At 57.9% G+C, this 56,954-nt stretch carries 51 protein-coding genes, 3 tRNA genes and 3 pseudogenes (1 of these 57 running past the window's edge); 31 read left to right on the top strand and 26 right to left on the bottom strand.

Annotated features, from left to right (window positions below; translation table 11 throughout):
- Positions 1-833, top strand: a pseudogene (gene eno / locus K5I40_RS16110) (phosphopyruvate hydratase) (it extends 462 nt beyond the left edge of the window).
- Positions 834-889: 56 nt separating this feature from the next.
- On the opposite strand, the gene K5I40_RS16105 reads toward eno, so the two are convergent.
- The gene (locus tag K5I40_RS16105; RefSeq protein WP_223074750.1) at positions 890-2,104 is read right to left on the bottom strand and encodes a glycosyltransferase; all 1,215 of its coding nucleotides are present in this window, start codon (positions 2,102-2,104) and stop codon (positions 890-892) included.
- Positions 2,105-2,358: 254 nt separating this feature from the next.
- Here K5I40_RS16105 and queE point away from each other — a divergent pair, with 254 nt between their 5' ends.
- Positions 2,359-3,030, top strand: coding sequence for a 7-carboxy-7-deazaguanine synthase QueE (queE, locus tag K5I40_RS16100; protein WP_039029939.1), 672 nt, complete (start codon positions 2,359-2,361; stop codon positions 3,028-3,030).
- A 20-nt stretch (positions 3,031-3,050) separates the two neighbouring features.
- On the opposite strand, the gene K5I40_RS16095 is transcribed toward queE, so the two are convergent.
- Together K5I40_RS16095 and K5I40_RS16090 are read right to left on the bottom strand one after the other, a co-directional pair.
- Positions 3,051-4,445, bottom strand: a complete 1,395-nt coding sequence (locus K5I40_RS16095; RefSeq protein ID WP_223074751.1) for an MFS transporter — start codon at positions 4,443-4,445, stop codon at positions 3,051-3,053.
- Positions 4,446-4,471: 26 nt separating this feature from the next.
- Entirely contained in the window at positions 4,472-5,641 is a 1,170-nt protein-coding gene (locus tag K5I40_RS16090; protein ID WP_138370553.1) for a M20 aminoacylase family protein, read from the bottom strand.
- Between the two features lie 171 nt (positions 5,642-5,812).
- On the opposite strand from K5I40_RS16090, the gene K5I40_RS16085 reads away from it, so the two are divergent.
- Positions 5,813-8,152, top strand: coding sequence for a helix-turn-helix domain-containing protein (locus K5I40_RS16085; protein WP_223074752.1), 2,340 nt, complete (start codon positions 5,813-5,815; stop codon positions 8,150-8,152).
- On the opposite strand, the gene queD is transcribed toward K5I40_RS16085, so the two are convergent.
- Entirely contained in the window at positions 8,137-8,499 is a 363-nt protein-coding gene (queD, locus tag K5I40_RS16080) for a 6-carboxytetrahydropterin synthase QueD (protein WP_039029943.1), read from the bottom strand. The two genes, K5I40_RS16085 and queD, sit on opposite strands and share 16 nt — an antisense overlap.
- Positions 8,500-8,806: 307 nt before the next feature.
- Between queD and cysJ the strand changes: the two genes are divergently transcribed.
- The 3 genes from cysJ (at position 8,807) to cysH (ending at position 13,126) form a co-directional block, all read left to right on the top strand.
- A complete protein-coding gene (cysJ, locus tag K5I40_RS16075) occupies positions 8,807-10,612 on the top strand; it encodes an NADPH-dependent assimilatory sulfite reductase flavoprotein subunit (protein ID WP_138370555.1) in 1,806 nt (601 codons plus the stop codon).
- Positions 10,612-12,324 (top strand): assimilatory sulfite reductase (NADPH) hemoprotein subunit, encoded by a 1,713-nt coding sequence (gene cysI, locus K5I40_RS16070; RefSeq protein ID WP_138370556.1) that lies wholly within the window; start codon positions 10,612-10,614, stop codon positions 12,322-12,324. Before cysJ ends, cysI begins: the two co-directional genes overlap by 1 nt.
- A gap of 67 nt (positions 12,325-12,391) precedes the next feature.
- Positions 12,392-13,126 (top strand): phosphoadenosine phosphosulfate reductase, encoded by a 735-nt coding sequence (gene cysH / locus K5I40_RS16065; protein ID WP_223074753.1) that lies wholly within the window; start codon positions 12,392-12,394, stop codon positions 13,124-13,126.
- A gap of 113 nt (positions 13,127-13,239) precedes the next feature.
- On the opposite strand, the gene K5I40_RS16060 is transcribed toward cysH, so the two are convergent.
- Positions 13,240-14,283 carry an aminopeptidase gene (locus K5I40_RS16060; RefSeq protein ID WP_039029947.1) on the bottom strand — a complete coding sequence of 348 codons (1,044 nt, stop codon included), beginning with the start codon at positions 14,281-14,283 and terminating at the stop codon, positions 13,240-13,242.
- Between the two features lie 240 nt (positions 14,284-14,523).
- Here K5I40_RS16060 and cysG point away from each other — a divergent pair, with 240 nt between their 5' ends.
- From cysG to K5I40_RS16005, 11 genes are all read left to right on the top strand, one after another.
- A complete protein-coding gene (cysG, locus tag K5I40_RS16055) occupies positions 14,524-15,882 on the top strand; it encodes a siroheme synthase CysG (RefSeq protein ID WP_223074754.1) in 1,359 nt (452 codons plus the stop codon).
- Between the two features lie 9 nt (positions 15,883-15,891).
- Positions 15,892-16,800 carry a sulfate adenylyltransferase subunit CysD gene (cysD, locus tag K5I40_RS16050; protein WP_039029949.1) on the top strand — a complete coding sequence of 303 codons (909 nt, stop codon included), beginning with the start codon at positions 15,892-15,894 and terminating at the stop codon, positions 16,798-16,800.
- 9 nt (positions 16,801-16,809) lie between these two features.
- Positions 16,810-18,237, top strand: a complete 1,428-nt coding sequence (gene cysN, locus K5I40_RS16045) for a sulfate adenylyltransferase subunit CysN (RefSeq protein ID WP_039029950.1) — start codon at positions 16,810-16,812, stop codon at positions 18,235-18,237.
- Positions 18,237-18,842 carry an adenylyl-sulfate kinase gene (gene cysC, locus K5I40_RS16040; RefSeq protein WP_138370558.1) on the top strand — a complete coding sequence of 202 codons (606 nt, stop codon included), beginning with the start codon at positions 18,237-18,239 and terminating at the stop codon, positions 18,840-18,842. Before cysN ends, cysC begins: the two co-directional genes overlap by 1 nt.
- A 58-nt stretch (positions 18,843-18,900) precedes the next feature.
- Entirely contained in the window at positions 18,901-19,224 is a 324-nt protein-coding gene (locus K5I40_RS16035; protein ID WP_039029952.1) for a DUF3561 family protein, read from the top strand.
- Between the two features lie 167 nt (positions 19,225-19,391).
- Positions 19,392-19,703: a cell division protein FtsB gene (gene ftsB / locus K5I40_RS16030; protein WP_039029953.1), complete on the top strand. Its 312-nt coding sequence runs from the start codon at positions 19,392-19,394 to the stop codon at positions 19,701-19,703.
- A 19-nt stretch (positions 19,704-19,722) separates the two neighbouring features.
- On the top strand, positions 19,723-20,433 hold the full coding sequence (gene ispD, locus K5I40_RS16025) for a 2-C-methyl-D-erythritol 4-phosphate cytidylyltransferase (RefSeq protein ID WP_223074755.1): 711 nt from the start codon (positions 19,723-19,725) through the stop codon (positions 20,431-20,433).
- Entirely contained in the window at positions 20,433-20,912 is a 480-nt protein-coding gene (gene ispF, locus K5I40_RS16020) for a 2-C-methyl-D-erythritol 2,4-cyclodiphosphate synthase (RefSeq protein WP_006811766.1), read from the top strand. The genes ispD and ispF overlap by 1 nt, the downstream gene beginning before the upstream one ends.
- Positions 20,909-21,958 carry a tRNA pseudouridine(13) synthase TruD gene (gene truD / locus K5I40_RS16015; protein WP_223074756.1) on the top strand — a complete coding sequence of 350 codons (1,050 nt, stop codon included), beginning with the start codon at positions 20,909-20,911 and terminating at the stop codon, positions 21,956-21,958. The genes ispF and truD overlap by 4 nt, the downstream gene beginning before the upstream one ends.
- Positions 21,939-22,700: a 5'/3'-nucleotidase SurE gene (gene surE / locus K5I40_RS16010; RefSeq protein ID WP_039029956.1), complete on the top strand. Its 762-nt coding sequence runs from the start codon at positions 21,939-21,941 to the stop codon at positions 22,698-22,700. Before truD ends, surE begins: the two co-directional genes overlap by 20 nt.
- Positions 22,694-23,320, top strand: a complete 627-nt coding sequence (locus K5I40_RS16005; RefSeq protein WP_039029957.1) for a protein-L-isoaspartate(D-aspartate) O-methyltransferase — start codon at positions 22,694-22,696, stop codon at positions 23,318-23,320. The genes surE and K5I40_RS16005 overlap by 7 nt, the downstream gene beginning before the upstream one ends.
- 66 nt (positions 23,321-23,386) lie before the next feature.
- On the opposite strand, the gene K5I40_RS24030 is transcribed toward K5I40_RS16005, so the two are convergent.
- A complete protein-coding gene (locus K5I40_RS24030; RefSeq protein ID WP_231568129.1) occupies positions 23,387-23,593 on the bottom strand; it encodes a hypothetical protein in 207 nt (68 codons plus the stop codon).
- Between K5I40_RS24030 and nlpD the strand changes: the two genes are divergently transcribed.
- The gene (gene nlpD / locus K5I40_RS15995) at positions 23,496-24,563 is read left to right on the top strand and encodes a murein hydrolase activator NlpD (RefSeq protein WP_231568132.1); all 1,068 of its coding nucleotides are present in this window, start codon (positions 23,496-23,498) and stop codon (positions 24,561-24,563) included. The two genes, K5I40_RS24030 and nlpD, sit on opposite strands and share 98 nt — an antisense overlap.
- Positions 24,564-24,623: 60 nt before the next feature.
- Positions 24,624-25,616: an RNA polymerase sigma factor RpoS gene (gene rpoS, locus K5I40_RS15990; protein ID WP_039029959.1), complete on the top strand. Its 993-nt coding sequence runs from the start codon at positions 24,624-24,626 to the stop codon at positions 25,614-25,616.
- Positions 25,617-25,668: 52 nt separating this feature from the next.
- Here rpoS and K5I40_RS15985 read toward each other — a convergent pair whose 3' ends face one another.
- From K5I40_RS15985 to K5I40_RS15975, 3 genes are all read right to left on the bottom strand, one after another.
- Positions 25,669-26,046 (bottom strand): DUF4440 domain-containing protein, encoded by a 378-nt coding sequence (locus K5I40_RS15985; protein WP_223074757.1) that lies wholly within the window; start codon positions 26,044-26,046, stop codon positions 25,669-25,671.
- A gap of 135 nt (positions 26,047-26,181) precedes the next feature.
- A complete protein-coding gene (gene mutS, locus K5I40_RS15980) occupies positions 26,182-28,743 on the bottom strand; it encodes a DNA mismatch repair protein MutS (RefSeq protein ID WP_223074758.1) in 2,562 nt (853 codons plus the stop codon).
- 113 nt (positions 28,744-28,856) lie between these two features.
- Entirely contained in the window at positions 28,857-29,087 is a 231-nt protein-coding gene (locus K5I40_RS15975; RefSeq protein WP_223074759.1) for a SymE family type I addiction module toxin, read from the bottom strand.
- A gap of 188 nt (positions 29,088-29,275) precedes the next feature.
- On the opposite strand from K5I40_RS15975, the gene K5I40_RS15970 reads away from it, so the two are divergent.
- On the top strand, positions 29,276-29,620 hold the full coding sequence (locus tag K5I40_RS15970; protein ID WP_223074760.1) for a nitrous oxide-stimulated promoter family protein: 345 nt from the start codon (positions 29,276-29,278) through the stop codon (positions 29,618-29,620).
- A gap of 4 nt (positions 29,621-29,624) precedes the next feature.
- Here K5I40_RS15970 and K5I40_RS15965 read toward each other — a convergent pair whose 3' ends face one another.
- The 6 genes from K5I40_RS15965 to ascF all read right to left on the bottom strand — a co-directional run bounded on the left by K5I40_RS15965 (position 29,625) and on the right by ascF (position 36,755).
- A complete protein-coding gene (locus tag K5I40_RS15965) occupies positions 29,625-30,857 on the bottom strand; it encodes an MFS transporter (RefSeq protein ID WP_039029964.1) in 1,233 nt (410 codons plus the stop codon).
- A 13-nt stretch (positions 30,858-30,870) separates the two neighbouring features.
- Positions 30,871-31,632, bottom strand: coding sequence for an ABC transporter ATP-binding protein (locus tag K5I40_RS15960; protein WP_138370565.1), 762 nt, complete (start codon positions 31,630-31,632; stop codon positions 30,871-30,873).
- Positions 31,632-32,669 carry an iron ABC transporter permease gene (locus tag K5I40_RS15955; protein WP_223074761.1) on the bottom strand — a complete coding sequence of 346 codons (1,038 nt, stop codon included), beginning with the start codon at positions 32,667-32,669 and terminating at the stop codon, positions 31,632-31,634. Before K5I40_RS15955 ends, K5I40_RS15960 begins: the two co-directional genes overlap by 1 nt.
- Positions 32,669-33,667: an ABC transporter substrate-binding protein gene (locus K5I40_RS15950; RefSeq protein ID WP_039029967.1), complete on the bottom strand. Its 999-nt coding sequence runs from the start codon at positions 33,665-33,667 to the stop codon at positions 32,669-32,671. The genes K5I40_RS15955 and K5I40_RS15950 overlap by 1 nt, the downstream gene beginning before the upstream one ends.
- A 193-nt stretch (positions 33,668-33,860) precedes the next feature.
- Entirely contained in the window at positions 33,861-35,285 is a 1,425-nt protein-coding gene (locus K5I40_RS15945) for a 6-phospho-beta-glucosidase (protein WP_138370567.1), read from the bottom strand.
- An 18-nt stretch (positions 35,286-35,303) separates the two neighbouring features.
- The gene (ascF, locus tag K5I40_RS15940) at positions 35,304-36,755 is read right to left on the bottom strand and encodes a PTS cellobiose/arbutin/salicin transporter subunit IIBC (protein ID WP_039029969.1); all 1,452 of its coding nucleotides are present in this window, start codon (positions 36,753-36,755) and stop codon (positions 35,304-35,306) included.
- Between the two features lie 244 nt (positions 36,756-36,999).
- On the opposite strand from ascF, the gene K5I40_RS15935 reads away from it, so the two are divergent.
- The gene (locus tag K5I40_RS15935) at positions 37,000-38,013 is read left to right on the top strand and encodes a LacI family DNA-binding transcriptional regulator (protein WP_223074762.1); all 1,014 of its coding nucleotides are present in this window, start codon (positions 37,000-37,002) and stop codon (positions 38,011-38,013) included.
- Position 38,014: 1 nt separating this feature from the next.
- Here K5I40_RS15935 and K5I40_RS15930 read toward each other — a convergent pair whose 3' ends face one another.
- The 4 genes from K5I40_RS15930 to norV form a co-directional block, all read right to left on the bottom strand.
- Positions 38,015-39,664: an SgrR family transcriptional regulator gene (locus K5I40_RS15930; RefSeq protein ID WP_223074763.1), complete on the bottom strand. Its 1,650-nt coding sequence runs from the start codon at positions 39,662-39,664 to the stop codon at positions 38,015-38,017.
- Between the two features lie 131 nt (positions 39,665-39,795).
- Complete coding sequence (locus K5I40_RS15925) at positions 39,796-39,948, bottom strand: hypothetical protein (protein ID WP_171029969.1); 153 nt, start codon at positions 39,946-39,948, stop codon at positions 39,796-39,798.
- 166 nt (positions 39,949-40,114) lie between these two features.
- Positions 40,115-41,248: an NADH:flavorubredoxin reductase NorW gene (gene norW / locus K5I40_RS15920; RefSeq protein WP_223074764.1), complete on the bottom strand. Its 1,134-nt coding sequence runs from the start codon at positions 41,246-41,248 to the stop codon at positions 40,115-40,117.
- Positions 41,245-42,681, bottom strand: coding sequence for an anaerobic nitric oxide reductase flavorubredoxin (gene norV / locus K5I40_RS15915; RefSeq protein WP_223074765.1), 1,437 nt, complete (start codon positions 42,679-42,681; stop codon positions 41,245-41,247). The genes norW and norV overlap by 4 nt, the downstream gene beginning before the upstream one ends.
- A gap of 189 nt (positions 42,682-42,870) precedes the next feature.
- Here norV and norR point away from each other — a divergent pair, with 189 nt between their 5' ends.
- Positions 42,871-44,385, top strand: a complete 1,515-nt coding sequence (norR, locus tag K5I40_RS15910; protein ID WP_223074766.1) for a nitric oxide reductase transcriptional regulator NorR — start codon at positions 42,871-42,873, stop codon at positions 44,383-44,385.
- Here the strand turns inward: norR and gutQ are convergent.
- The 7 genes and pseudogenes from gutQ to srlA all read right to left on the bottom strand — a co-directional run bounded on the left by gutQ (position 44,382) and on the right by srlA (position 49,328).
- A pseudogene (gene gutQ / locus K5I40_RS15905) lies at positions 44,382-45,346 on the bottom strand (arabinose-5-phosphate isomerase GutQ). The gene norR and the pseudogene gutQ sit on opposite strands and share 4 nt — an antisense overlap.
- A complete protein-coding gene (locus K5I40_RS15900; RefSeq protein ID WP_039029976.1) occupies positions 45,339-46,112 on the bottom strand; it encodes a DNA-binding transcriptional repressor in 774 nt (257 codons plus the stop codon). The pseudogene gutQ and the gene K5I40_RS15900 overlap by 8 nt, the downstream one beginning before the upstream one ends.
- A gap of 63 nt (positions 46,113-46,175) precedes the next feature.
- Positions 46,176-46,535, bottom strand: a complete 360-nt coding sequence (gene gutM / locus K5I40_RS15895; RefSeq protein ID WP_039029977.1) for a transcriptional regulator GutM — start codon at positions 46,533-46,535, stop codon at positions 46,176-46,178.
- A 104-nt stretch (positions 46,536-46,639) separates the two neighbouring features.
- Entirely contained in the window at positions 46,640-47,419 is a 780-nt protein-coding gene (srlD, locus tag K5I40_RS15890) for a sorbitol-6-phosphate dehydrogenase (protein WP_223074767.1), read from the bottom strand.
- A 14-nt stretch (positions 47,420-47,433) separates the two neighbouring features.
- Positions 47,434-47,796, bottom strand: a complete 363-nt coding sequence (gene srlB / locus K5I40_RS15885; protein WP_223074768.1) for a PTS glucitol/sorbitol transporter subunit IIA — start codon at positions 47,794-47,796, stop codon at positions 47,434-47,436.
- Positions 47,797-47,808: 12 nt separating this feature from the next.
- Entirely contained in the window at positions 47,809-48,768 is a 960-nt protein-coding gene (locus K5I40_RS15880) for a PTS glucitol/sorbitol transporter subunit IIB (RefSeq protein WP_223074769.1), read from the bottom strand.
- Positions 48,765-49,328 (bottom strand): PTS glucitol/sorbitol transporter subunit IIC, encoded by a 564-nt coding sequence (gene srlA / locus K5I40_RS15875; protein WP_039029981.1) that lies wholly within the window; start codon positions 49,326-49,328, stop codon positions 48,765-48,767. Before srlA ends, K5I40_RS15880 begins: the two co-directional genes overlap by 4 nt.
- 267 nt (positions 49,329-49,595) lie before the next feature.
- Here srlA and mltB point away from each other — a divergent pair, with 267 nt between their 5' ends.
- The 9 genes and pseudogenes from mltB (at position 49,596) to K5I40_RS15830 (ending at position 56,900) form a co-directional block, all read left to right on the top strand.
- Positions 49,596-50,687 carry a lytic murein transglycosylase B gene (mltB, locus tag K5I40_RS15870; protein ID WP_171029970.1) on the top strand — a complete coding sequence of 364 codons (1,092 nt, stop codon included), beginning with the start codon at positions 49,596-49,598 and terminating at the stop codon, positions 50,685-50,687.
- Between the two features lie 159 nt (positions 50,688-50,846).
- Entirely contained in the window at positions 50,847-51,344 is a 498-nt protein-coding gene (gene pncC / locus K5I40_RS15865; RefSeq protein ID WP_139563510.1) for a nicotinamide-nucleotide amidase, read from the top strand.
- An 87-nt stretch (positions 51,345-51,431) separates the two neighbouring features.
- Complete coding sequence (recA, locus tag K5I40_RS15860) at positions 51,432-52,490, top strand: recombinase RecA (RefSeq protein ID WP_039029984.1); 1,059 nt, start codon at positions 51,432-51,434, stop codon at positions 52,488-52,490.
- A 67-nt stretch (positions 52,491-52,557) separates the two neighbouring features.
- Complete coding sequence (gene recX, locus K5I40_RS15855; protein WP_138370578.1) at positions 52,558-53,058, top strand: recombination regulator RecX; 501 nt, start codon at positions 52,558-52,560, stop codon at positions 53,056-53,058.
- A gap of 131 nt (positions 53,059-53,189) precedes the next feature.
- A pseudogene (gene alaS, locus K5I40_RS15850) lies at positions 53,190-55,816 on the top strand (alanine--tRNA ligase).
- A gap of 241 nt (positions 55,817-56,057) precedes the next feature.
- Complete coding sequence (gene csrA / locus K5I40_RS15845; RefSeq protein WP_000906486.1) at positions 56,058-56,243, top strand: carbon storage regulator CsrA; 186 nt, start codon at positions 56,058-56,060, stop codon at positions 56,241-56,243.
- A gap of 342 nt (positions 56,244-56,585) precedes the next feature.
- Positions 56,586-56,678, top strand: a tRNA-Ser gene (locus tag K5I40_RS15840).
- Between the two features lie 4 nt (positions 56,679-56,682).
- Positions 56,683-56,759, top strand: a tRNA-Arg gene (locus tag K5I40_RS15835).
- A gap of 64 nt (positions 56,760-56,823) precedes the next feature.
- Positions 56,824-56,900 (top strand) — tRNA-Arg (locus K5I40_RS15830).
- The last annotated feature ends 54 nt before the right edge of the window (positions 56,901-56,954 follow it).

Below are 56,954 nucleotides of genomic sequence, written 5' to 3'. Positions count from 1 at the left end.
AACGGCGGTGAGCACGCAGACAACAACGTTGATATTCAGGAATTTATGATTCAGCCAGTTGGCGCGAAATCCCTGAAAGAAGCAGTACGTATGGGTTCTGAAGTGTTCCACAACCTGGCTAAAGTTCTGAAAGCTAAAGGCATGAACACTGCAGTAGGTGACGAAGGTGGTTATGCACCTAACCTGGGCTCCAACGCCGAAGCACTGGCTGTAATCGCTGAAGCGGTTAAAGCAGCTGGCTACGAGCTGGGCACCGACATCACCCTGGCGATGGACTGTGCAGCATCTGAATTCTACAAAGACGGTAAATACGTTCTGGCTGGCGAAGGCAACAAAGCATTCACCTCCGAAGAGTTCACTCACTTCCTGGAAGACCTGACCAAACAGTACCCAATCGTCTCTATCGAAGACGGTCTGGACGAGTCTGACTGGACTGGTTTCGCATACCAGACCAAAGTACTGGGCGACAAAATCCAGCTGTTGGTGACGATCTGTTCGTAACCAACACCAAGATCCTGAAAGAAGGTATCGAGAAAGGCATCGTTAACTCCATCCTGATCAAATTCAACCAGATCGGTTCTCTGACCGAAACTCTGGCTGCGATCAAAATGGCGAAAGACGCTGGCTACACTGCCGTTATCTCTCACCGTTCAGGCGAAACTGAAGACGCTACCATCGCTGACCTGGCTGTTGGTACCGCTGCAGGCCAGATCAAAACCGGTTCTATGAGCCGTTCTGACCGTGTTGCTAAATACAACCAGCTGATTCGTATCGAAGAAGCACTGGGCGAAAAAGCACCATACAACGGTCGTAAAGAGATCAAAGGTCAGTAATTCATACTGAACTTTAATCTTTAGAAAAACCCGCTTCGGCGGGTTTTTTTATGTCATTACGCCGTCGGGACGCTATGACGTGTGCGTACCGCCTGTTCAATAATTTCGGCAGCCCGTGCTGCCCCTCCGGCATTTATCAGCTGAGTCTGGAGGGCGGTGATGCGCTGCGTGTACTGCTTGTTTTCCAGCAGCTCGAGAAGATGCTGGCTGAGCGTATGGCTCGGCGAAAAACGGCAGGCCTTAAGGCCAATGCCGCTGAAAACCACGCGGGCGGCGACGCCTGGCTGATCAAACGCCAGCGGCACGGCGAGGATCGGCGTGGCGGTGGCGATGGCATCCATCACCGTATTCAGCCCTGCATGGGTAATGACGGCGCTGGCATCGCGTAATACCGCCAGCTGATCGGTAAATCCTACGGTTTGCGCCCCCGCACGCGCCAGCCGGGCGGTTTGACTGGCATTTAGCCCGTCACAGTGGGCAATAAGCAAGGGCACGCCAGCCTCCCGGCAGGCGCGGGTAATCTTGCGGAACAGTCCATAGCGGTAGCCCTGCAGCGTGCCTAATGATGCAAAAACAAACCGCTTTTTATTGCCGGAAGAGACCCCTGGCGGATCGTGGCGTAGCGGACCTACCGCATGGAAGCAGGCGGGCAAGGTGCGTGGAAAATCAAAGCCTGGGATGGTCTGGCTGATTTGCGCCAATGGCGACAGGCATTGATCCAGCCTGTTACGCGCAGGCAGACCAAACGCCCGGGCATGACGGGCAATGACCCGCCCCTGTCCCGACATCAGCCAGTCATAAACATCCGCGCTGGAGGCGTATAATTTCCGGCTGCGATCGCTGGTGCCATAGCGAAAAGGCATCACCGGCAAGGGGATGGTGCTATCCCGGTTTACCGGCAGGGCGCAGCAGATGGAGATAAAGGGCAGGTTGAGCGCTTGTGCGACCAGCCCTCCTGCCGGCTCCATCTGATCTACAATCACGGCGTCAATATTGTGTTGTCTGAAGGCATGGGGCAGTTCACGGCACAGCATATCGGTAACGCTTGCCATACCTGATATCAGGCGAAAAAATCCCGGCTCATGCATCCCAGACGGCGTGGGGTGACCCACCGGGATGAAGTGCGCCTGCGGTTCCCTGAGCAGCGAGCGAGCCTCTTCCTGCTGAAAAAAAGTGACCCGATGGCCGCGCACGATAAGGTGTTTCGCCAGTGCTTCCATAGCCTGCATATGGCTGTATAACGGTAGCGTTATTACCGCAAAATGGCTCATTCTGCTTGTCCAGTATTCTGATGGCGACTCAGTCAAGGGGGTTAACGTCGACGCGAGCCGGGTGGGGGATATCTTAAAAGCGTAGCGTAAGTTTTTATGTTTTTAACATTGCCTTCTGACAACGGCTTTCCACCATAAGGCCGTTAGCCTGGCTATCCTTAAACTGACAGGAATTAAATCGTGGCCGGGGTTGTTTTGCCTGATTATGTGCGATCTGCAATAATGCCCCCCCGTAAATCTGACCAGAGATAACTATGCAGTACCCGATTAACGAGATGTTCCAGACCCTGCAAGGCGAGGGTTACTTCACCGGCGTTCCCGCTATCTTCATTCGTCTGCAGGGATGCCCGGTTGGCTGTGCCTGGTGTGATACCAAACATACCTGGGAAACGCTCAGCGATCGGGAAGTTTCACTGTTCAGCATTCTGGCGAAAACTAAAGAGAGCGACAAATGGGGCGCGGCAAACCCGGACGATCTGCTGGCGATCATTGGTCGTCAGGGCTGGACGGCGCGCCATGTGGTGATCACCGGCGGTGAACCCTGCATTCACGACCTGATGCCGCTGACCATGCTGCTGGAAAGCAACGGCTTTAGCTGCCAGATTGAAACCAGCGGCACCCACGAAGTGCGCTGTTCCCACACCACCTGGGTGACGGTATCGCCAAAAGTGAATATGCGCGGCGGGTATGACGTGCTGTCCCAGGCGCTGGAACGCGCGGACGAGATTAAACACCCGGTTGGTCGCGTACGCGATATCGAAGCGCTGGATGAACTGCTGGAAACCTTAACGGACGATAAGCAGCGGGTGATTGCCCTGCAGCCGATCTCTCAGAAAGAAGATGCCACGCGCCTGTGTATCGAGACCTGTATCGCGCGGAACTGGCGTCTGTCGATGCAGACGCACAAATATCTGAATATCGCCTGACAGCCCTGCGGCCCCTGTGATTAAGGGGCCCGCAGTCTGGGTAACAACACCCAGGTCACTACCGCCGAGCCGAGACAAATCGCACTGTTAAACAGCAGCGCGTATTGGGCGGCGCTGGCCATGCCCAGAGGCAGCAGCAGGGCATACAGCGAAGCCGTCACGGCGATCCCCATTGCTCCACCCAGCGAACTCCCCATCTTGTAGATCCCGGACGCCACGCCGACTTTACTCTCCGGCGCGTTCATCACCGCCGTGTCAGTCGATGGCGTGGCGTAACAACCCAACCCCAGGCCAAACAGGACGTTGCTCAAAAAGACGGTGACGATATAGATCTCTTTGCTTAAGAAGGTGCAGGAGATAAAGGTAATGCCGATCGCGGTCAGCACGGGCCCGGTCATCATCGGCAGGCGGGCACCATAGCGTTGCAGCAGTTTCTCCCCCACGCGGATCATGGCGAGCACGGTCACCAGATACCCCAGGGTCATCATCCCGGTTTGCAAAGGCGTCAGATGATGACCCTGCTGCAGCCAGATGCTGGTGATCATCATGGTGCCAATACAGCCGTTGAGCATGAAGTTGGAGAGCACCGCCGCGCTGTAGGCCCGGTTTTTAAACAGCGCAAAATCAATCAGCGCCGCATCGCCTTTACGCAGGCCGGTTATGATAAAGCCCAGCGCCGCCAGGATCGCCGCCCCCAGCACCGCCAGCGACAGGCCGCTACTCCAGCCCCAGCTGTGCCCTTTGCTGATAAACAGGTTGAGCAGCACCAGCATAAAGACAAAACTCAACAGCCCGCCAATATCCAGCTTATGCTGACCAGCGCTGGCGCTCCGGCTTTCGGGCGTACCGCGGATGAGCAGCAGAGCTGCCAGAGCCATCACGATGGAGAAAATAAATATCCAGCGCCAGCCCAGGCTGGTGGCGATCGCGCCGCCCACAAACGAGCTCAGGCCGCTACCACCCCAGGAGCCAATTACCCAGAAACTGATCGCCCGCTGGCGCGCTTTGCCTTCGTACCAGGTTTTAATCAGCGCCAGGGTGGCGGGCATAATGCAGGCCGCCGACAGCCCCTGGATCGCCCGTCCCAGCAGAAAGAGCACCGGCTCCCGGGCCAGAAACAGCAGGCCGCTGCCGACAATACTCAGCACCAGGCCGATAACCGTCAGGCGCACGCGACCAAACTTATCGGCAAAGCCGCCGCTGGCAACGACAAAGCAGCCGCTGAATAACGCGCTGAGGCTGACCGCCAGCGTGAGCGTCTCCAGGGAAATGTCGAGGCTATTTTTCATGGCCGGCACCACGTTGATCACCGACTGGGCAAATAACCAGAATGTCAGAACGCTCAGAACAATACCCGCCAGCAGTCGATCGTTACCTGCAAAAGCCGGGGTGCCTGTCAGGGGAACGGTACTCATTGTGCAGCCCTCCTGGGGATACGCGATTAACGCAGATAGTGTTCGGTCAGGGCGCTCCAGAGCGCGGCACCGGTGAGCAGGATCTTGTCGTTAAAGTCATAGCCCGGGTTATGCACCATGCAGCGATCCGCTTCGTCGCCGGCACCAATGGTGAAGTAACAGCCGTCGGGGTTCTTCTCAAGCATGAAGGCGAAATCTTCGCTGCCCATAAATGCACCCACGGTGGCGACCGCATCCTGTCCGAACAGATCCTGGGCGACGGTACGCACCATCTCATTGGCGGCGGGGTTATTGGTGAGTACCGGGCTGCCGTTGATATGCCGGATTGTGGCCGTGGCGTTGAAGCTTTCTGCCTGCGCAACCGCGATGTCGTGGATACGCTGCAGAACGGTCTGGCGCACCTTCTCGTTCAGCGTGCGCACGGTCAGCTTCATCAGCACTTTTTCGTTGATGATATTGGGCGCATGTCCGGCCTGAATACTGCCGACGGTGACCACCGCAGGCTCAAACGGGGTGATATTGCGCGACACAATCGACTGCAGGGCGAGGGTGATGTGGCAGGCCACCAGCGTGGCATCGACGGTATGTTCCGGCAGGGCACCGTGCCCGCCGACGCCGTTAACTTCAATGTGCAGGGTGTCAGAGGAGGCCATCATGGCGCCGTCGCGCAGGCCAATTTTGCCGAGCTTTTGCCCGGGCATATTATGCAGACCGAAAATATGGTCGCAGGGGAAGGTATCAAACAGGCCATCTTCGACCATTACCCGCCCGCCGTACAGCAGCTCTTCAGCCGGCTGGAAAATCAGGTGCAGCGTACCGTTAAAATTGCGGGTGCGCGCCAGGTATTCGGCGGCATAGAGCAGGGTGGTGGTATGGCCGTCATGGCCGCAGCCGTGGAATTTGCCCGCAACGGTGCTGCTCCAGGCTTTGCCGCTGTCCTCCTGCATCGGTAACGCATCCATATCGGCGCGCAGGCCCAGGCGTTTGCTGCCGTTGCCCACTTTCAGGGTGCCTACCACTCCGGTTTTCGCCATTCCGCGATGCACGTCGTAACCCCACTGCTGGAGCAACTCTGCGACGCGCTGGCTGGTTTGTTGCTCCTCGAAACCGATCTCAGGGTGCTGATGAAAATGGCGGCGCAGCTCAATAAACTGCGCCTCGTTGCGCTGCAGTGCTTCAACAATCGGATGTGTCATTTTTGTTATCCTTTTTTTATCAAACAATGCTAATTTCGAGTTTATGCCGATCGCAGCGACGGAAAATGCACTTTTTTGTTGTGAAGCGACGCTTTATTTCTGATTGTTTTTCATACAATTCTGTTATGACAAAAAACAGCGCGTCATTATTTGTCTTCCCGGGAGGGGCAAATGGAGCAACGGGGTAGCGAATTTTCGGTGAAGGTGCAGGACATTCGTCAGTTTCATCAGGAGGAGGACGATGCACTGACCCTGCTGTGGCTGCTGGAAGGCAGCGCGGAACTGAAAACCGACCAGCGGCAGGTGACTCTGGAGGCGGATAGCCTGACCATCGTCAACCGTAATCAACGCTGGCAGCTCACCAGCGAGAGCGGGAATACGACGATGTGCGTTGTGCTTTCCGGACGCTGGATCCAGCAGCTTTGCCACGACTTTTTCGCCCACGATTACGCCATTCCGTCCGACGCCGGGGGCGGCTGGCCCCAGTGTGATGAGCTACGCCACCTCCTGCGCCAGCTGCTGGCAAGCACCCTCATCAACGAGCAGCATCGCTACCGGCTGGAAGCAATCCGCTGGCTGAGCGAGATCCTGCTGCTGCTGACCAGCCGGTTCCAGCAGCCCGCCCGCCTGATCCTGCGGGAAAACCATCCGGGCTTAAGCAAACGTATCGCCCGGGTGGTGGAACGCATCAACGCCAGCTACACCCGACGCATTACCCTGGCAGAAATCGCCGAAAGTGAATTTGTCTCGGAAGCCTGGCTCTCCCGTCTTTTTCGTAAAGAGATGGGCGTCAGTTTTATGCAGTACATTACGACCCTGCGGCTGGAAAAGGCCTCCGATGCGCTTCGCCTGACCAGTCGCCCGCTGCACCAGATTGCGCTGGAGCAGGGATTCGCCAGTACGCGCATGATGAGCGATCTGTTCCGGCGTCATTACCAGATGGCCCCGGGAGAGTTTCGTAAACAACGACGTTCTCACCCCGGTACGCCCCGTTTACGCCAGAGCACCGGGGAGCAGCTCTACCCGGTGGCGGTGGACAGGCTTTTCAGCCTGCTGAATCAACCCGAAACGCGCGGCCGGGAGCCGTCGTCATTAACCCCGCATCCGGTGCAGGAGAGAGTACTCGATCTGCCCCTTCTCAAACCTTCCGCGCCGCTGCGCCATACCCGAATGGTGGTGACGGTGCGTGAGCTGGACGATCTGTTGCGTGAGGACGTGCGTCGGGAGCTGGAAAAGCTCGGGGAGGCGATGCCCGTTTACGGGATCGATATCGCGGAACCCTTTCTCAGCAGCCGCCTGTTTGCCAGCGGCTGGGACGATCCGCAGATGGCGGGGTATGCCTGCTGGTACAACCTTCATCAGGTCTTCACCTGGCTTGGGCAAAAACAGTGGGCGGTGCTGCTGCATACCGGCCTGACCACCCGCACTGATTTGCTTGCACGCTTTTTACAGCAGTCGGTTAATCACTTTTCACCCGATATCACCGGCAGCTGGCAGTTTGTGATGCACTGGTCGACGCAGGCGAGCGAGGAGACGCGGTCACAGGTCTGGCAGGCCCAGCGGGCGACGCTTCGCGAGTATCTGCCGCAGGCGACGTTCGGCATCTGGCACCGCTTTTCCCCCGGCCATGGTGCGCAAAATGACGAGGCGCTGCTGAACTCCACTCTTCTTACGCAGGCCGATTTTTTGGCCTGTCCGGCCGATGCCAACGAGCTTCTCGATCTGGCGCAGCTGGATCCGGCCCATCTCTCCTCCTCAGAAAATTATCCGGTACAGAAGATCCGGCAGATCCTGACCTCGCTTCGCCAGCGCAAGATCTCTCTTCCGCTATGGCTGCTGTCGTGGAACACCCTCACCGGGAATACCCGGACGACCAACGGCGGGTTTTTCCGCGGGGCACTGCTGATGCAAAACCTGCTCGGGCTTTCGGAGCAGGTCTGGCTGGTGGGGTTCTGGCTTAATTCAGGCTTACAGGGCGAAGCGCGGGCCAACAACACCATCGATACGTCGAGCCTTGCCCTGCAGTACAACCACGGCCTGCCTCGCCCCATCTACTGGGTGCTCTGGCTGTGGCGACGCCTGCGCGGTGAAATGCTGGTAAACGAAAAGAACCTTCTGCTGTTGCGCCACCACAACGGATATCAGCTGTTACTGTGCAATACGGTGGTATTTAACCCGCTGCTCTCCAGCGAAGAGGCTTTTATTCAGCGTTTTCGCCAGCAGTACCATGTCCAGTTGAAGGGGTTAAGCGGCAGATGGCGGATTAAGTGCCACCTGTTTGATCAGCACAACGGCGCGCTGTACCCCTTAATTGAAGGCGTGCGCAGTGAAAGGGGGCCGGACGAAGAGATGTGGCGCTGGGTTGAGCATAAAGCGCGTCCAATGCTGTCAATGCATGATGAACGGCTTCATGAAGGCTGGCAGATAGCGGAATCGCTGGAAAGCAACGCGCTTATGCTCTTTGAGCTCGCGCCGTTGCTTCCTCATGAGGGGGATCACTCGCCGCGATAGATGCAGCCGGCGGTGCAGGTCTCTTTGATCATCACCGCGCTCAGCAGCGGCACCAGCGGTTTCATCTCATTCCAGATCCACTTCGCCAGCACTTCGCTGGTCGGATTTTCCAGCCCTGGAATATCATTCAGATAGTAGTGATCGAGGCGGTCATAGGTCGGTTTGAACGCCGCTTTCAGTTCGGAGAAATCCATAATCCAGCCGGTATGCGGATCGACTTCACCCGTGATCTCCAGACGCACCATAAAGGAGTGCCCATGCAGGCGACCACATTTATGCCCTTCCGGGACGTGAGGCAGATGGTGGGCGGCTTCGAACATAAAATCTTTAAACAGCGTGGTGGACATCGTGGACTCTCAAAAATGCGGAAAAAACCGGCGTAGAGTACCGGAAAGTACATTTTTTATCATTAACTAAAACGGCCATTATAGGGAGGGCACCGGATGGCCAGTATAACCACTCTTTTTCTCTATATTTTTCAATCGGATAATTAATCAGTTTTATCGTTAAGAACAATAACTAAAAGAGGTTAGTCCATTTGGTTATTTATTATTTCCATCCCTTCTTTAATTGTTATGATCCGCGCCGTTAACCTTACACTCTGTTCTGTCTTTCAGATAAAAATTCAGCTTTGCTACTGGAACATAACGACGCATGACAACACAGGCCCCACCTTCAAATTTGCTTCCCCTGAACCCGGAGCAACTGGCACGCCTGCAGGCGGCCACCACTGATTTCTCGCCCACCCAGCTTGCCTGGGTATCCGGTTATTTCTGGGGAATGCTCAATCAACAGCCGGGGGCTGTGGCGAGTGCACCGGCTGCGGCCGTTGAGATCCCGGCGATTACGCTTATCTCCGCCTCGCAAACCGGCAATGCCCGCCGCGTGGCTGAAGCCCTGCGCGACGATCTGCTCGCAGCCAAACTGAACGTGAACCTGGTGAACGCCGGGGATTATAAATTTAAGCAAATCGCGTCAGAAAAACTGGTTGTCGTTGTGACCTCTACCCAGGGCGAAGGTGAGCCGCCTGAAGAAGCGGTTGCGCTGCATAAGTTCCTGTTCTCGAAAAAGGCGCCAAAACTGGCGGGCACCGCGTTTGCGGTATTCGGCCTGGGCGACTCCTCCTACGAATTCTTCTGCCAGTCGGGCAAAGATTTTGACAACAAGCTGGCCGAACTGGGTGCTGAACGCCTGCTGGATCGCGTTGATACCGACGTTGAATACCAGACCGCGGCGGCCGAATGGCGCGCACGTATTGTCGATGTGCTGAAAGCCCGCGTCCCGACCGAGACGCCAGCCCAGGCGGCAGCCACTGCCACTGGCGTGGTCAACGACATTCACACCAGCCCGTACACCAAAGAAGCCCCGCTGACGGCGAGCCTGTCGGTGAACCAGAAAATCACCGGTCGTGATTCTGAAAAAGACGTGCGCCACATCGAAATCGATCTGGGCGACTCCGGCCTGCGCTACCAGCCGGGCGATGCCCTGGGTGTCTGGTACCAGAACGATCCGGCCCTGGTGAAAGAGCTGGTTGAGCTGCTGTGGCTGAAAGGCGACGAGCAGGTCACCCTGGACGGCAAAACGCTGCCGCTCTCTGAAGCGCTGCAGTGGCATTTCGAGCTGACCGTGAATACCGCGAACATCGTGGAGAATTACGCCACCCTGACCCGCAGCGAATCCCTGCTGCCGCTGGTGGGCGACAAAGCCAAACTGCAACACTACGCAGCCACGACGCCCATCGTCGATATGGTTCGTTTCTCGCCAGCCCAGCTGGATGCTGAGGCGTTAACCAGCCTGCTGCGTCCGCTGACGCCGCGTCTGTACTCTATCGCCTCCGCGCAGGCCGAGGTGGAAAGCGAAGTTCACGTCACCGTAGGCGTGGTGCGTTACGACATCGAAGGTCGTGCCCGTGCCGGCGGCGCATCGAGCTTCCTGGCGGATCGCGTGGAAGAAGAGGGCGAGGTGCGGGTCTTTATCGAGCACAACGACAACTTCCGTCTGCCTGCCAACCCGGAAACCCCGGTCATTATGATTGGTCCGGGCACCGGCATCGCGCCGTTCCGCGCCTTTATGCAGCAGCGTGCTGCCGACGAAGCGCCGGGCAAAAACTGGCTGTTCTTCGGCAACCCGCACTTCACCGAAGATTTCCTCTATCAGGTGGAGTGGCAGCGCTACGTTAAAGAGGGCGTGCTGAGCCGTATCGATCTGGCCTGGTCCCGCGATCAAAAAGAAAAAATCTACGTACAAGACAAACTGCGCGAACAGGGCGCAGAGCTGTGGCGCTGGATCAATGACGGTGCCCACATTTATGTCTGCGGCGACGCCAATCGCATGGCGAAAGACGTTGAGCAGGCTTTGCTGGAAGTGATTGCTGAATTCGGTGGCATGGATACTGAATCGGCGGATGAATATTTAAGTGAGCTGCGCGTCGAGCGCCGTTATCAGCGAGATGTCTACTAATGAGCGAAAAACATCCTGGCCCTCTGGTGGTCGAAGGCAAACTGTCTGATGCCGAGCGCATGAAGGTTGAGAGTAACTACCTGCGCGGCACCATTGCCGAAGATTTAAATGACGGTCTGACCGGCGGTTTTAAAGGCGACAACTTCCTGCTGATCCGTTTCCACGGTATGTACCAGCAGGACGATCGCGATATTCGCGCCGAGCGTGCTGAACAGAAGCTGGAGCCGCGTCATGCGATGCTGCTGCGCTGCCGTCTGCCGGGTGGGATCATCACCACCAAACAGTGGCAGGCGATCGACAAGTTCGCCCATGACAACACTATCTACGGCAGCATCCGTCTGACCAACCGTCAGACCTTCCAGTTCCACGGCATTCTGAAGAAGAACGTGAAGCCGGTACACCAGATGCTGCACTCCGTCGGGCTGGACGCGCTGGCAACCGCCAACGACATGAATCGTAACGTGCTCTGCACCTCCAACCCGTACGAGTCCGAGCTGCACGCTGAAGCCTACGAGTGGGCGAAGAAGATCTCCGAGCACCTGCTGCCGCGTACCCGCGCCTATGCTGAGATCTGGCTCGACCAGGAGAAGGTCGCGACCACGGACGAAGAGCCGATCCTCGGCCAGACCTACCTGCCGCGTAAGTTCAAAACGACGGTAGTTATCCCGCCGCAGAACGATATCGATCTGCACGCCAACGACATGAACTTTGTGGCGATTGCCGAGAACGGCAAGCTGGTGGGCTTTAACCTGCTGGTGGGCGGCGGTCTATCTATTGAGCACGGTAACAAGAACACCTACGCCCGTACCGCGAGCGAGTTTGGCTATCTGCCGCTGGAGCACACTCTGGCGGTGGCGGAAGCGGTCGTCACCACCCAGCGCGACTGGGGTAACCGTACCGATCGTAAAAACGCCAAGACCAAATACACCCTCGAGCGCGTGGGCGTTGAGACCTTCAAAGCCGAAGTGGAGCGTCGCGCGGGCATTAAGTTTGAGCCGATCCGTCCGTACGAATTCACCGGTCGCGGGGATCGTATTGGCTGGGTTAAAGGTATCGACAATAAATGGCACCTGACGCTGTTTATTGAAAACGGCCGTATCCTGGATTATCCGGGCCGTCCGCTGAAAACCGGCCTGCTGGAGATCGCGAAGATCCACAAAGGTGAATTCCGTATCACCGCCAACCAGAACCTGATTATTGCCGGCGTGCCGGAAAGCCAGAAGGCGAAGATCGAGAAGCTGGCGCGGGATCATGCCCTGATGGACGCGGTGAAGCCGCAGCGTGAAAACTCCATGGCCTGCGTGTCGTTCCCGACCTGTCCGCTGGCGATGGCCGAAGCGGAACGTTTCCTGCCGTCATTTACTGACAAAGTGGAAGCGATTCTGGAAAAACACGGCATTCCGGACGAGCATATCGTGATGCGCGTCACCGGCTGCCCGAACGGCTGTGGCCGCGCGATGCTGGCCGAGCTGGGCCTGGTGGGTAAAGCGCCGGGTCGTTACAACCTGCACCTGGGAGGTAACCGCAGCGGAACGCGTATTCCACGTATGTATCGCGAGAACATCACGGAACCTGAAATTCTCAACTCAATTGATGAGTTAGTCGGGCGCTGGGCGAAAGAGCGCGAAGCGGGTGAAGGCTTCGGCGACTTTACGGTGCGTGCGGGCATCATTCGCCCGGTGCTCGATCCCGCCCGGGATTTCTGGGAGTAATACCGCACGGGTTTTGTAGGCCGGGCAAACGCAGTGCCGCCCGGCAAAACAGGCAAATGAGGTTCCTATGTCCGTACTCGATCTAAACGCCCTTAACGATCTGCCAAAAGTCGAACGCATTCTGGCGCTGGCCGAAACCAATGCGCAGCTGGAGAAGCTGGACGCCGAAGGGCGCGTCGCCTGGGCTCTGGAAAACCTGCCGGGTGAATACGTGCTCTCGTCGAGCTTTGGTATTCAGGCGGCGGTCAGCCTGCACCTGGTGAATAAGATCCGCCCGGACATTCCGGTGATCCTCACCGATACCGGCTACCTGTTCCCGGAAACCTACCAGTTTATTGACGAGCTGACGGACAAGCTCAGGCTGAACCTGAAGGTCTATCGCGCAGAGCAGAGCCCGGCCTGGCAGGAGGCGCGCTACGGCAAGCTGTGGGAGCAGGGCGTTGAGGGCATTGAGAAATACAACGCCATCAACAAAGTCGAGCCGATGAACCGGGCGCTTTCTGAACTCAACGCCAAAACCTGGTTTGCCGGTTTGCGCCGGGATCAGTCCGGTAGCCGGGCGTCACTGCCGGTGCTGGCGATCCAGCGTGGCGTGTTCAAAGTGCTGCCGATTATCGACTGGGACAACCGTACCGTTTACCAGTACCTTCAGCAGCATGGCCTGAAGTATCACCCGCTGTGGGATCAGGGCTATCTGTCGGTGGGCGATACCCATACCACCCGTAAATGGGAGCCGGGTATGGCAGAAGAAGAGACCCGCTTCTTTGGCCTCAAGCGCGAGTGCGGATTGCACGAAGGGTGAGTTGTTGCCCCTCACCCTAACCCTCTCCCCAAAGGGGAGAGGGGATCGTTCGGTGCCGTCTTTTCTCCCTCGCCCCTTTGGGGAGAGGGCCGGGGTGAGGGGAACTCACGGCGCTACACTTTCCCCGCCTTCGCCAGCTCTTTCACCAGCGGCAGCATCACCCGCACCACGTCCCGGCTACGGTGTTCAATCCGCTTCGGCAGTGCCTCGTCAATGTGTTGCAGATTATCCAGCCTGACGTCATGCCAGCTGGTTCCTTCCGGAAACGCCTTCGATTTTGCCCGCTGCTGATAACCATCCTTTTTGCCCAGAGACCAGTTGGTCGCTTCGACATACAGCACCGGGATCCCGGCTTTGTCGAACACCTCGCCATCATTGCAGCAGCCGGTTCCTTTCGGATACGCGGCGTTGCCGCCCGGGTTGGTGGCAGCATAGATGCCGTGGGCGCGGGCAATGGCCAGTGCCCGGTCGCGGGTTAACTTACGCACCGGCCCGGGCGTGGTTTTGCCGCTGTTGAAATAGAGCTTATCCCCCACGATTAAGTTATCGAGGTTGATCACCAGCAAGGTGTTTTTCTTCTCTGCCGCGCTCATGCGTTTGAGGACATTCTCGGCGCCCAGCCGCCCCTCTTCTTCGCCGCTGGTGGCGATAAAGCGGATGCTGTACTGGGTGGGAATATCTTTCAGCTGGTCGGCCAGCTCCAGCATCACCCCGACGCCAGCGGCGTTGTCATCAATACCCTGTAAGGTTAGGCCGCCGAGGTTGTTGTCGGCATCGCTGTCACTCATCGGGGCGTAAGTATCGAGATGCGCCAGAATAATAATCTGCTGGGCGGCTTTACCTTCGTGGGCAGCAATCACGGTGCTGCCGGTCACGTTGTGCCAGTTCTTGCTCAGATTACGGGAGGTATAGATGTAGCGGCTCTGAAAGGTGCGGATATCGCTCTGGTAGCCCATACCGGCGAACTGCTGGCGCACATAGTCAGCGGAGAGCATTTCAGCGGGGGTGCCGGTCATCCGACCCGGGAAAAAGGTGGCAATATGACGCGCCTGCGTCGCGGCAACTTCGCCCAGAGGCGGGGTCTTAGCCTGAACCGTTCCGATTAAGCAAACGCCGAGCGCCAGGGCAACGTATCGGTGGCGCATTGCGGAAAACATAGTGAGTCCTTAAAAAAATAACGCAAAATTTTAACGCGCTTAGTATGAAACTGTGACTGCGCTTACACAATTTGATTTGCTCTTAAATGCCCGGAATCACGCGCGTTAAGCACTTTTTGATATGAGCTTTTCCAGGGCGTTATTCCATTGAGTAACTACTCATTCCAATTCGTAATTTCATTCGCTCGTAGCCGCCCCCTATAGTCCCACTATTCCTGGTTGTTAGCGAGTTGTAGCATTGTGGATTACCTTCCTTTATTCGCTGCCGTAAAAGACCGCCCGGTGCTGGTTGTCGGCACCGGCGAAATCGCTGAGCGCAAAATTGCCTTTTTACACCGGGCTGGCGCGCGCGTGCAGGTTGTCGCCGAAGCGGATTTTGCTGAGTCGCAAATCGACAATGTGGTGCTGGTCATTGCCGCCACTGATAACCGGGCTCTCAACCAGCGCGTCTCGGATGCTGCCCATGCCCGTCACCGTCTGGTGAACGTGGTGGACGACCAGCCGCTTTGCTCCTTTATCTTTCCGTCTATTGTGGACCGCTCGCCGCTGCTGGTGGCCATCTCCTCTGGCGGCACTGCTCCGGTGCTGGCCCGCGTACTGCGGGAAAAAATCGAAGCGCTGCTGCCGACAAGCCTGGGCCGGATGGCCGAGAAGGCCAGCTACTGGCGCAACCACCTGAAAACCCGCCTGACCAGCGTGACGGAACGCCGTCGCTTCTGGGAGCGCGTGTTTCGCGGGCGCTTTGCCAGCCTGATGCAGGCCGGGAATGAAACGGCGGCACAGCAGCTTCTCGAAGACGAACTGGATAACCCGGGCAGCACCAGTGGGGAGATCATCCTCGTCGGAGCGGGGCCAGGTGATGCTGGCCTCCTGACCCTGCGCGGTTTGCAGGTGTTGCAGGATGCGGACGTGGTGTTCTATGACCATCTGGTGAGCGACGGCGTGCGCGAGCTGATTCGTCGCGACGCTGAGCAGATCTGCGTAGGCAAACGCGCGGGCGGACATGCTGTTCCCCAGCACGACACCAACCAGATGCTGATCGCGGCGGCCAGAGAGGGCAAAACCGTGGTGCGCCTGAAAGGGGGCGATCCCTTTATCTTCGGTCGCGGCGGCGAAGAGCTGCAGGCGGCAGCCGAAGCGGGTGTACCTTTCCAGGTGGTACCGGGGATCACCGCAGCCTCGGCGGTCACGGCCTATGCCGGTATTCCGCTCACGCACCGTGATTACGCCCAGAGCGTCACTTTCGTCACCGGCCACTACAAGGCCGACAGCACCCCGTTTGACTGGACGCATCTGGCGCAAAGCCGTCAGACCCTCGCCATCTACATGGGCACCATGAAAGCGGCGGAAATTAGCGAACAACTGATTCGCCACGGGCGCGATGCGACTACGCCTGTGGCGGTGATATCCCGCGGCACGCGCGTCGATCAGAACGTGACCACCGGAACACTACAACACCTTGCAAGCCTCGCGAAAGACGCCCCGATGCCCGCCCTGATTGTGGTGGGGGAAGTGGTGCAGCTGCACAGCACGCTCGCCTGGTTTCAAAACACTACCGACACCGAAGGGTTTGGCTCTTCGGTCGTAAATTTGGCTTAAGGAACGGTTATGGATCAAAAACGACTGACGCACCTGCGGCAACTGGAAGCGGAAAGTATTCATATTATCCGCGAAGTGGCCGCTGAGTTTGCTAATCCGGTAATGATGTACTCCATCGGGAAAGACTCCAGCGTGATGCTGCACCTGGCGCGTAAAGCGTTTTACCCGGGCACGCTGCCGTTCCCGTTGCTGCATGTGGATACCGGCTGGAAATTCCGCGAGATGTATGAGTTCCGTGACCGCACCGCCAAAGCGTACGGCTGCGAACTGCTGGTGCATAAAAACCCGGAAGGGGTGGCGATGGGCATTAACCCGTTCGTGCACGGCAGCGGTAAACACACCGATATCATGAAAACCGAAGGGCTGAAGCAGGCGCTGAACAAATACGGCTTTGATGCTGCGTTCGGCGGCGCCCGCCGCGATGAAGAGAAATCCCGCGCCAAGGAGCGTATCTACTCCTTCCGCGATCGCTTCCATCGCTGGGATCCAAAAAACCAGCGTCCGGAGCTGTGGCACAACTACAACGGCCAGATTAACAAAGGCGAAAGCATTCGCGTGTTCCCGCTCTCCAACTGGACCGAGCTGGATATCTGGCAGTACATCTATCTGGAAAATATCGAGATCGTTCCTCTGTATCTGGCGGCTGAACGCCCGGTGCTGGAGCGCGACGGCATGCTGATGATGGTGGATGACGATCGTATCGATCTGCAGCCTGGCGAAGTGATCAAAAAGCGGATGGTGCGTTTCCGTACCCTCGGCTGCTGGCCGCTGACCGGCGCGGTGGAGTCTGACGCGCAGACGCTGCCTTCGATCATTGAAGAGATGCTGGTCTCAACCACCAGCGAGCGACAGGGGCGCGTGATTGACCGCGACCAGGCAGGCTCGATGGAGCTGAAGAAACGTCAGGGTTATTTCTAAGGAGCCGCCATGAATACCACTATTGCTCAACAGATTGCCAATGAAGGCGGCGTCGAAGCCTACCTGCACGCCCAGCAGCACAAAAGTTTGCTGCGTTTCCTGACCTGCGGCAGCGTGGACGACGGGAAAAGCACCCTGATTGGCCGTCTGCTGCACGATACCCGTCAGATCTATGAAGATCAGCTCTCATCACTGCACAACGACAGCAAGCGTCACGGCACCCAGGGCGAGAAACTCGATCTGGCCCTGCTGGTGGATGGCCTGCAGGCGGAGCGCGAGCAGGGCATCACCATCGACGTGGCCTATCGCTATTTCTCCACCGAGAAGCGTAAATTTATTATCGCCGACACCCCGGGGCATGAGCAGTACACCCGCAATATGGCGACCGGCGCCTCCACCTGCGACCTGGCGATCCTGCTGATCGACGCCCGTAAAGGGGTGCTGGATCAGACCCGTCGCCACAGCTTTATTTCCACGCTGCTGGGGATCAAACACCTGGTGGTGGCGGTCAACAAGATGGATCTGGTCAACTTCAGCGAAGAGAAGTTTAACGAGATCCGCGAAAGCTACCTGACCTTTGCCGAGCAGCTGCCGGGCAACCTCGATATCCGCTTTGTGCCGCTGTCGGCGCTGGAAGGGGATAACGTGGCGTCCCAGAGCGTCAGCATGCCGTGGTACAGCGGACCGACGCTGCTGGAAGTGCTGGAGACCGTTGAGATCCAGCGCAGCGTGGAAACGCAGCCGATGCGCTTCCCGGTGCAGTACGTGAACCGCCCGAACCTCGATTTCCGTGGCTTCTCCGGCACTATTGCCTCCGGCAACGTGCAGGTCGGCCAGCGCGTGAAAGTCCTGCCATCCGGCGTGGAATCAGCGATTACCCGTATCGTTACCTTTGACGGCGATCTGCAGGAAGCCGGGGCAGGGGAAGCGGTAACGCTGGTGCTGAAAGACGAAATTGATATCAGTCGCGGCGACTTGCTGGTAGATGCGCAGGAGACGCTGCCTGCGGTGCAAAGCGCCTCTGTGGATGTGGTGTGGATGGCTGAACAGCCGCTGAGCCCGGGCCAGAGCTACGACATCAAGATTGCCGGCAAGAAAACCCGCGCCCGCGTGGACGGCGTTCAGTACCAGGTCGACATCAACAACCTGGCGCAGCACAGCGTCACTGAACTGCCGCTGAACGGCATCGGGCTGGTGGATTTCACCTTCGACGAACCGCTGGTGCTGGATCGGTATCAGCAGAACCCGGTGACCGGGGGCTTAATCATTATCGACCGTCTGACCAACGTCACCGTTGGCGCAGGGATGGTGCGCGAGCCTAAATCGCAGGCGAGCGCGGTGCCGTCGGAATTCAGCGCCTTTGAGCTGGAGCTGAACGCGCTGGTACGCAAACACTTCCCGCACTGGGGCGCGCGCGATCTGCTGGGAGGCAAGTAATGGCGCAGCATGATGAGAACGTCGTCTGGCATCCTCATCCGGTCACGGTGGCCGAACGCGAACAACTCCACGGTCATCGTGGGGTTGTGCTGTGGTTTACCGGGCTCTCGGGTTCCGGTAAGTCCACCGTCGCGGGCGCGCTGGAAGAGGCGCTGCACAAACTTGGCGTCAGCACCTATCTGCTGGATGGCGACAACGTGCGCCACGGGCTGTGCAGCGATCTCGGCTTTAGCGATACGGATCGCAAAGAGAACATCCGTCGGGTGGGCGAAGTGGCCAGCCTGATGGCCGATGCCGGGCTGGTGGTGTTAACCGCCTTTATCTCACCGCATCGCGCCGAGCGGCAGATGGTGCGTGAGCGGGTGGGTAATAGCCGCTTCATTGAAGTGTTTGTTGATACCCCGCTGGAAATCTGCGAACAGCGCGATCCGAAAGGGCTCTACAAAAAGGCCCGCGCCGGCGAGCTGAAGAATTTCACCGGCATCGATGCGGTCTACGAAGCGCCGGAAACCCCGGATATCCACCTCGAAGGTCAACAATTGGTAACAAATTTAGTAGGCCAATTATTAGACCTGCTCCGGCAGGGCGATATTATCAGATCCTGAGATGGTATTGAGGGGAGCGAATAACTCCCGTCAATATGTCACGGTCACAGGATCAGCTATGCGGAACAGCGAAAACTACATCATCACCGGGTCGGACACAGTATCGGCAAATGACGAGACGACCTGGTCTTTTCCTGGGGCGTTTGTCGGCTTTGCGTCATGGCTGATGGCACTGGGGATCCCTTTCCTGTTTTACGGCAGCAACACGCTGTTTTTCTTCCTTTATACCTGGCCTTTCTTCCTTGCACTGATGCCCGTTGCCGTTGTGGTGGGGATCGCGCTGCACTCTCTGCTTAACGGCAAGCTGCTCTACAGTTCGCTTTGCACCGTGATGACGGTGGTGGCAATGGTCGGACTGTTATTTTTGTGGCTCATGGGATAAGTTCATCCATAATTCAAACCGTAACCAACTATGTGACATTGTTGGCTTGCGCGAATCTGCAAAAAAAATGTGGTACATTTGCCCGCAATGTTGCGGCATCTCTGTAGCCCCGATGTAGAGTCGTGGGGAAAGTTATGGGATGATGATGCCGTTTTTCAGGGGGCAGGATGGGTAAACTTACGCTGCTGTTGCTGGCTCTGCTGGTCTGGCTTCAGTATTCGCTGTGGTTCGGTAAGAACGGCCTTCACGATTACAGTCGCGTCAGCGATGACGTGACGGCGCAGCAGGCTACAAACGGCAAACTTAAAGCGCGAAACGATCAACTGTTTGCGGAAATTGACGATCTCAATGGCGGCCAGGAAGCCATTGAAGAGCGCGCGCGCAACGAACTCAGCATGACTAAGCCGGGCGAAACCTTCTATCGTCTGGTGCCGGATGCGTCTAAACGCAACCAGGGCTCAGTACAAAACACTCGATAATCAGGCCCAGGATTACGCCATGGCAGTAACTTTTTCGAACGTATGCGCCGTTGTGCCAGCCGCCGGGTTTGGCCGGCGCATGCAGACTGAATGTCCTAAACAATACCTTTCAATTGGTGATAAAACGATCCTTGAGCACACCGTGGCGGCGCTGCTGGCGAACCCACGCGTGACGCGGGTCGTTATCGCTATCAGCCCGGGCGACGCCCGCTTTGCCGCGCTACCGCTTGCAGCTCACCCGCAGGTTACCGTGGTTGACGGCGGCGCAGAGCGTGCCGATTCGGTGCTGGCGGGATTGCAGGCCGCCGGTGACGCGCAGTGGGTGCTGGTGCATGATGCGGCGCGTCCGTGTCTGCATCAGGACGATCTGGCGCGGCTGCTGGCGATCAGCGAAACCAGCCGCGTGGGCGGCATTCTGGCGACGCCGGTTCGCGATACCATGAAACGCGGCGAGCCGGGGCTGCAGGCCATCGCGCACACCGTGGAGCGCATTGACCTCTGGCATGCGCTCACGCCGCAATTTTTCCCTCGCGAGCTGCTGCACGCCTGCTTAACCCGTGCGCTGAACGAAAGCGCAACCATCACCGACGAAGCTTCGGCGCTGGAGTACTGCGGTTTTCATCCGGAACTGATTGAAGGGCGCGCAGATAATATAAAAGTGACGCGCCCCGAAGATTTACAGCTGGCAGAATTTTATCTTACCCGTTCGACCCATCAGGAGAAGGCATAATGCGAATTGGACATGGTTTTGACGTACACGCCTTTGGCGGCGAGGGCCCAATTATCATTGGCGGCGTACGCATCCCTTATGAAAAAGGACTGCTGGCGCATTCTGATGGCGATGTTGCCCTGCACGCGTTAACCGACGCGCTGCTGGGTGCGGCGGCGCTGGGCGATATCGGCAAGCTGTTCCCGGACACCGATCCGGCCTTTAAGGGCGCCGACAGCCGCGAGCTGCTGCGCGAAGCCTGGCGCCGGATTCAGGCCAAAGGCTACACCCTCGGCAACGTGGACGTGACCATTATTGCCCAGGCTCCGAAAATGCTGCCGCACATCCCCCAGATGCGCGTGTTTATCGCCGAAGATCTCGGCTGCCATATGGACGATGTCAACGTCAAAGCGACCACTACCGAGAAGCTCGGCTTTACCGGTCGCGGTGAAGGCATTGCCTGTGAAGCCGTGGCGCTGCTGGTGAAGGCGGCCAAATGATCGACTTCGACAACCTGACGTACCTGCACGGTAAACCACAGGGCACGGGCCTGCTGAAGGCCAATCCGGAAGATTTCGTGGTGGTAGAAGATCTGGGCTTTGAGCCGGACGGCGAGGGCGAGCACATTCTGGTGCGGATCCTGAAAAACGGCTGCAACACCCGTTTTGTCGCCGAGGCGCTGGCAAAGTTCCTGAAAATTCACGCCCGTGAAGTGAGCTTTGCCGGGCAGAAAGACAAACACGCCGTCACGGAACAGTGGCTCTGCGCCCGGGTTCCGGGTAATGGGATGCCCGATTTAAGCCAGTTCCAGCTTGAAGGCTGTCAGGTGCTGGAATACGCCCGTCACAAGCGCAAATTGCGTCTCGGAGCGCTTAAGGGCAACGCCTTTACCCTGGTGCTGCGCGAGGTGAGCAACCGCGATGAGGTTGAACAGCGTCTGACGGCAATCAACGAGCAGGGCGTGCCGAACTATTTCGGCGCACAGCGTTTTGGCATTGGCGGCAGTAACCTGCAGGGCGCCCTGCGCTGGGCGCAAAGCAATGCCCCGGTGCGGGATCGCAATAAACGCAGTTTTTGGTTGTCGGCAGCCCGCAGCGCGTTGTTTAATCAAATCGTCAGCGAGCGGCTGAAAAAAACAGACGCGAATCAAGTTGTTGTCGGCGATGCGCTACAATTAGCGGGACGCGGCAGCTGGTTTGTCGCCACTGATGAAGAAATGAGCGATGTGCAGGCGCGCGTCAATGCGAAAACTCTGCTGATCACTGCGGCCCTGCCGGGTACCGGCGACTGGGGTCCGCAGGGTGATGCGCTGCGTTTTGAGCAGGCTGCCATCGCCGATGAAACAGAGTTATGCTCACTGCTGGTGCGGGAAAAAGTCGAAGCGGCACGCCGGGCGATGCTGCTCTATCCGCAACAGTTGAGCTGGAACTGGTGGGATGACGTAACCGTCGAGCTACGTTTCTGGCTGCCGGCTGGCAGCTTTGCCACCAGTGTTGTCAGGGAACTTATCAACACTTCGGGTGACTATGCGAATATTGCTGAGTAACGATGACGGGATCCATGCGCCAGGCATTCAGACGCTGGCTAAAGCGCTACGTGAGTTCGCCGAGGTGCAGGTGGTGGCTCCCGATCGTAACCGCAGCGGTGCCTCTAACTCGTTAACCCTCGAGTCGTCTCTTCGCACCTTTACCTTCGACAATGGCGATATCGCCGTTCAGATGGGCACTCCGACCGACTGTGTCTTTCTGGGCGTCAATGCGCTGATGCGTCCCCGCCCGGACGTGGTGGTCTCCGGCATCAATGCCGGACCCAACCTGGGCGATGACGTGATCTACTCCGGAACGGTAGCCGCCGCAATGGAAGGACGCCACCTTGGCTTTCCTGCCCTGGCGGTCTCGCTCAACGGCCATCAGCACTATGACACCGCCGCCGCAGTCACCTGCGCCATTCTGCGTGCCCTGAGCCGCGAGCCGCTGCGCACCGGACGCATCCTCAATATCAACGTGCCGGATCTGCCGCTGGATGAAATCAAAGGCATCCGCGTGACGCGCTGCGGTAGCCGCCACCCGGCGGATAAAGTGATCCCGCAGGAAGATCCGCGCGGCAACACGCTGTACTGGATTGGCCCGCCGGGCGAAAAACACGATGCCGGGCCGGATACTGATTTTGCCGCCGTGGATGAAGGCTACGTTTCCGTCACCCCGCTGCACGTAGATTTGACCGCGCATAACGCGCAGGATGTGGTTTCAGGCTGGCTGGATCGTGCCGGGGTGAGCTCGCAATGGTAAGCAATCGTGTACAAACTCTTCTGAATCAATTACGCAGTCAGGGTATTGCTGACGAGCGGGTGCTGGACGCCATCTCGCGGGTGCCGCGGGAAAAGTTCGTGGATGAGGCGTTTGAGCACAAAGCATGGGAAAACGTCGCGTTACCGATAGGGCAGGGGCAAACTATCTCCCAGCCGTATATGGTGGCGCGCATGACAGAGCTGCTGGAGCTGACCCCGGACTCGCGGGTGCTGGAGATTGGCACCGGTTCGGGATACCAGACCGCCATTCTGGCGCACCTGGTGCATCATGTCTGCTCGGTTGAACGCATCAAAGGGCTGCAGTGGCAGGCGCGCCGTCGCCTGAAGCAGCTCGATTTACACAATGTTTCTACCCGTCACGGGGATGGCTGGCAGGGCTGGAAGGCACGCGGCCCGTTTGATGCCATTATCGTGACGGCTGCACCGCCTGAGATCCCGGATGCGCTGATGGCGCAGCTGGATGACGGCGGGATCCTCGTTTTACCGGTGGGCGATGAACATCAGCTGTTGAAGCGTGTTCGTCGACGGGGCAACGAGTTCATCATCGATACCGTAGAAGCCGTACGTTTCGTGCCTCTGGTGAAAGGAGAGCTGGCCTGAGACTCGGATTATTCCAGGGTTTTTCAGGCAAATTCAGCGTATGGTGTGGCGCAAAACGTTGTGACACTACGGTAATTTTAAGTCACTGGTAACTAAAAATAATCCTGGGGGATAAATGAGCGCGGGAAGCCCAAAATTCACCATCAGCCGTGTTGCGGCATTGTCACTGGTTTCCATCTGGCTGGCCGGTTGTACATCGAATAATGCCCCTGCGCCTGTCAGTTCGGTTGGCGGCAGCAATGGTACCAGTACGGGCAATCCATCCGGCGGCATGCTGATCACCCCTCCACCGAAGATGGGTACTCCGGCGGCACAGCAAACTCCGCAAATCCAGCCTGTTCAGACACCGGTTACCCAGCCAACTCAGATTCAGCCAGTGGATCAGCCTGTTCAGACCGAAAATGGCCGCATTGTGTATAACCGTAAGTATGGGAACATTCCGAAAGGAAGCTATACCGGCGGTAGCACGTACACCGTAAAACGCGGCGATACCCTCTTCTATATTGCCTGGATCACCGGGAACGATTTCCGTGACCTTGCTCAACGAAATAACGTCCAGGCCCCGTATGGCCTGGAAGTTGGCCAGACGCTGCAGGTGGGTAACGCAACGGGTAAACCGCTCACGCCTGGCAACACCGTTTCTGCGGCTGACGTAACGGCGCAAAATAACAGTGTGATGCCTGTGCAAAAATCAAGCACAGTGGTTGCGTCGCAACCGACAATTACGTATTCTGAGGATTCAGGTGAACAGAGTGCTAACAAGATGTTGCCGAATAATAAGGGGACTGCGACCGTTGTCACAGCGCCCGTTACGGCACCTGTGGTTAGCTCTACCGCACCCGTTGCCAGCAGTGTGACGTCCAGCTCAACGATTTCTTCGTGGCGCTGGCCGACTGAAGGCAAGGTTATCGAGAACTTTTCTTCCTCCGAGGGGGGAAATAAAGGGGTCGATATCGCAGGGAGTAAGGGACAGGCTATTATCGCGACCGCAGATGGTCGTGTTGTATACGCCGGTAACGCTCTGCGCGGTTACGGTAATCTTATTATCATCAAACACAACGATGATTACCTGAGTGCCTACGCCCATAACGATACGATGCTGGTCCGGGAACAACAAGAAGTTAAGGCGGGGCAAAAAATAGCTACTATGGGTAGCACCGGAACCAGTTCTACACGCTTGCATTTTGAAATTCGTTACAAGGGGAAATCCGTAAACCCGCTGCAGTATTTGCCGCAGCGATAATTTGGCGGGACATATCTTTTGATATGTTGCGCCCAGGGATCACGGGTAGGAGCCACCTTTATGAGTCAGAATACGCTGAAAGTTCATGATTTAAATGAAGACGCGGAGTTTGATGAGAACGGAGCAGAGGCTTTTGACGAAAAAGCCTTAGTAGAAGAGGAACCCAGTGATAACGATTTAGCTGAAGAAGAGCTGTTATCGCAGGGCGCCACACAACGTGTGCTGGATGCGACTCAGCTTTACCTTGGGGAGATTGGTTATTCCCCACTGTTAACAGCCGAAGAAGAAGTTTACTTCGCGCGCCGGGCATTACGTGGTGATGTGGCTTCACGTCGTCGCATGATTGAAAGTAACCTGCGTCTGGTGGTTAAGATTGCCCGTCGTTACAGCAATCGTGGTCTGGCTCTGCTGGATCTGATTGAAGAGGGCAACCTTGGGCTGATCCGCGCAGTAGAGAAATTTGACCCAGAGCGTGGGTTCCGTTTCTCAACTTATGCGACCTGGTGGATCCGACAGACCATCGAACGGGCAATCATGAACCAGACCCGTACGATCCGACTGCCTATTCACATTGTTAAAGAGTTGAACGTCTATCTGCGTACCGCACGCGAGTTGTCCCATAAGCTGGACCACGAGCCAAGCGCGGAAGAGATTGCCGAACAGCTTGATAAACCTGTTGATGATGTCAGCCGTATGCTGCGTCTCAACGAGCGTATTACCTCCGTCGACACCCCGCTGGGTGGCGATTCCGAGAAAGCGCTGCTGGACATCCTGGCCGATGAAAAAGACAACGGTCCGGAAGACACCACGCAGGACGATGATATGAAACAGAGCATCGTCAAATGGCTGTTCGAACTGAACGCCAAACAGCGTGAAGTGCTGGCACGTCGTTTCGGTCTGCTGGGGTATGAAGCTGCGACACTGGAAGATGTCGGTCGTGAAATCGGCCTGACCCGTGAACGTGTTCGTCAGATTCAGGTTGAAGGTCTGCGTCGCCTGCGTGAAATCCTGCAGGGGCAAGGTCTGAATATCGAAGCGCTGTTCCGCGAGTAAGCACCTTTTCGACAAAAAAGGCCCGTCGAGAGACGGGCCTTTTTCTTTTGTGTCACGGTTGCGCGGTTTCGTGCAGCAGACGCCACGTAATGGCATCGCCTTCCTGATTCAGAACGGCGCTGGACCAGCGCACGTTTACCGGCTGATCCGGGCGGGTCTGCGTTTCACGATAGTGAAGCACCGCGCCGTTGTCCCAGGTCTGTAATGTCGTTAAATCATCAATCGCAATTTTCAGTCCCGGACGGCTGCCGCGCTGGTCTTCAAGGAAACGCGCCAGCGCGGGATAATCCAGGTGTGCGCCGCTGGGGGCGATCATCAGGAAGTCCTCGCGAAAACGGGCGAGCAGGGCATCGAGATCGCCTTCTCCCTGGCCTAACCAGTTTTCTAACGCGATGTGAGCATCGATAATTTCGTTTTCGTAGCAGGTCACTCTTTCTCCTTAAACATCATTTGTGGACTAAATGCCTGATAAAAAAGCCGGGTGGCGGCTACGCCTTACCCGGCCTACAAAAGTTTCGTACGCCCGGCAAGCGCAGCGCCGCCGGGCGATACAGACCGCAGAGATCTATACCAAATTCTTCAACCGGTAGATCCATTCCAGAGCCTGACGCGGCGACAGGGAATCCGGGTCGAGGTTCTCCAGCGCTTCCAGGGCCGGGGAGGTCTCTTCCGCAGGCACCAGCAACGACATCTGCGTGCCGTCCACCTGGGTGGCCGCCGCGTTTGGCGCCAGGCTCTCCAGCTCGCGCAGTTTCTGGCGCGCACGCTTGATCACCTCTTTCGGCACCCCTGCCAGCGCCGCCACGGCCAGGCCGTAACTTTTGCTCGCCGCGCCATCCTGCACGGTGTGCATAAAGGCGATGGTATCGCCGTGCTCCAGCGCATCCAGATGAACGTTCGCCACGCCCTCCATTTTCTCCGGCAGCTGCGTCAGCTCGAAGTAGTGGGTGGCAAACAGGGTCAGCGCCTTAATCTTATTGGCCAGGCTTTCGGCACAGGCCCATGCCAGCGAGAGCCCGTCATAGGTAGAGGTTCCGCGGCCAATCTCATCCATCAGCACCAGGCTGTATTCCGTGGCGTTGTGCAGAATGTTGGCGGTTTCGGTCATCTCCACCATAAAGGTGGAGCGACCGCTCGCCAGATCGTCCGCTGCGCCTACGCGGGTAAAGATGCGATCCACCGGGCCAATCTCCACCTTTTGCGCCGGAACGTAGCTGCCGATGTAGGCCAGCAGGGCTATCAGCGCGGTCTGGCGCATATAGGTACTTTTACCGCCCATGTTCGGCCCGGTAATGATCAGCATCCGGCGCTGCGTCGACAGGTTCAGCGGGTTGGCGATAAACGGTTCGTTCAGCACCTGCTCCACCACCGGATGTCGCCCCTCGGTAATGCGTACGCCCGGCTTATCGGTAAAGGTCGGGCAGCAGTAGTTCAGCGTCTCGGCGCGCTCTGCCAGGTTGACCAGCACGTCCAGCTCCGCCAGCGCAGCGGCGCTCTGCTGTAAATCCGCAAGGTGCGGCATCAGCATGTCGAACAGGGCGTCATACAGCTGCTTTTCCAGCGCCAGGGCTTTACCCTTGGAGGTGAGGACCTTGTCTTCGTACTCTTTCAGCTCAGGAATAATGTAGCGCTCGGCGTTTTTCAGCGTCTGGCGGCGCACGTAGTGGATAGGCGCCAGATGGCTCTGCCCGCGGCTGATCTGAATGAAGTAGCCGTGTACCGCGTTATAACCCACTTTCAGGGTGTCGAGCCCGAGCCGCTCACGCTCGCGGATCTCCAGTTTATCCAGATAATCCGTCGCGCCATCGGCCAGCGCGCGCCACTCGTCCAGCTCTTCATTGTAACCCGGGGCAATAACGCCGCCGTCGCGTACCAGTACCGGTGGGGCATCGATGATGGCCTTTTCCAGCAGCTCGCGCAGTTCGCTAAATTCACCCATGGTGTCGCGCAGTTTCTGCACCGGGGCGCAGTCGATCTCCGCCAGCTGGCTGCGCAGTTCAGGCAACTGCTGGAAGGCATGACGCATGCGGGCTAAATCGCGTGGGCGAGCGGTACGCAGCGCCAGTCGCGCCAGAATACGCTCCAGATCGCCGACCTGACGCAGCACCGGCTGCAGCTCGCTGTAGCGATCCTGCAGTGCGCCAATGGTCTGCTGGCGTCCGGTCAGCGTGGCGGTATCGCGCACCGGCATATGCAGCCAGCGTTTGAGCATGCGGCTGCCCATCGGGGTGACGGTGCTGTCGAGCACCGAGGCCAGCGTGTTTTCCACGCCGCCGGAGAGGTTCTGGGTGATCTCCAGATTGCGGCGGGTGGCGGCATCCATAATGATGCTGTCCTGCTGGCGCTCAATGGTGATGGAGCGGATATGCGGCAGGGCGGTGCGCTGGGTATCTTTGACGTACTGCAGCAGACAGCCTGCGGCGCACAGGCCGCGCGGCGCGTTTTCAACGCCAAAGCCGGTCAGATCGCGGGTGCCAAACTGCAGGTTGAGCTGCTGGCGCGCGGTGTCGATTTCGAACTCCCACAGCGGACGGCGACGCAGACCGCGACGCCCTTCAAGCAGACCCATCTCGGCGAAATCTTCTGCATACAGCAGCTCCGCAGGATTGGTGCGCTGCAGCTCGGCGGCCATGGTTTCGCGGTCGGCCGGTTCGCTCAGGCGAAAGCGCCCGGAGCTGATATCCAGCGTGGCATAGCCGAAGCCTTTGCTGTCCTGCCAGATGGCGGCGAGCAGATTATCCTGGCGCTCCTGCAACAGCGCTTCATCGCTGATGGTGCCAGGGGTGACGATGCGCACCACCTTGCGCTCAACCGGGCCTTTCGAGGTGGCCGGATCGCCAATCTGTTCACAGATGGCGACCGACTCCCCCTGATTCACCAGCTTCGCCAGGTAGTTCTCTACCGCATGGTGCGGAATACCGGCCATCGGGATAGGTTCACCTGCCGAGGCTCCGCGTTTGGTCAGGGAGATGTCGAGCAGCTGCGAGGCGCGTTTCGCATCGTCATAAAACAGCTCGTAAAAGTCGCCCATCCGGTAAAAAAGCAGGATCTCCGGATGCTGAGCTTTCAGCTTCAGATACTGCTGCATCATCGGGGTATGGGCGTCAAAATTATCAGTAGTGGTCATGGAATGATGATGTCCATTTCTTTGAAAATAGTGCGTTTCAGGCGACGTCAGGGTCGTGTAATGGCGCTATTGTCGCATGAAAAAAAGACCCGGCGCAGCAAAATGTCGTGACTTTACGAGGCCTCTTCCGTAACCAGTTCAATCACTAATTTCCCCTGTTCCACCTGCACCCGTACCCGGGAGTGGGTTTTAAAACCAGCCTCCTCCAGCCAGTCGCCCTTTAAGCTCAGCGCGGCGTGTACGCTGTAGCGCGTCGGGATCTTGGTCTTGCGATCTTCGTGACGCTTTCTGAAATAGCCCACGGTGAGCTGACGGTGCGGTCTGGAAATACAGATATCTGACATAAAAACTCCTTTTTCTCAGGCAAGGATCCGGTGATAAAACACCTGTATAAAATGCCAGTAAAACACGCTGACGACAAATGCATAACTGCGAGGCGCCTTCAGGAAATGGAATGTAAAAGATGAAATCGGGCTGAACATCGGAGCTGAAAGGCGTATTATTAATGCAACTTATAATCAGGTATCAGGCTATGTCAGGAAAACGCATCGCACGTGAGAAAGAGACCATCCGTAAGATGATCTCGCTGTATGAAAAGCAGTGCCCGCAGGCGTCGAAAGAGGCGGGGCACTACGCGGCGCTGAACGAGTACGCCGACAAGCGGCTGGATAAATGCGTCTTTGGCGAAGAGAAACCGGCCTGCAAGCAGTGCCCGGTCCACTGCTATCAGCCGGCTAAACGTGAGGAGATGAAACAGGTGATGCGCTGGGCGGGGCCGCGCATGCTGTGGCGTCATCCGATATTAACCGTGCGCCATCTGATCGACGATCGCCGCCCGGTGCCTGAGCTTCCGGAAAAGTACCGCCCGAAAAAGTAATCCCTCAGACCCGCGGTCTGCGCATTGGGCGGCAAATCACCACCATAGCGATGGCGCTGCACAGCGGGAACACCGCCAGCACCAGCCACGGAACGATTGCCCCGACGGACGGGGTCAGCGCCTGGTCGAGCAGATCGCCAAGCAGTAAATTCCCCGCCAGTACCGCACAGCCGCCTGCGGTGGCCAGTGCGCCATAGTGCGCGCCTAAGGTCGACTCGCTGGCAAACCATGGCACCACGTCTTTCCCCGCAGGTACCAGCAGCATCTGCCCGGTGGTCAGCAGCGTGACAAAGCAGGCCGCAGGCAGCAGACGCAGTAACCCGGTTGCTGGTTCTGAGGACGCAAACAGCGCGACGCTCAGAAACGCGCTTGCTATAAGCAAAAATCCCACCGGCAGGATGCGCACCGCGCCTACCCGCCGGGCAAAGCGCGCCAGCGGCAGTTGAAAGAGGATCACCAGCCCGGATGCCAGCATAAACAGCGGGCCGAGATCTTTCTCGCTGCCGCCCGCGCGCTGGATCTCCACCGGCAGCGCCAGATAGAGCTGGTTATAGCTTAACAGCCAGCTGCTCCAGGCGATGATAAAGGCCACGAACCGCGGCTGGCGAAAGGTGGTCCACCATGGCGTGATGTGCAGCGCCTGGTTTTTATGTGTCCCCGCAGGCAGACAGAAGAACAGCACAATCAGCGCCACCACAAAGACCGCGGCACCCGCCAGCGCCACCTGGCGAAAACCGAGACCGGTGAGCAAAGCACCCGCCACCGGGCCAAGCACCGCCCCCAGCTCGCCGCACACCGCAAACAGGGCGAACCACTCGGCGCGGCTGCGTTTGCCCTGCGCCTCGCTGCGGGTTCCGGCTTTTGCCAGTAACGCTTCGATGGAGGGGGAGAAGAGCGCGCCGCCGATCCCGGTGAGGCACGCCCCGGCGATAATCACCGGCAGACTGTAGCCAAAGGCCAGCAGCAGATAGCCCACCACCCGCACGACGCAGCCGCACAGAATAATGACGCGCGCGCCGTAGCGGTCGGAGAGGGCACCGCCGACGATAAACATCCCCTGCTGCGAGAAGGTGCGCAGCCCGAGCACCAGGCCGATAAGCCCCCCGGAGAGCAGCATATCGTCGCGCAAAAAGATCGCCAGGAAGGGGACGACGGCATAAAAACCAATGTTGAAAACAAACTGGCTGCCCAGCAGAACGGGCGGCCAGAGTTGCGTGGCGGGACGAATCACTGTCACCTGTTACCTCGCCTCAGACGAGGAAGTGGATATGTTTTTTGCCATGGTCGGGGGAGAGTTCAATACGGGTTTTCACCCGGAATATCTCCCACAGCAGCTCTTCGGTCAGGATCGCCTGCGGCGTACCGCTGGCCACCACGCGCCCTTTCTGCATCACGATGAGCGCATCGCAGAACATGGAGGCATGGTTAAGATCGTGAATGGCGACGATGCTGGTGACCGGAAGCTGGCTGATCAACTGCATCAGCTGCATCTGATGGTGAATATCGAGGTGGTTGGTGGGTTCATCCAGCAGGATTTCGGTCGGCATCTGCGCCAGCGCCCGGGCAATGTGCACCCGCTGGCGCTCACCGCCGGAGAGGCTCAGCCAGCCCTGCTCGCTGTGATGCAGCATATCCACCGTCTTTAGCGCCTGGGTGACCGTTTCGTCATCCTGCGCCGTCCAGCCGGAGAACGGGGAGTGGTGCGGAATACGCCCCAGCTTGACCACGTCACGCACGCGCATGTTGGCGTCGGTCATACCGTGCTGTTCCACAAAAGCGACCCGACGGGCGAGCTGCTTTTTCGGGATGCCGGTGATGCTTTTGCCGTCCACCGCGACGGTGCCGCTGTGCGGGCGGCGCAAACCGGCCAGGATCCGCAGCAGCGACGATTTGCCGGAGCCGTTTGGCCCCAGCAGGCCCACGGTCTGCCCCTGGGATACCGCCAGCGAGACATTATCGACGATGACCTTTTTACCCACCTTCCAGGTGATATTTTCAGCAGTGATGCTCATCACTTATTCCTTGAACGATAGATAATCACGGCAAAGAACGGCACGCCCACCAGCGCGGTGACGACGCCGACCGGCAGGCTTTGCGGGGCGATCAGCAGGCGGGAGGCGATATCCGCCAGCACCATCAGGATGGCACCCGCCAGCGCGCTGGCGATAAGCAGCGTGCGGTGCAGCGGCCCAAAGAAGAAGCGCATCATGTGCGGCACCACCAGGCCGACAAAGCCGATGGAGCCCGCCATGCTGACGATGGTTGCCGTCATTAAGGCGGTGACGATAAACAGGATCAGGCGTACCCAGGGCACGGCGATCCCGAGCGAGGCGGCGGCATCGTCGCCAAAGGTGAAGGCGTCCAGCGCCCGGGCATAATAAAGACAGATCGCCAGACCCACCAGCACAGCAACCAGTGCCAGCTGGAATTCCGGCCATCTCACGCCGCTAAAACTGCCCAGCAGCCAGAACATCACGTCACGTGCCTGCTGCGCGCTGGCCGAGGTGCTGACGGTCCAGGCGGTAATGGCGTTAAACAGCTGCGAGGCGGCGACCCCGGCAAGAATAGTGCGCTCGCTGCCGCCACGGGCGCCGTTGGTCAGCAGGGCCACAAACGCGAAGGCGGTAAACGCCCCGGCAAAGGCCCCGGCGGAAAGGGTAACGGCACCGCTGCCAATGCCCAGCACCACCACGGAGACCGCACCGGTTGACGCCCCGGCTGACACGCCCAGCACATAAGGTTCGGCGAGGGCGTTTTTCAGCAGGCTTTGCAGCACCGCGCCGCAGATAGCCAGACCGGCACCGCAGCAGGCCGCTACCAATGCCCGGCTCAGGCGAAAATCCCAGATCACGCTCTCGTAGATGCGATTGAGCGGCTCCGCGGTTAAGCCCATTTTATTGGTAATGGCGTAGAACACGCTCTGCAGGGGGATTGCCAGTTCCCCCACGCTGACGCCGAAGGCGATAACCAGCAGCAGCGCCACTATCGCCAGGAAACCCGACGCCGGCCGCAGCCAGTTCAGCCGGGTCTGTTGAACCACGGCGGTCATTAATTCAGTCCCATCTTTCTGAGCTGTTCAGCAATCTGTTCCGCGCCGTAGATGGTGCGGATGGTCGGGTTCATGGCCTGGCCGTCCATCACCACGATGTGACCTTTCTTCACCGCATCCAGCTGGCTGACGGCCGGATCGCTCTTCAGGAATTTGATTTTTTCCTCGGCGTTATCCAGCGCCCAGCGGTTGCGGTCGAGGCTGGAGACCACGATCACGTCCGGGTTAGCGGCGATAATGCTCTCCCAGCCCACGGTCGGCCATTCGGTTTCGGAGGTGATGGCGTTGTGGCCGCCCAGCACGTTGGCGATAAAGCCGGAGGCGCTGTTTTTCCCGCCGACGTAGGCGTCAGAGGAAGGGGAGGAGCTGGAGAACCAGAAGACAAACGACAGGTCTTTTTTGCTTTTGCTGAATTCAGCGCGCAGGTCGGCTTCGCGCTTTTTGAAATCGGCGATCAGGGCCTGACCGCGATCTTCGACGTTGAAGATTCTGGCGAAATCTTCGATCTCTTTATACAGGAAGCTCATGTCCCACAGCTTCTGGCGGCTGCCGTACATATCGCCAATCTCTTTTTTGGTGGCGCACATGCCCGGCGACATATAGCTGTTCACGCCGACGGTGGCGAGATCTTCGCGTTTGGCGACTTTACTCTCTGGCCCCAGCAGCAGCGGCAGCTGCGCCGGAACGAAGTCCGGGTTCTGCGCCAGGATGGATTCCAGAGTCGGGATCTCGACGGTCAGCGTTTTGACTTTCTTGTTCTTCTCAGCGAGTTCAGGCAGCACTTTGGTCGGCCAGAAGGCGCTGGCGGCGACCTTATCTTCCAGGCCCAGCAGCAGGAGAATCTCTACGGTGTTCTGCCCCAGCGCGACCACGCGTTCCGGTGCTTTAGTGAAGGTTTCTTTATATCCGCAATTCTCAATCGTCAGAGGGTATGTGGTCGCAAAGGCAGAACCGGCTGTCGCGATCAGCAATCCTAATGCGCTGATGACCTTTTTCATGAAACGCTATCCTTCATTAATTTATGTATGACAGCCGGAAGCCTGGCTGAGAATGAATATCATTTATTACGGCGGAGTTTTATACAATGATATATTCATGGTGTCAATGAATGATAGTAACGCACTGAAATTATAAATTTTGGATGGGTTTTGTAAGCCGGGCAGCAGAGCGCCGCCCGGCAAAAAGGGCGGGTTAATCCAGATCGGCACCGTTGCTGGCGATCACTTTTTTATACCACCAGAATGATTTTTTGCGTTTGCGATCGAGGGTACCGTTGCCGGCATCATCGCGATCGACATAGATAAAGCCGTAGCGCTTGCTCATCTCGCCCGTGGACGCGGCCACCAGATCGATACAGCCCCAGCTGGTGTAGCCCATTAGCGGAATGCCGTCTTCTATCGCCTCGCCCATCGCGCGGATATGCTCCCGCAGATAGCTGATGCGGTAGTCGTCGTTGATCTCGCCGTTGGCGTCAATCTCATCCTTCGCTCCCAGACCGTTCTCTACCAGGAACAGCGGCTTCTGGTAGCGGTCGTACATCATGTTCATGGTGATACGCAGGCCCAGCGGGTCGATGCCCCAGCCCCACTCGCTCACCTCGATGTGCGGGTTACGCAGGGATTTAACGATGTTGGCCGCGCTGGTGTTGTTGGCATTCATGTCCGCCGAGGCGCAGCGCGAGGCGTAATAGCTGAACGAGACAAAATCGACGGTGTTTTTCAGCAGCTCGTCATCGCCCGGGTCTTTGACAATCACCACCCCTTTTTCGCGGAACACGCGGGCTGAGTAGGCCGGGTAACTGCCGCGGGCCTGGACGTCGATAAAGAACAGGTTTTCACGATCTTTTTCCAGCGCCATCCACACGTCTTCCGGTTTGCAGGAGTACGGGTAGAAGTTGCCGCCCGCCAGCATGCAGCCGACCTGATGCTCCGGGTTGACCTCGTGGGCGATTTTGGTTGCCAGCGCGCTGGCAACCAGCTCGTGGTGCGCCGCCTGGTACTTCACCTGATCTTCGTTTTCACCTTCCTCAAACACCAGCCCGGCACCGGAGAACGGGCTGTGCAGCATAATGTTGATCTCGTTGAAGGTGAGCCAGTACTTCACCAGCCCGTTAAACTCCTCGAAACAGGTGCGCGCATAGCGGGCGAAGAAGTCGACCATCTTGCGGTTGCGCCAGGAGCCGTATTCGGTGACCAGATGCATCGGCACGTCGAAGTGGCACAGGGTCACCAGCGGCTCGATGTTGTACTTTTTGCACTCCTCGAACACCGCCCGGTAGAAGGCAATCCCTTCTTTATTAGGCAGCGGTTCGTCGCCGTTCGGGTAGAGGCGGCTCCAGGCAATCGAGGTGCGGAAAACCGTGAAGCCCATCTCGGCCATTAAGGCGATATCTTCCTTATAGCGATGGTAAAAATCGATCGCGTCGTGGCTGGGATAGAACTCGTCGTCACGCAGCGAAAAGCGTTTTTCCTTGCCGACCTTCACCGCCAGACGGTTGGCGCCGTGGGGGATCATGTCGACGGTGGTCAGGCCCTTGCCGCCTTCGCGGTACGCGCCTTCGCTCTGGTTAGCGGCCAGTGCGCCGCCCCATAAAAATCCTTGTGGAAAAACTGACATTCTTACCTCGCTATAAATTTATGCTTGTGCTGCTTTGGCCTGAACCGGTGCGGATTGCAGCGCGCGGGCTTTTTCTGCTTCGTCTTCAACCGGGATATCTTCAAAGCCCAGGATCAGGGTCAGCACGAAAGAGAGCACCACGGCCAGGGCCATCACCCCGAATACCCAGACGATGGACATCGGGTTAGCCGGGTCAAAGAACTGGACGCTGGTAAACAGGCCCGGTGCCGCCATCGAATGGCTGGCAAGCCCGGCGATCCCGGCGACGGCACCGCAGATAAAGCCGCTGATCAGGCTCGCAATGAGCGGACGTTTCAGGCGAACCGCCACGCCGTACAGCGCCGGTTCAGAGATCCCCGCCATAATGGCGGAAGCCGCTGCCGCCAGCGCCGTCTGGCGCAGTTCCGGGTTTTTCGTTTTCCATGCGACCGCCAGCGATGAACCGCCGAGGGACAGGTTGGCGCCGATTTCAGACGGCATCACCATTCCCTCTTTGCCGGTTTCGGCAATGGTCTGAATGATGGTTGGGGTAAAGACGCGGTGCATCCCGGTCATCACCAGCAGCGGCCACAGCGCGCCCATGATGGCGACAGAGAGCCAGCCCAGATAGCCATGAATGGTGTAAACCAGCGCGGAGATGGCGCTACCGATCCAGATCCCCAGCGGTCCAATCAGGACGATGGCGAGCGGGGCGGCGATCAGGACGATCAGCATCGGCTTCAGGAAGTTTTTGGTGACGGCCGGGGTGATTCTGTCCACCCAGCGCTCGATATACGACAGGCACCAGGTCATGACCAGCGCCGGGATCACCGTGTAGGTGTATTTCACCGCCGTTACCGGCACAAACGCGAACTCAACGTGCTCGCCCTGCGCCGCTTTGGCCATCAGCTCGATAAAGCTTGGGTGAACCAGCACGCCCGCAATGGCGATCGCCAGCGACATGTTGGTTTTAAATTTCACGGCAGCAGAGGCGGCCACCATCAGCGGCAGGAAGAAGAACGCGCCGTCGCCGATCACCGTCAGAATGGTCAGCGTTGGTTCGCCTTTGGTCAGCACGCCGGTCATCTCAAGGATCATCGCCAGCAGTTTGACCATCGACCCGCCGATGATCGCCGGGATCAGCGGAGACATGGTGCCGATCAGCGCATCAAGAATGCCCGCGCCAACGCGTCTGAAGGTCAGCTTTTGCGGCCCCTGCGGCGCGGCAGGCTGCAGCCCGGCGGGCAGCAGGCTCACCACCTCGCGGTACGCCTGAGAAACGGTATTGCCGATGATCACCTGGCACTGGTTGTCGTTGCGCACTACCCCCAGCACGCCGCTGATGCTCTTAAGCGTGGCGCTGTCGATCAGGCTCTCGTCTTTCGCCACGAAGCGCAGCCGGGTCATGCAGTGGGTGACGGCGACAATGTTGTCTTTGCCGCCGAGCGCGCTGACAACGGCATTCGCCAGCGCAGCATAGTTTTTGGCCATCGGGTTGTATCCTGTTTTATCAGTAAGGTACGTCTTCATCGGGGTGAGCGATGAAACTTATATAGGAAACCGGTTCCACAAAATCATGAAGAGTTTCATGTGATCAAACAAGATCACGTTTTAGCCATTTTTTAGATTCGTGACGGCGATCACCTGTGACGTTAAAAAGCCTGCGATCGACGCTGCGACAATTTTCACGCGGTGCAGTACACTGCCGCTCATCAGATTCAGACGGAACAGATGCATGACCACGATGCTGGAAGTGGCGAAGCGGGCAGGGGTCTCGAAGGCGACGGTTTCCCGGGTGCTTTCGGGCAATGGCTACGTGAGCCAGGAGACAAAAGACAGGGTTTTTCAGGCGATTGAAGAGAGCGGCTACCGGCCCAACTTGCTGGCGCGCAACCTGGCGACCAAAAGCACGCAGACCCTCGGGCTGGTGGTGACCAACACCCTCTACCACGGGGTCTATTTCAGCGAACTGCTGTTCCACGCGGCGCGAATGACCGAGGAAAAAGGGCGTCAGCTGATCCTCGCCGACGGCAAGCACAGCGCCGATGAAGAGCGGGCCGCGATCCAGTATCTGCTGGATATGCGCTGCGATGCGATCATCATCTATCCGCGTTTTCTCAGCGTCGATGAGATGGACGAGATCATCCAGAAGCACGAGCAGCCGGTGATCGTGCTCAACCGTCGTCTGCGCAAAAACAGCAGCCACTGCGTCTGGTCAGATCATAAAGCATCCAGCCAGGCGGCGGTATCAACCCTTATCGAACAGGGCCATCGCGATATCGCGTTTATTACCGGATCGCTGGATTCCCCCACCGGGATTGAACGTCTTTCCGGCTACAAAGACGCCCTTGCTGCGCACCGTATTCCCCTGCGCGAATCGCTGATTGTCGAAGGCAAATGGAACCCGGCCAGCGGCGCGGCTGGCGTGGCGACGCTGCTGGCGCGCGGCGAGCGCTTTAGCGCGCTGGTGGCGAGTAACGACGATATGGCGATTGGCGCCATCAAGCAGCTTCACGACAGCGGGGTTGCCGTACCGGAAGCGGTATCGGTAATAGGTTTCGATGACATTGCGATGGCGCCGTACATCGTGCCGTCGCTCTCCAGCGTGCGCGTGCCGGTGACCGAGATGGTGAAAGAGACCATCAGCCGTCTGATCTTTATGCTCGATGGCGGGGACTTCACCTTCCGCCAGACCTTCGCCGGAGAGCTGATCCTGCGGGATTCCGCCATCCCCGGTCCGCACCGCTGATCTACAGGGCGGCCGGGGGCAGCCAGGCGCGGGTAAAGTCGAGCCAGCCGCCCGCGGTCAGCACCATATCCTGCACGTTTTCCAGGGCGTTGATCCGGTAGCGATAGTGGAACAGCGGCGTGCAGCGGCCTTCCGCCAGCAGGCGCTGGAAAAAGGGCGTCAGGTGCGCGTCAAACTGCGCTTCGCTGTGGCTGTGTTGCATCAGGCGCGCTTTCTCCTGCTGCCAGCGATCCTCCCCAAGCGCCGTAGCCCAGGCCGGCTCATAGATAAACCACTCCGCCAGCGCAAACCCGGCCATCCCGGTCGCCAGATGATCCCCCAGCAGCAGATCGGCATCCGCCAGCGTATCGGGGGCATACCAGCCGTCACGATCTTTCCAGTCGGTGTGCAGCTCGCAGCCGCGCTGATGCAGCTGAACCCGCCACTTCTCTGCCAGTTCGCGCAACTCCGGCGTGCTATAGCACACCAGCGTCAAATGGGGCGGCAGCACGATATCGGGTCCGGCTTGCAGGTCGGGAACCTGCAAGCCGGGAAGAATTTCGGTCTGCGTCTCAAGATCTTCTCGCCAGTCGAAGCACTGCTGGTTGATGGTCAGCAGGCTCTGGCGCAGCCAGGCGGCAAGCGCGGCGGGCAGCTTTGCATTCACCATCAACCACGCAAATCCACCGCTGGTGGAGGTGACCGCTTCCTGCGGGGCGTTGCCTTTACCCACCGTTATCCATGCCGGTTTATCGGTCGCCATGCCGGTACGCCAGAACTCAATGGCGTGCAGCAGCGGGTGGCCGGCAAAGTACCAGGGCTGGCGCTCGAGGCGCAGAAAATGCGAGTGGTGGCGGGCAATGGCGAACGGCCCGGCACCCACCTCAGGCTGTCGGGGATGCGGCAGACGGCAGACAGGATGCGCCAGGCGATGGGCCAGCAGGGCATCCGGCGCATGCAGGTAAACCGCCAGACACCAGGGGGCGGCGAGGGTGACCGCGTCGATATGCAGTAATCCGCTGCTGCGGGCCGGATCGCCCAAAAGCTGCTGGACCGCGCTCAGGATGTCGTCATCGCTGACCGGCTGGCCGTTATGCCAGTGCGCGCCGCTGCGCAGGTAAAAATGCCAGCGCAGGCCGTCGTCAGAGCAGGCCCAGTGGTGCGCCAGGTCGGCTACCGGCTGCGCCTGGCCCGGTTCATAGCGGGTTAGTCCGGCGTGGACCGCGCAGATGATATGTTGCTCGGCGCGCCGTCGGTGAAGAGCCGGATGCAGCGAGGTGAGCGGGCGATACCAGGGAATGCGAAGCGTCGGCTGGTGCTTGAGCCATTTTCCGCCGAGAAACGGGGTGATGATGTGGTGCAGGCTGGCCGGATCGCCGTCCGCCAGCTGTAATGCGCTTTGATAATCGCCTTTCTCCAGGCAGGCATGCATCAGCGGGGCGCTGAGTTCGCTGGTGGTGACCAGACAGTGCAGGGTGGCGCGATGCCCGCGCCCCGCCTGGGCGCGCCAGCTTAGCCAGCCGCTTTCGGCCAGCTGGCGCAGCAGCGTGCGGGCGTGGCGTTCGCTGCACAGCGCCACCTCGGCCACTTCGGCGAGGGTGGTGAGCTCAGGCTCTGCGCCGTAGTGCTGATACAGCCGTTGATACTGACGGATCTTCTGGAGCTGGCGCATGGCGGCATCCCTGACAATGGCGTTGCGAAGAGTGTAGGGTTTTTTGCGGGATAATAAACAGTGCGGTTTGTTTTGCCGGGTGGCGGCTACGCCTTACCCGGCCTACAAAACCTTTGGTTCATGCAAGGCAATCAACGCTTGCTGACCGGCATCATAAGCTCGCGCAGGCGCTCAACGCGCGCTTCCGGGCTGAGATACAGCCAGCGAAATAAAATAGGTTCATGTTGCTTTACCTGCCTGAACCAGGCAGCGAGATAATTTATTTCTTTGGTGAAGTTGGCCATTTGTGTGGTCTCCGGCTAAGGAATACCGCTACAGCGTAGGCCCGAAAACAGGATTAAAACAGGACGCGGTTTTACAGCTGTTCCGCATTAAAAAAGCCCCGGGCACCGGGGCTGCAAATTGCAAAGACTGACAAGCATACAACGAGAAAGAGCAAGAGTTTGAGGGTTAAACCGGTAATGCTTTCAGAAGGGCGAAGGCCTCCTTCATGCGATCTTCACTGACCACAAAGGCGCGTAAATTGCCCTCGCTGTCGGCGCCTTTCGCCACCATTCCCTGCGCTTCGATGGCTAGCTGCCAGTTCAAATCCTGACGCTGGGTTTCGCCCGCCAGATGCAGCGGGAGTTCCGGCGTTTTGACCTTCACCAGCATGGCGGGCAGTTTCAGCGGCGTGTTGCCCCCGAGCAGGTTCTTCGCCAGATACATAGCGCTTAACTGGATCGGCTGCAGGAACGGCAGCACCTGACCGTTAATTTCGGCGCAGTCGCCCAGGGCATAGACGTCCGGCTGGGTGGTTTGCAGATAGCTGTCGACCTTCACCCCGCGGTTTGTTTCGGCCCCCGCGCGCTGGGCCAGCGCCGTTTCCGGACGCAGGCCGGTGGCGGCAATCACCACATCCACCTCAATGCAGCGGTCGCGGTCCAGCAGGGCGCAGATTCTGTTATCGGTTTGGGTCAGGCTTTGCAGTTGCGATTTCAACAGCAGATGCACGCCCATATCGGTCAGCCGATGTTGTAAGCGACTGCTCACTTCGGCTGGCATCAGCGCCGACAGAATGCTGGCGGAGTGGTCAACCAGGGTGACCGCTTTCCCGGCCCGGCAAAAATCCATCGCCAGTTCGCTGCCGATAAGCCCCGCGCCGACAATCATCACGCGCTGTGCGTCACGCAGGGTGGTTTCACAGGCCCGGTACTCCATCTGGCTGTTCAGGGTCAGCATCAGCTCGCGACCGGGAACGGGCGGCACAAAGGCCGAAGCCCCGGTGGCCAGAACCAGTTTGTCATAGGACCACTGGTTATCTTTGCCTTTCACCACGTGCGCTGCGGCATCGATGTCGGTGACCCAGGTATACGGGAACAGGCGCAGATTGAACTGTTCGGCAAACTCCCCCGCCGTCTGGCGGGTGAGGTCGTCGGCATGCTGGCTCTGGCTGATAACGTGGCTTAAGTCTGGCTTGTTGTACTCATCCATACTGTCCGCGGCGATCAGCGTCAGCGGAACGTTCTCATCCTGTTTACGGATATTTTTCACCAGCTGGCGGGCGGCGAAGCCCGAGCCGATAATCACGATCCCGTGGCTCATTTTGCCTCCGTTGCCAGTTCGTCAAAGACGTCTTTACCGAGGGAACATTCCGGGCACAGGAAGTTATCCGGTACCTCGCTCCACGGCGTGCCTGGCTGGACATCCTGCATGGGCTCGCCGGTTGCCGGATCGTAGATCCACTGGCAGACGCTGCACTGCATGCGCGGGCCAAGATCCGCAGCGGCGGCACAGGCGCTCTGAGCTGGTGTAGCCTGGCGGGTCGCTTCCGGCAGTGGAGCGAGCGCCCACTGACGTGCAATGTCGCGGCCATGCTGGCGGCAGACTTCCAGCGCATCCAGATCCGGACGCCACTTCGCCTTCAGGCTCATGGACATCTCAAAACCGGCGTCCTGCAGACGGGTGGAAAGACGGTCTACCGCGCCACCGCTCCAGCCGTGGGAGCCGAAGGCGCTGGCGCGTTTGTTACGAAAGCGCAGGCCGGTCATCTCTTCAACCAGGCCAGCGATTTTCGGCATCATCACGTTGTTCATAGTGGACGTCCCCACCAGCACGCCTTTGGAGCGGAAGACGTTGGTCAGAATGTCGTTCTTGTCGCTGCGGGCCACGTTGAAGATCTTCACCGCCACGTTCGGGTCAACTTCGTTGATGCCCTGGGCAATGGCGTCGGCCATCATGCGGGTGTTGTTCGACATGGTGTCGTAGAAAATGGTGATGCGATCTTCCTGATAGTCCGCCGCCCATTTCAGGTACAGCTCGACGATCTGGGTTGGGTTGTCGCGCCATACCACCCCGTGGGAGGTAGCAATCATATCCACCGGCAGGTTAAAGCCGAGGATTTCGGTAATTTTTGGCGTGACCAGACGGCTGAACGGGGTCAGGATATTGGCGTAGTAGCGCTGGCACTGCTCGAACAGTTCGGCCTGATCCACTTCGTCATTGAACAGACGCTCGTCGCAGTAGTGCTGGCCGAAGGCGTCGTTACTGAACAGCACCGCATCGCCGGTCATGTAGGTCATCATGCTGTCCGGCCAGTGCAGCATCGGGGTTTCAACGAAGATCAGCTGTTTGCCGTTGCCGATATCCAGTGAGTCGCCGGTTTTTACCACGTTGAAATTCCACTCCGGGTGATGATGATGACCGGTGATGGAGTCGATGGCGTTAGCGGTGCAGTAGATTGGGGTGTCCGGGATGCAGGACATCAGTTCGGTCAGCGCCCCGGCGTGGTCTTCTTCCGCATGGTTAATGATGATGTAGTCGATATCGGCCAGGTCGATTTCGCTGCGCAGGTTCTGCACGAACTCACGGCTGAATTTATGATCGACGGTATCGATCAGGACGTTTTTGTCTTCCCGGATGAGATAGCTGTTGTAGCTGCTGCCGCGCAGCGTTTTGTATTCCGTCCCGTGAAAATCACGAACTTCCCAGTCACGTTGACCCACCCAATGAATATTATTTTTAACCAGAATAGACATAGCAACCTCAACTTAATACAGCGAAATTAAACGAAAGATGTAAGGGTAATTGCAGGTTGCGTGCCAGTTTTTTAACTCATTAATTCATAACGCTTTTAAAAATAATACCGCTTTAAGGGTAGTCAATTTGACTATCTCTGATACAGTCAATATGACATTATGCATTGTCAAAATGACAGTGAGGCGAGAATGAGTTTTTCTGTAGAGGTGCTGGCGAAAATCGCCATTGAATTACAGAGCGGAATCGGTCATCAGGATCGCTTTCAGCGGCTGATCTCCACCCTGCGCCACGTACTGGATTGCGATGCCTCGGCGCTGCTGCGCTATGAAGGGCGGCAGTTTATCCCGCTGGCCATCGACGGGCTGGCGCAGGACGTGCTGGGGCGGCGCTTTACCCTTGAGGGCCATCCCCGGCTGGAGACCATCGCCCGCGCCGGGGACGTGGTGCGTTTCCCGGCCGACAGCGACCTGCCCGATCCTTACGATGGCCTGATCCCCGGCCAGGAGAGCCTGAAAGTGCACGCCTGTATCGGCCTGCCGCTGTTTGCCGGGCAGAACCTGATCGGTGCCCTGACCCTCGACGGCATGTCGCCGGACCAGTTCGACACCTTCAGCGATGAAGAGCTCAGGCTGATTGCCGCCCTGGCCGCCGGGGCGCTGAATAATGCCCTGCTGATTGAACAGCTGGAGAGCCAGAACAGCCTCTCCACCCGCCCGGCGGGATTTGAACCGGTGAAAAGCACCGAGATGATCGGCCTGTCGCCGGGCATGGTGAGCCTGAAAAAAGAGATTGAGATCGTTGCCGCCTCTGACCTCAACGTGCTGATCGAGGGCGAAACCGGCACCGGTAAAGAGCTGGTGGCCAAAGCCATTCACGAGGCCTCTCCCCGGGCGGTGAATCCGCTGGTCTATCTCAACTGCGCCGCGCTGCCGGAGAGCGTGGCGGAGAGCGAGCTGTTTGGCCACGTCAAAGGGGCCTTTACCGGCGCCATCAGCAACCGCAGCGGCAAGTTTGAAATGGCCGATAACGGCACGCTGTTCCTTGATGAGATTGGCGAGCTGTCCCTGGCATTGCAGGCCAAGCTGCTGCGCGTGCTGCAATATGGCGATATCCAGCGGGTAGGGGATGACCGAAGCCTGCGGGTTGACGTGCGGGTGCTGGCCGCCACCAACCGCGATCTGCGCGAAGAGGTGCTGGCCGGGAACTTCCGCGCCGACCTGTACCACCGTCTGAGCGTGTTTCCGCTTTCGGTGCCGCCGCTGCGCGAACGTGGCGAAGATGTGGTCCTGCTGGCGGGCTATTTCTGCGAGCAGTGCCGGCTGCGGATGGGATTATCCCGGGTGGTGCTGAGCCCGGGGGCCCGCGCGCATCTGCTGAGCTACGGCTGGCCGGGCAACGTACGCGAGCTGGAACATGCCATTCACCGGGCGGTAGTGCTGGCCCGGGCGGCGCGGGCAGGGGATGAAGTGGTGATCCACGCCCGGCATTTTGCCCTGCATGATGAGAGCACGCCCGTGACGATGACTGAAACGCCGGTGATTGCGAACCAGAACCTGCGCGAAGCGACGGAGGAATTTCAGCGTCAGATGATCGCCCGGACGCTGGATCAGAACAGCCGCAGCTGGGCGGCGAGCGCGCGGGCGCTGGAGACAGACGTCGCCAACCTGCACCGGCTGGCTAAACGTCTGGGTCTGAAGGGCTAGAGAATGCCTGCCTGGTAGAAATCCTGCAGGTTAATGGCGCCGCACAGGCGGCCATTGCCGTCCACTACCGGCGCGGCGGTGATCTTGCGCTTCATCAGCTGCTCTTTGGCTTCGATGGCGCGGCTTTCGGCGTTCAGCGTCAGGCCGCCGGTGGTCATGGCGCTGCTGACCGCAATCTCCAGCTTGCCGCCGCCCACCAGCCAGCGGCGCAGGTCGCCGTCGGTGAAGACCCCTTTAACCTGCTGGTCGTCATCGCAGACCGCCACCAGCCCCAGCCCGGTACGGCTCAGCTCCAGCATCGCATCCATCACGCTGGTGTTGAGTTTCACCTGCGGGATGGCCTCGTCGGTACGCATCAGGTGATGCACCTTATTCAGCAGACGCGCCCCAAGCGCCCCGGCCGGTGAGAGCGGGCAAAGTCCTCTTCATTAAAGCCTCGCGCCTGCATGACCGCCATCGCCAGCGCATCGCCCATCATCAGGGTATTGACGGTGCTGGAGGTCGGGGCGAGGTGCATCGGGCAGGCTTCGCGCTCAACCGAAATATCCAGCGTGGCTTTGGCGGCCAGCGCCAGCGGCGAGCGGGATTTGCCGGTCATCGCCAGCAGCGCCACCGATTTTTCCTGCAGACGGGGGAGGATCAGATCCAGCTCTTTTGCCGAGCCGGAGTAGGAGATAAACAGCAGCACGTCGCGGCTTTCGATCATCCCCAGATCGCCGTGCAGCGCTTCAGCGGGATGAACAAAAAAGGATGGCGTGCCGGTGCTCGCCAGCGTGGCGGCAATCTTCTTGCCGATATGTCCGGATTTACCGATGCCCGAGACAATCACTTTCCCTTCGCACTGAATAATGGTGTTGGCCGCGCGCACAAACTCCTCGCCCAGACGGTCCGGCAGGCGGCTGGCTTCCTGCAGTTCCAGCAGTAAGGTCTGGCGACCCGCGTTTAACAGAAAATCACTCATCTCTCTCTCCGGTTACAATCACGTCGATTCCTTTCTCTTCCAGCGCTTTTTTGAACGCCGGATCGATACCCGCGTCGGTGATCAGCTTATCGACGCTCTCCAGGCTACAGACAATATTCGGGCTTTTACGGCCAAACTTCGACGAGTCCGCCATCAGGATCACCTCCCGGGCGGCGTTGCACATCGCTTTACTGACGCTGAACACTTCGTTGAAGGTCGTCACGCCCGCGTTCAGATCGATACCGTCGGTACCCATAAACAGCCGGTCGAAGCTGAAATGATCGAAGGCGTTTTCAGCCAGCTGGCCGTGAAACGAGGCGGATTTTTTACGGAAGGTGCCGCCGGGCATCAGGATGGTCTGTTCGTTATCGAATTCAGACAGGGCGTTGACGATATGCAGGCTGTTGGTCATTACCGTGATGTTATTAAAGCGGCTCAGCATCGGCACCATCTGCAGGACCGTACTGCCTGCATCGAGGATAATCGAGTCGCCGTCGTGGATAAATTTTACCGCGGCGTCGGCGATCAACGCTTTTTGATGGGTGTTGATCAGCGTTTTGTGATCGATAGGCGGGTCGGCCTCGTCTTTATTCAGCACCACGCCGCCATAGGTGCGGATCACCGCCCCGGAATTTTCCAGAATCACCAGGTCCTTGCGGATCGTGGTGCCGGTGGTGTCAAAGTAGTGGGCCAGATCCTCAACCGAGCACTTTCCCTGTTTTTGCAGATGGTCGAGTATGGCCGCCTGCCGCTGGCGGGGTTTCATAGGCGTTGAATTCCTCAGGTTGCGAAATGATAATTTCGCAAGCTTATAACGTTCACAACGAAATTATCCATGTTTCAATTTAAGCGCTAATGATAGTGCATCCTGGCAGAGTGAATCATTGGGAAAGATCACATCGGGCTCTAATTCCTGCCACGACATGCCGTTGATTGCCTGGATTTTAGTCGGACGGGCAAAGACCGTCATCCCGCGCATGATCAGGGAGTCGCAGACGTTGTTGTTTTCATCCAGCGCGATGGCGACGATAACCCGGGGTTTGAAGCGTCCGCCGGAACGCCCGACGCCCACGCGACCACGCTGGCACAGCGCGTCAAACGCGCGGTTAAAGCGGTGGATTTGCCAGCCGCCGAGTGCCAGCTGGCCGAGCCAGGCGATAACGGCGACGGTAATCAGAGTAGTGACCATGTGTAGCTCCTGTGGAATTGCCGGGTGGCGGCTGCGCCTTACCCGGCCTACGGTTGGCTTCTCCAGGCCCGGTAAGCGAAGCGCCACCGGGCGTTTATGCACAATCAGAACATCACCTGCCCGCCGGTGACATTTATCGACTGCCCGGTGCAATAAGATGCTTTCGGGCTGGCGTAAAACAGCAGCATATTCAACACGTCCTGGTAGTCGCACCCGCGCTTCAGTGGCACTTTATCGATGTAATACTGCTCCACCTGATCCTCATTAATGCCCAGTTTGGTCGCGTACTGCGGCAGCAGGGACTGGAACATCGGCGATTTCAGCAGGTTGCCGAGCATCAGCGAATGCACGGTGATGCCGTACTCCGCCAGATCCAGCGCCAGGGACTGCGTCAGCCCCACGCCGCCGAACTTGGCCGCGCTGTAGCCGGAGTTGTGCTTGCTGCCCACTTTGCCGGATTTGGAGTTGATCTGAATGATGCGCCCGGCAATGCCGTCGCGGATCATCAGGCGCGAGAACTCCCGGGCGCAGAGGAAATAGCCCACCAGGTTCACCTGCAACGAGCGGTCGAAATCCCCCAGCTCCACGTCGCTGATAAACGCCGCTTTGGCGATTCCGGCGCTGTAGACCAGCAGGTCGGTGCGACCAAAAATCTCGTCCACGCCGCGGGCGAGGGCCAGCACGCTCTGCTCGCTGGTGGCGTCTGCGCCAAAGCCCCAGGCCATCCCCTGACCGAACTCGGTGTTGATGGCGTCCGCCACGCGGGCGGCTTTTTCACTCTGAATATCGACAACCGCCACGCGGTAACCTTCTGCGGCAAGCCCACGGCAGAGGAACTCGCCTAAGGTTTGTCCTCCACCAATGACAACGGCAACCTGACTCATATTTCTCTCCTTAATTACGCAACAAACTTTAATGTGCAGCCTGGGGTAACAGCCTGCGGAACCGGGCCATCCACGTGAACCGTCCCGGGATATTCCGCCTGCGGCTGGCCGTCAAAACGCAGGGTGATGTGGCCCAGCTCGCGCAGGTTCTGTTCGGCCACGTCGCCGACGGCGGTCACGGCATAGCGCGTCTCACCCAGCTCCAGATGGCTACCGGCCTTGAGCTCGCCGTTCATCTCGCCGTGGCAATGGATAAAGCAAAACTCTTCGATATCTGCCGGGGCCCCTTCACGGAAGGTAATCAGCATCTGGTCGCAGAGCGCATCCGGGGCGCTCTGGCCGATACGGGTAATGGTGGTCTGGTAAATCACGCTCATCACATAAACCTCTTATTGATAAATAAAGCCGGAGACGAACCAGGCAATCAGCACCGTTGGCGCGCCGGTCAGGAAGCGGCTCACCAGCACCGAAGGCACGCCGACGCGTACGGTGTCCTGGCGCGCTTCGGCCAGCGACAGTCCCACCGGGATAAAATCGCAGGCTGCCTGGGCATTAATGGCAAACAGCGCGGGCAGGGCGAGGTGCGGGGGAATATTGCCGAGCCCGATCTGCACGCCAATCAGCACGCCAATCACCTGAGCGATGACCGCGCCGGGGCCGAGGAACGGCGACAGCAGCGGGAAGGAGCAGATCAGCGCCAGGGTCACCAGCCCGAGTGGATGGCTGGCCAGCGGGGCCAGGCCGTGGGCGATCCAGTCCCCAAGGCCGGAAGCCATGATGATGCCGATCAGCGCCGAGACGAAGGCCATGAACGGCAGGATGGTTTTCAGCACCGTATCGATGGTGTCGCGCCCGGACTGGAACAGCACGGCAACCGCGGAGCCCATGCCCATGCCTACTTTTGCCAGCAGGCCGTCGCTCTGCTCGGTGATCTTCTTGCTGGTGTCGTATTCCCGCGGCGCGCTCTTTTTCGCCGCAGCGGTGTCGTTCACCCGCGTGATGTTCTCTTCCTTCACGCCCGAGACGTAAATGTCCTCCAGAATATGTTGCGCCAGCGGGCCGGATTTGCCCGTCGAATGAATATTGACGGTGGGGATGCGCCGTTTCGGGTAGATGCCGCAGCGCAGGGTGCCACCGCAGTCGATCACCGCCACGCCGATCTCCGCTTCCGGCGGCTCGCCCTCCTTAAAGCCGTCCACCGCTTCCCAGCCGGTGAGTTCGCGCAGCTTGTCGACAATGGCCGGGCGGGTGCCCGCAGTGATATAGACGATCTTTTTCTCGCCGCTGGCGTCGAGCTCCAGCGGGCCGCCCCAGCCGCCAACGCCTTTTTCAATCCGGATACGGGTCATGCTGTGGCTCCCTTAAGCTGGACGTTTTGTTCAAGCTGGATGCCCATTTTCTTTTCGAAAATGGCGGTCGTGAGATCGGTCACCCAGCCGCGGAAGAAGTTGGTCACCAGGCCGACCAGCAGGTAGCTTACCGCCAGCGGGCCGAGCGGCAGGCCGAGGGTGGTCAGGCCGCTGGCGATCCCCAGATAGACGAACAGCTCGCCGGGGTTGATGTGCGGAAAAAGACCGTTCATCGAGTGGCAGCTGTAGGATGCCGCCGCGTAGTAGCTCGGTTTGTAGCGCTCGGGCATAAAGCGTCCGAGGCTCAGGGTCATGGGGTTGCAGAACACAAAGGTGCCAATGCAGGGCAGCAGCAGATAGCGGGACACGGGATTCCCGGCGCAGCGCTGGGCCAGCTTTTCGATCCGGTGCTGGCCGATAAAGTTGATTAGCGCATTCATGATCACCAGCAGGCTGATGAGCAGCGGCAGAATGCCGGTGACCATGCTGGTAAAGACCTCGCCACCTTTCTGAAACAGCCCGATAAACCACTCGGCGCCGTGGGTGATGGTTTCTATCATTGTTTTCTCCTGTAGGGTGAGTTCTCTCTGGCGGAGTAATAATAATCACTTTGAAAGGTTTTGAAGTGTTAAACAGATCTCACAATGAAAGAAAAATGGATTATTTTGAAAGATAATGGGCGAGGCGAGGGTTGCATGGTTCAGAAGAGAACGAATTTGCCTTTAAGCGCGTAAAGATTTTGCCGGGTACGCGTGCGCCCCTTCCTTGAGGCATCCCGGATGCTTTACCATACTTGCCACTTATCGAATTCGTTGAATGGATGTGTCATGTTTAAGCGTCGTTACGCAGCGCTACTCCCTGCGCTTATCCTGCTCTCTGCCTGCAGTAGTAAACCGAAGTCCGAAGAGGTTCAGCAAACGGCGGGAGCGCCTTCCGGCGGCTTCCTGCTGGAACCCCAGCATAACGTGATGCAGATGGGGGGCGACTTTGCCAACAACCCTGCGGCGGAACAGTTCATCGACAAAATGGTGAGCAAGCACGGGTTTAATAAAGCCCAGCTGCAGGAGATCCTCTCCCAGGCGAAACGTCTGGACTATGTGCTGCGACTGATGGATCGTCAGGCGCCGACCACCCAGCCCCCGGCCGGGCCGAACGGAGCGTGGCTGCGCTATCGCAACCAGTTTATTACTCCGGACAACGTGCAAAACGGCGTGGCGTTCTGGAATCAGTATCAGGATGCGCTGACCCGCGCCCAACAGGTTTACGGCGTGCCGCCGGAGATCATCGTCGGAATTATCGGCGTGGAGACCCGCTGGGGCCGGGTGATGGGCAAAACCCGCATTCTCGATGCGCTGGCGACCCTCTCCTTTAACTACCCGCGTCGCGCGGAGTACTTCTCCTCCGAGCTGGAGACCTTCCTGCTGATGGCGCGCGACGAGCAGGACGATCCGCTGGATCTGAAAGGCTCCTTTGCCGGTGCGATGGGCTACGGCCAGTTTATGCCGTCCTCTTATAAGCAGTACGCGGTTGATTTCAACGGGGACGGTCACATCAACCTGTGGGATCCTGAAGATGCGATTGGCAGCGTTGCCAACTACTTCAAAGGCCACGGCTGGACGCAGGGCGAGCCGGTAGCCATCCTCGCAAACGGCCAGGCGCCGGGTCTGGAGAACGGCTTCAAAACCAGCTACAGCGCGGCACAGCTTACCGCCGCCGGGTTAACGCCACAGCAGCCGCTGAATGGCAATCAAAAGGTCAGCCTGCTGCGTCTGGATATTGGTACCGGGTATCAGTACTGGTACGGTCTGCCAAACTTCTACACCATCACCCGCTACAACCACAGTACGCACTATGCGATGGCGGTCTGGCAGCTGGGGCTCGCGGTATCCCAGGCGCGGGCGTCATCCCCGTTCAGTTAAGGGATAAAAAAGTGAGTGGCTCATGCCACTCACTTTTAAACTTCAGCACATTGGCAGGTTATTTTTTCTGAAGCCCCCTCGTAAAACCTCCACCTCATCCTCATATCTACAGACTAAAGTGCTATCTTGTGCTGCATGTTTTTCAGGAGCCAAAACGACATGACTGACCATGAATTGATGCAGCTCAGTGAGCGGGTAGGGCAGGCGCTGAAACAGCGCGGCGCAACGGTAACGACGGCTGAGTCCTGTACCGGCGGCTGGGTGGCGAAAGTCATCACCGATATTGCGGGCAGCTCCGCCTGGTTTGAACGCGGATTTGTCACCTACAGTAATGAAGCAAAAGCGCAAATGATTGGGGTTCGCGAGCCCACGCTTATCGAACATGGCGCGGTCAGTGAACCGGTGGTCATCGAGATGGCGATTGGCGCGTTACGTGCTGCTCGTGCGGATTATGCTATTTCTGTTAGTGGTATCGCCGGGCCGGACGGTGGCAGTGCGGAAAAGCCTGTCGGGACGGTCTGGTTTGGCTTTGCGACCGCGCAGGGCGAGGGGATTACCCGCCGGGAGTGCTTCAGCGGCGACCGGGAAAGCGTGCGCCGTCAGGCAACAGAATATGCGTTAAAAACGCTCTGGCAACAATTTCTACAAAACACTTGATACTGTATGAGCATACAGTATAATTGCCCCAACAGAACAGAAATCCACGGTGAAGCGCAGTTGTTTCACCCGGCATGAGAGGAAAAAATGGCTATCGACGAAAACAAACAGAAAGCGTTGGCGGCAGCACTGGGCCAGATCGAAAAGCAATTCGGTAAAGGTTCCATCATGCGCCTGGGTGAAGATCGTTCCATGGATGTAGAAACTATCTCCACCGGTTCGCTTTCTCTGGATATTGCACTGGGTGCTGGCGGCCTGCCTATGGGTCGTATCGTAGAGATCTACGGGCCAGAATCCTCCGGTAAAACTACCCTGACTTTACAGGTTGTGGCTGCTGCACAGCGTGAAGGTAAAACCTGTGCCTTTATCGATGCCGAGCACGCGCTGGACCCGGTCTACGCACGTAAGCTGGGTGTGGATATCGACAACCTGCTGTGTTCCCAGCCGGATACGGGCGAGCAGGCGCTGGAAATCTGTGACGCACTGGCACGCTCTGGCGCCGTTGACGTAATCATCGTCGACTCCGTTGCAGCGCTGACCCCGAAAGCAGAAATCGAAGGCGAAATCGGCGACTCTCACATGGGCCTCGCGGCACGTATGATGAGCCAGGCGATGCGTAAGCTGGCCGGTAACCTGAAGCAGTCCAACACGCTGCTGATCTTCATCAACCAGATCCGTATGAAGATTGGTGTGATGTTCGGTAACCCGGAAACCACCACCGGTGGTAACGCGCTGAAGTTCTATGCCTCTGTGCGTCTGGATATCCGCCGTATCGGTGCCGTGAAAGACGGTGAGAACGTGGTGGGTAGCGAAACCCGCGTGAAGGTTGTGAAGAACAAAATCGCTGCGCCGTTTAAACAGGCTGAATTCCAGATCCTCTACGGTGAAGGTATCAACTTCTACGGTGAGCTGGTTGACCTCGGCGTGAAAGAGAAGCTGATTGAGAAAGCGGGCGCCTGGTACAGCTACAACGGCGACAAAATTGGTCAGGGTAAAGCGAATGCTATCTCCTGGCTGAAAGAGAACCCGGCAGCAGCCAAAGAGATCGAGAAGAAAGTACGCGATCTGCTGCTGGGCAATCAGGACTCTAAACCGCAGTTCGCGGTTGATGGTCAGGACGTTGAAGAAACCAACGAAGATTTCTGATAATCGAGTGTAATAAAAAGGTCGCTTAATGCGGCCTTTTTGCTTTTTGACTGCAGCAGGTTTATCTATGAATGAATCCCCGGCACGTCGTCCTGCCTATAACCGCCTGCTGGATCGGGCGGTACGCATTCTTGCCGTCCGTGACCACAGCGAACAGGAGCTTCGTCGCAAACTCTCCGCGCCCGTTATGAGCAAAAACGGACCCGAAGCCATCGATGCGACGGAAGAAGATTACGACAAGGTGATCGCCTGGTGCTATGAACATGGCTATCTGGACGATATCCGCTTCGTCTCACGCTTTATTGCCAGCCGTAGCCGCAAGGGCTATGGCCCGGCACGTATCCGCCAGGAGCTAAATCAAAAAGGTATCGCGCGCGAAACCAGCGAAAAGGCGATGCGTGAATGCGAAATTGACTGGTGTGAACTGGCGCGGGAACAGGCGGTGCGGAAGTACGGCGAACCGCTGCCGCGTGAGTTTTCAGAAAAAGTTAAAATCCAGCGCTTTTTGCTCTACCGCGGGTATCTTATGGAAGATATTCAGGAGATCTGGCGTAATTTTACTGATTGAACGCATGCGGGATTTTACTTCCCTCTAAAGAAAACTTATCTTATTCCCACTTTTTCCAGTAGCTGGTCCGTCCAACAAAGGTTGTGTAGTGGCCCGCTGTGACATTTCGTTAGCTTGATTTCAGGATAATTATGAGCAAGAGCACCGCTGAGATCCGACAGGCGTTTCTCGATTTTTCCATAGTAAGGGACATCAGGTTGTTGCCAGCAGCTCCCTGGTACCGAACAACGATCCAACTTTACTGTTTACCAACGCCGGGATGAACCAGTTCAAGGATGTTTTCCTTGGTCTCGATAAGCGTAATTATTCCCGCGCGACCACCTCCCAGCGTTGCGTACGTGCGGGTGGTAAACACAACGATCTGGAAAACGTCGGTTATACCGCGCGTCACCACACCTTCTTCGAGATGCTGGGTAACTTCAGCTTCGGCGACTATTTCAAAAATGACGCAATCCAGTACGCATGGGAACTGCTGACCGGTGAAAACTGGTTCAACCTGCCGAAAGAGCGTCTGTGGGTTACCGTCTACGAAACCGACGATGAAGCCTATGAAATCTGGGAAAAAGAAGTCGGTATTCCGCGCGAACGTATTATTCGTATCGGCGATAACAAAGGCGCACCTTACGCCTCTGACAACTTCTGGCAGATGGGCGACACCGGTCCATGCGGTCCATGTACCGAAATCTTCTACGATCATGGCGATCACATCTGGGGCGGCCCTCCGGGTAGCGCAGAAGAAGATGGCGACCGCTATATCGAGATCTGGAACATCGTCTTCATGCAGTTCAACCGTCAGATCGACGGCACCATGGAGCCGCTGCCGAAGCCATCCGTCGATACCGGTATGGGTCTGGAGCGTATTGCCGCAGTACTGCAGCACGTTAACTCCAACTACGACATCGATCTGTTCAGCACCCTGATTAAGTCCGTTGCCGAAGTGACTGGCGCGACCGATCTGAGCAACAAATCCCTGCGCGTTATTGCCGACCATATCCGCTCCTGTGCCTTCCTGATCGCTGACGGCGTGATCCCATCGAATGAAAACCGTGGCTACGTGCTGCGCCGCATCATTCGTCGCGCGATCCGTCACGGCAACATGCTGGGCGCGAAAGACACCTTCTTCTATAAGCTGGTGGGTCCGCTGGTTGACGTCATGGGCGCTGCCGGTGAAGAGCTGAAACGCCAGCAGGCGCAGGTTGAGCAGGTTCTGAAAACCGAAGAAGAGCAGTTTGCCCGTACGCTGGAGCGTGGTCTGACTCTGCTGGACGACGAACTGTCTAAGCTTAAAGGCGACACCCTGGATGGCGAAACCGCCTTCCGTCTGTACGACACCTATGGCTTCCCGGTTGACCTGACGGCAGACGTTTGCCGCGAGCGCAACATCAAAGTTGACGAAGCGGGCTTCGAAGCCGCAATGGAAGAACAGCGCCGCCGCGCGCGTGAGTCCAGCGGTTTTGGTGCCGACTACAACGCGATGATCCGCGTTGATGGCAGCAGCGAATTCGAAGGCTATGAGCATCTGGAAACCAACGGCACAGTGACTGCCCTGTTTGTTGACGGCAAAGCCGTGGACAGCATCAGCGCGGGCCAGACTGCCGTTGTGGTTCTGGATAAGACCCCGTTCTACGCTGAATCTGGCGGTCAGGTTGGCGATAAAGGCGAGCTGAAAGGCAATGGCTTCAGCTTTGCGGTCAGCGACACGCAAAAATACGGTCAGGCGATTGGTCACCAGGGTACCCTGGCATCTGGCGAACTGAAAGTGGGCGAGGGCGTTCAGGCTATCGTTGACGAAGCGCGCCGCGCACGTATTCGTCTTAACCACTCCGCGACGCACCTGATGCACGCCGCGCTGCGCCAGGTTCTGGGCACGCACGTTGCGCAGAAAGGCTCGCTGGTGAATGACAAAGTGCTGCGTTTCGACTTCTCGCATTTTGAAGCGATGAAACCGTCTGAAATCCGTGCGGTGGAAGATCTGGTCAATGCCCAGATCCGCCGTAACCTGCCTATCGAAACCAACATCATGGATCTCGACGCGGCAAAAGATAAAGGCGCAATGGCGCTGTTCGGCGAGAAGTATGACGAACGTGTACGCGTGCTGAGTATGGGTGATTTCTCCACCGAACTTTGTGGTGGTACCCACGCCAGCCGTACGGGCGACATCGGTCTGTTCCGTATTCTGTCCGAATCCGGTACAGCGGCAGGCGTTCGTCGTATCGAAGCGGTCACCGGTGAAGGCGCGATTGCCAGCCTGCATGCCGAGAGCGATCAGCTGCACGACATCGCTCAGCTGCTGAAGGGCGACAGCCAGAACCTGGGCGAGAAAGTGCGCAGCGTAATGGAACGCACCCGTCTGCTGGAAAAAGAGCTGCAGCAGCTGAAAGAGCAGGCTGCGGTTGCCGAGAGCGCAAACCTCTCCAGCAAAGCGGTTGAAATTAAAGGCGTTAAGCTGCTGGTCAGCGAACTGGCGGGCGTTGAGCCGAAAATGCTTCGTACCATGGTCGACGATCTGAAGAACCAGCTCGGTTCAACGGTTATCGTTCTGGCAACGGTAGCGGAAGGTAAGGTTTCTCTGATTGCGGGCGTATCTAAGGACGTGAGCGACCGTGTGAAAGCAGGGGAACTGATTGGTATGGTCGCCCAGCAAGTGGGTGGCAAAGGTGGTGGTCGTCCAGACATGGCGCAAGCCGGCGGTACGGACGCAGCAGCCCTCCCGGCAGCACTAGCCAGTGTAGAAAGCTGGGTAAGTTCGAAACTGTAATAACTACAAAGCGTACTCAGACGCCATAACGACGACGTTATGGCGTACTGCGCTCTACGCTATCGATAATGATAAAGTCAGGTTGAGTTTGTGTATATCGGCTAAACTTACGTTTAACAGATTGTGATGCCGTGACTACCTACACATTACGTGTTTGTCATCGCTTACTTTTTGGCGTTATATGATGGATAATGCCGGGATACAAGAGACCCGACTCTTTTAATCTTTCAAGGAGCAAAGAATGCTGATTCTGACTCGTCGAGTTGGTGAGACCCTCATGATTGGGGATGAGGTCACCGTGACAGTTTTAGGGGTGAAGGGCAACCAGGTACGTATTGGTGTGAACGCCCCTAAGGAAGTCTCTGTTCATCGTGAAGAGATCTACCAGCGTATCCAGGCTGAAAAATCCCAGCAGTCCAGTTACTGATATTATCGCGTCTCGCTGTCTGGCGAGACGCAACCCTCCTGTCATTCTCCCTTCTTAAAGTTACCGTTTTGTTTCGTTCGCTCTGTTTTTAACCACTCCCAACGCTTTTACTTCGGCAAAATCCATCTTTCTTCATGTAGAAGAGTGCAGAAAGAAGCGCAAAATCCGTTTATAAAACACCCTCTTTGCGGGTTTTACATGCGAATTGCCTGTGATTTGTGCAAACGATAAAAGCTTGTGGAAAATTGTTTGACTTATAAGTCCCAGAAAGTAATATATGCGCCACGCAGCGACGAGAAGCTCTTAACGAGTTACTCGAAGCACTCGAAAGAGGCGTTGTGTGGTGAGGTGGCCGAGAGGCTGAAGGCGCTCCCCTGCTAAGGGAGTATGCGGTCAAAAGCTGCATCCGGGGTTCGAATCCCCGCCTCACCGCCATTTTGCATCCGTAGCTCAGCTGGATAGAGTACTCGGCTACGAACCGAGCGGTCGGAGGTTCGAATCCTCCCGGATGCACCATCTATTACTTCATATTGCTTTAGAAGTGATATGAATATCGAGCAGTACAGTAGTAAATCCCGATGCATCCGTAGCTCAGCTGGATAGAGTACTCGGCTACGAACCGAGCGGTCGGAGGTTCGAATCCTCCCGGATGCACCATTTACTATTCCTGAAAGCAGTATCCTGATGCATCCGTAGCTCAGCTGGATAGAG

Origin of the sequence: Leclercia sp. LTM14 (assembly GCF_023736175.1) — a bacterium.
Lineage (GTDB): Bacteria > Pseudomonadota > Gammaproteobacteria > Enterobacterales > Enterobacteriaceae > Enterobacter > Enterobacter barmai.
Note: the sequence above shows the minus strand (reverse complement) of the source record. Positions and strands in the feature narration are given on the sequence as shown.

Coding starts and splice junctions, on each gene's coding strand:
- csrA (WP_000906486.1), top strand. CDS start 56,058: ATGCTGATTCTGACTCGTCGAGTTGGTGAGACCCTCATGATTGGGGAT.
- recA (WP_039029984.1), top strand. CDS start 51,432: ATGGCTATCGACGAAAACAAACAGAAAGCGTTGGCGGCAGCACTGGGC.
- truD (WP_223074756.1), top strand. CDS start 20,909: ATGATCGACTTCGACAACCTGACGTACCTGCACGGTAAACCACAGGGC.
- recX (WP_138370578.1), top strand. CDS start 52,558: ATGAATGAATCCCCGGCACGTCGTCCTGCCTATAACCGCCTGCTGGAT.
- norR (WP_223074766.1), top strand. CDS start 42,871: ATGAGTTTTTCTGTAGAGGTGCTGGCGAAAATCGCCATTGAATTACAG.
- K5I40_RS16060 (WP_039029947.1), bottom strand. CDS start 14,283: ATGTTTTCCGCAATGCGCCACCGATACGTTGCCCTGGCGCTCGGCGTT.
- rpoS (WP_039029959.1), top strand. CDS start 24,624: ATGAGTCAGAATACGCTGAAAGTTCATGATTTAAATGAAGACGCGGAG.
- gutM (WP_039029977.1), bottom strand. CDS start 46,535: ATGGTCACTACTCTGATTACCGTCGCCGTTATCGCCTGGCTCGGCCAG.
- cysJ (WP_138370555.1), top strand. CDS start 8,807: ATGACAACACAGGCCCCACCTTCAAATTTGCTTCCCCTGAACCCGGAG.
- K5I40_RS15935 (WP_223074762.1), top strand. CDS start 37,000: ATGACCACGATGCTGGAAGTGGCGAAGCGGGCAGGGGTCTCGAAGGCG.
- mltB (WP_171029970.1), top strand. CDS start 49,596: ATGTTTAAGCGTCGTTACGCAGCGCTACTCCCTGCGCTTATCCTGCTC.
- K5I40_RS16035 (WP_039029952.1), top strand. CDS start 18,901: ATGCGGAACAGCGAAAACTACATCATCACCGGGTCGGACACAGTATCG.
- K5I40_RS15900 (WP_039029976.1), bottom strand. CDS start 46,112: ATGAAACCCCGCCAGCGGCAGGCGGCCATACTCGACCATCTGCAAAAA.
- K5I40_RS16085 (WP_223074752.1), top strand. CDS start 5,813: ATGGAGCAACGGGGTAGCGAATTTTCGGTGAAGGTGCAGGACATTCGT.
- K5I40_RS24030 (WP_231568129.1), bottom strand. CDS start 23,593: ATGCCGCCGGATGGATTGCCCGTACTGGTACCATTGCTGCCGCCAACC.
- srlB (WP_223074768.1), bottom strand. CDS start 47,796: ATGAGCGTGATTTACCAGACCACCATTACCCGTATCGGCCAGAGCGCC.
- K5I40_RS15945 (WP_138370567.1), bottom strand. CDS start 35,285: ATGTCAGTTTTTCCACAAGGATTTTTATGGGGCGGCGCACTGGCCGCT.
- K5I40_RS15930 (WP_223074763.1), bottom strand. CDS start 39,664: ATGCGCCAGCTCCAGAAGATCCGTCAGTATCAACGGCTGTATCAGCAC.
- cysI (WP_138370556.1), top strand. CDS start 10,612: ATGAGCGAAAAACATCCTGGCCCTCTGGTGGTCGAAGGCAAACTGTCT.
- pncC (WP_139563510.1), top strand. CDS start 50,847: ATGACTGACCATGAATTGATGCAGCTCAGTGAGCGGGTAGGGCAGGCG.
- K5I40_RS15880 (WP_223074769.1), bottom strand. CDS start 48,768: ATGACCCGTATCCGGATTGAAAAAGGCGTTGGCGGCTGGGGCGGCCCG.
- norV (WP_223074765.1), bottom strand. CDS start 42,681: ATGTCTATTCTGGTTAAAAATAATATTCATTGGGTGGGTCAACGTGAC.
- queD (WP_039029943.1), bottom strand. CDS start 8,499: ATGTCCACCACGCTGTTTAAAGATTTTATGTTCGAAGCCGCCCACCAT.
- K5I40_RS15975 (WP_223074759.1), bottom strand. CDS start 29,087: ATGTCAGATATCTGTATTTCCAGACCGCACCGTCAGCTCACCGTGGGC.
- K5I40_RS15970 (WP_223074760.1), top strand. CDS start 29,276: ATGTCAGGAAAACGCATCGCACGTGAGAAAGAGACCATCCGTAAGATG.
- queE (WP_039029939.1), top strand. CDS start 2,359: ATGCAGTACCCGATTAACGAGATGTTCCAGACCCTGCAAGGCGAGGGT.
- K5I40_RS15950 (WP_039029967.1), bottom strand. CDS start 33,667: ATGAAAAAGGTCATCAGCGCATTAGGATTGCTGATCGCGACAGCCGGT.
- cysD (WP_039029949.1), top strand. CDS start 15,892: ATGGATCAAAAACGACTGACGCACCTGCGGCAACTGGAAGCGGAAAGT.
- cysH (WP_223074753.1), top strand. CDS start 12,392: ATGTCCGTACTCGATCTAAACGCCCTTAACGATCTGCCAAAAGTCGAA.
- ispD (WP_223074755.1), top strand. CDS start 19,723: ATGGCAGTAACTTTTTCGAACGTATGCGCCGTTGTGCCAGCCGCCGGG.
- srlD (WP_223074767.1), bottom strand. CDS start 47,419: ATGAGTCAGGTTGCCGTTGTCATTGGTGGAGGACAAACCTTAGGCGAG.
- surE (WP_039029956.1), top strand. CDS start 21,939: ATGCGAATATTGCTGAGTAACGATGACGGGATCCATGCGCCAGGCATT.
- srlA (WP_039029981.1), bottom strand. CDS start 49,328: ATGATAGAAACCATCACCCACGGCGCCGAGTGGTTTATCGGGCTGTTT.
- K5I40_RS16090 (WP_138370553.1), bottom strand. CDS start 5,641: ATGACACATCCGATTGTTGAAGCACTGCAGCGCAACGAGGCGCAGTTT.
- cysC (WP_138370558.1), top strand. CDS start 18,237: ATGGCGCAGCATGATGAGAACGTCGTCTGGCATCCTCATCCGGTCACG.
- K5I40_RS15925 (WP_171029969.1), bottom strand. CDS start 39,948: ATGGCCAACTTCACCAAAGAAATAAATTATCTCGCTGCCTGGTTCAGG.
- cysN (WP_039029950.1), top strand. CDS start 16,810: ATGAATACCACTATTGCTCAACAGATTGCCAATGAAGGCGGCGTCGAA.
- K5I40_RS16005 (WP_039029957.1), top strand. CDS start 22,694: ATGGTAAGCAATCGTGTACAAACTCTTCTGAATCAATTACGCAGTCAG.
- mutS (WP_223074758.1), bottom strand. CDS start 28,743: ATGACCACTACTGATAATTTTGACGCCCATACCCCGATGATGCAGCAG.
- K5I40_RS15960 (WP_138370565.1), bottom strand. CDS start 31,632: ATGAGCATCACTGCTGAAAATATCACCTGGAAGGTGGGTAAAAAGGTC.
- K5I40_RS15955 (WP_223074761.1), bottom strand. CDS start 32,669: ATGACCGCCGTGGTTCAACAGACCCGGCTGAACTGGCTGCGGCCGGCG.
- K5I40_RS16095 (WP_223074751.1), bottom strand. CDS start 4,445: ATGAGTACCGTTCCCCTGACAGGCACCCCGGCTTTTGCAGGTAACGAT.
- ftsB (WP_039029953.1), top strand. CDS start 19,392: ATGGGTAAACTTACGCTGCTGTTGCTGGCTCTGCTGGTCTGGCTTCAG.
- ispF (WP_006811766.1), top strand. CDS start 20,433: ATGCGAATTGGACATGGTTTTGACGTACACGCCTTTGGCGGCGAGGGC.
- K5I40_RS16105 (WP_223074750.1), bottom strand. CDS start 2,104: ATGAGCCATTTTGCGGTAATAACGCTACCGTTATACAGCCATATGCAG.
- ascF (WP_039029969.1), bottom strand. CDS start 36,755: ATGGCCAAAAACTATGCTGCGCTGGCGAATGCCGTTGTCAGCGCGCTC.
- norW (WP_223074764.1), bottom strand. CDS start 41,248: ATGAGCCACGGGATCGTGATTATCGGCTCGGGCTTCGCCGCCCGCCAG.